The sequence below is a fragment of the Mesorhizobium sp. M0618 genome, assembly GCF_040320765.1.
Lineage (GTDB): Bacteria > Pseudomonadota > Alphaproteobacteria > Rhizobiales > Rhizobiaceae > Mesorhizobium.
The window spans coordinates 1-56,597 of the sequence record NZ_JAMYQH010000042.1; the positions used below are offsets into that span (position 1 = coordinate 1).

Consider the following 56,597-nt stretch of genomic DNA (forward strand, 5'->3'; position numbering starts at 1 on the left):
ACTCCACCTTATCATCCCCGTCTCTTCGGATTGGGGGGTTGTCTGTTGTTTTTTATTCCTGTCTTTATTGGTGGTGGTTTGTTCTTCGCGCCGCCCCCGCCCGCCCCGACGGGGCCCCCGGAAAATTCTCCAACAGAAAGCTGGCCGGAACCGCGCGGCGGCTCCGGCCATCGCGCTTACTCGGCGGCGATGTTGAAGGGTTCGCCCCCCTCGGCCAGGGCGCTGCTGTCGGCGAGCGCAGCGTTCGTCGTGTCCGGCTCGGAGAATTCCGGCTCCAGTTCAGCAACGTCCGCCGATCTGGCGTCCGCACCTTCCTCGTCTTGCCGCTCAGCGAACACCGCAGGTTCTGGGGTCCGCAAGACTGCAGGCAGCCATCCAGTCCCGGCGAGCAACTGCTCGGTGGCTTCCGCCATTGGCTGCTTTTTCAGGTCCGACAGCCTCTCTGCCGCCGCTTCGCTGGCAGCATCGCGCACGGCGTCTAGGATATGTGCCTTGGTGATGCGCCCGAGGTACGTCCGGACGGTCGGCGTCCAATGTGCCGTCATATCGAGGTTGACGGCTGTCGCCAGCCTGTCCGCTGTCTCGTGGGCGCGAGGCTTGCACTCCCAAGGCTGCTTTACGGCATTGACGGTAAGCGAGGCGCAATGCGCAAACAACGCCATGACGCTGGCATGGTCGAGTGAGGCGATGAAGCCCCACAGGTCAGCCAAATCGCGAGGCATGTCCGCAGCCCACTCCGCATGTCGATCTGCCAGTGCCTTGCCTGCCGCCGTATCCTCGATGCCGTCCGCGTGACCGGCGAGATAGACGCTGGTTGGGCGGATTTCGAGGCAGTGGGCCTCAGCACCCTGATAGAAGGTCTGCGCGGCAAGCGTATGGGTCACCGCGACAAGGGCGATGTCCGGCTGTTCGCCAAGCGCAAGGCGAAGCCCAAGCGTGCGATGGGCGGTCAAGTCGCGAATGAGAAGGTCCGACAACGGCTTGCCGTCGTCCTCCGCTTCTTCGTCGCTGCCACCATTGCAATCCGTACCGCTGCCATCTTCAATGATCTCGCAATCGTCGTTGACGGCGTAGCCCTCGCCGTCTGGTCGCATTTCCGCTTCCGGTCCCCCCTGCTCATCCTCGGCGCGGATGAAGCCGCGTTCGATGCGCGCCGCTCCGTCATGGGAAAGCACGACGAACACACCGCCACGCGAAACAACATCAGGATCGAAGGCGTGTCGTAGCGCGTCGATGCGCTCGATCTCGGTTTCGAGCCTGCCGAAAAGCTGATCGACATCGTTGGGCAGTTCCTCCGCGCTATTCCATTCTTCCGTGAGCCGGTTGAATTCGTCTGATGCCGTCGCGTAGGCAGCTTTGTCTTCCTCCGACAAATCCACCGGCTGCGGGTAGGTGCGGCGCAAGCCGTTGGCATGAGGATAGTCGATGTGGACATCAGCCCATTTCCAGCCCTCGGCCTGCCTGACAGTTTCAGAGATGTCTTGCAGCTTCTCGATCACCAAGCGGTCGAGCAACACGGCATCCTCGTAGAAGCCGCCACGATCCTCTGTGAACAGATCGCGGAGGATAGCGCCACCGGCTCCCATGTAGGCTTCTGCGCCGATGAAAACGGCTCGCCGGTCGTTCGCTGCAACATGCGTCCGCGTCAGTTCGCGGCGGATGATGTAGGGCTCGCGATTGTACGTGAGGTTTTCGAAAACCTGCTCCTGCCGCGCGTGATCGTCGGTGATCGCAAAGGCCATCAACTGGTCGAGCGTCAGCCCCTCCTCGCGATAGACCTGCATCAGCTTGGGGCTGACCGCGCCAAGCCGCAGGCGCTGCCGCACGACATGCGCGGTTATGCCGAAGCGGGCGGCGATTTCCTCAGCACCCCATCCGCGTTCCTCGTGAAGCTCGCGGAACGCTTCGAACTGATCTGCGGGGTGCATATCCTCGCGGGTGATGTTCTCGTCCAGGCTGATCTCGTGCGCATCGTTCACGGTGTCAACGACACAGCGGATCAGCTCGGTCTTCTTGATCTGCTTACGCTTCACGCGCAGCAATTGCGCCAGCCTGCGGCCTTCGCCGATGCTGACAAAATAGAAGCCGGTTTCTGCTCCCTCACCGTCAAGCTCCGGCTCCACAACTAGGTTTTGCAGGATGCCTTTGGCGGCGATGCTCGCGGCATAGGCTTCGATGATCGCTCCGCTGTGCGGAGTCTTGCGCGCATTGCGGGGCGACTTTTTCAGCTTGTTCAGTGGAATGAAAACCTCTGTGCCGCTCTCGCCGGCACTTGTGGCCTTCGCATCTGTCACGTTGATCGTCATGGTTCTGATCCTTTCCCGTTAAACGCCGAAGGCATGCCCCTCGGCATGCCTTCCGGGGGCGCGTGAGCGCGCGGCAGAGAGGGGGGCGAATGCCGGCGAGCGGAGCTGGGCTGCGCGTCGAGCGGGGCGGATCGGATCAGTTCAGACGATGATGGTCACGTGCGGCCTTGCGAGCGGGCGGCCCCGCTCTGCGCAGGCGGCATTCGCGGGGGAGAGATGGCCAAGACCATCTCTCTCCTATTCTGGACCTCAAGAAAATTGGAAGCAAAGCTGCTAACTCAGCGCTCCAACAACGAAGGAGTGTCGCCGGCATAACGGTCGTTGAATATTCGTCCAACATCTGAAATTCTTACCAAAAGGGTGGGGATCAACATGGGGACCGCAAACAACTTCACGGCGAGTGCGTTGGAATGATCTTTCCCGACGTCGCCCCGTCGCGCACGGAATGCCAACGACAGATAACCGACGCCCTTAAGTCGAACGGTGCGCGTCTCTACGTTGACGCAAGTGTGCTGATCCATTGCTACGAGATGAGCCGTAGCGCATGCGAGGAACTGCTGGTCGCCCTCGATGGCTTCGGTGATCGCGTGCGTGTGCCAGTATGGTCAGCGAAGGAGACATGGGATCATACCCGCGAGCTTCCAAGCAAGCGACCTCTGGCGAAAACGGCAGGGGGGCTCAACAAGCGCCTGCAGGATTTTCGTACGGAAAGCCTCAGATATGTAGACGAACGTACGTTCGGCGACATGAGTCTAGAGCAATACACGACGGCGGTCGACGACGCGGTAGCCAGCGTGGAAGCGCTGGCAAAGCGGGCGGAGCGTATCGAACCTGGCCATGACGACGCAAACGCCAAGCTCCTCCCATTTATTGCGACGCATTCACTGTCGTCGAACATGGTCGAGATCTACGCAGAGGTACATCGAACCGGAGAACTCAGATTCTCTCACGAAGTACCACCGGGCTTTGGCGATGGCGGCACTAAGGCCACTGCGCAAGCCGAAGGCGACGTAGAGGAAACGGCGCCGCTGCCGAAGGGGAAGAAGCGTAACCGGTATGGCGACCTAATCATGTGGCTCGAGACGCTCCAAGACTGCACGGCTAGCGGTAGCCAGCATCTGATAATCCTTACCCGCGACAATTCAAAGAAGGATTGGGTCTACAAGCCGGATCGGGTTATGGGCGACGACGACCGACTTCAGCAGAACGGCGGCCTGATTACCCTCCCTCATCCACTTCTCGCGCAGGAGGCAAAGCAACGCTGCCCGACTCTCCAAGGGGTCCATGTGATCTCGCTTGAAATGTTCACCCAGATCCTGCGTGCAGGTTTCGGTGCCCGCGTAGGAAACCTAGCACGTGCCCTGCAGGCGTCCGATAGGCCGGCAAAGGTGCCAGCGCAGCGACAAGAGCGCCAAGCGGACCAGCCTCCGGTCGAATCGGACGCCGCGCAGGACGTCACCTTTGGCTCGCAGGACATGATGTACGAGCCTGCAGCCGACGAACGCGACAACCCAATATGGCAGCAGATAGCCGGCTTGCGCTCGGAGGGGTGGACCGTACAGAACGCCGCAGCGTCGGCATTGCTCGATCTTATCCCAGCTGCCACGCCCGATGAATTGAAGCAAATCGGCCGTGGTGTGGTCGCGGCCTCCAACGAAGACGCGGTGGGCCCGGTTGAGCTGGTTCAACAAGTGCTGGGAAACTCGGATCTGCCGGCGTCCACCCGGGCCAACCTCCTTGTTGGCATGCTGGCCGAGACGTATTTCGACGAGAACGGCGAAGCAAAGAAGCCTGCCGCGCACCCGGAGATTACTACGGCGCTCTTCGCCTACGCGAGCGACCCGGCGACACGTCGTGCCTACGAAGCCACCGTGGACGAACCGCTCGGACCGATCAGGCGGCTTTACCTGGCGTTGCCGGGTGAACCCGAACGACAGATCAGGCTCGAGCTGCTGTTGACAGGATCCGTGCTTAAAGGCGGCCAAGCAAACGACGTGGATATCCTTGAGGCAGATGCGCCCGAAAGCCGGCGTATTACAATCGGCGGCCGCGCGGGCGAGACTCCGGTCAGCGAGTTGGTCGCGAACATAGCCAAGGAGTTTGTGGTGCCCGCGTCCATGTTCCATGTAGACGGGCCGACCAACTTCCAGATCGAGGTCCCCGAAAGGATGGGGTTCATTGGGTGGGGCCCGACCACCGGAGAGCAGCTGAGATGAGCCCGCGAAACGTCAGTGACCCGATCACCATCAACGAAGTACAGGTGGGTTCTTACTCGCTCGAGACGCTGACAACGGGCATGTACGAAAACCCGTTTCATTGCATCCGCGAGTATGTGCAGAACGCCTACGACGCGATCCGGGCCGCCAGGGCGAGCGGCATCCTCGCACCAGACACGGGTCTGGTTACAGTGTCGATTAGCGGATCGGCCAGCCGGCCGACCCTCTCCGTTAAAGACGACGGTGAGGGTATCCGGTCGGCTGAAGCGATTTCGACGCTTGTATCGGTCGGCGCCAGCAAGAAACGCTCCAATGTCAACGCCGGATTTCGCGGCATCGGACGCCTCGCGGGAATCGCTTACTGCGCAACTCTGCGCTTCACCACCACAGCCAGGGGCGAGGCTACGGCGACTATCGTCGAGTTCGACTGCGGCAGAATGCGTGGATATATGCGCCCGGGTGCCGAAGCCCAGGATGTAAAGGAGGTGATAAAGCTCTGCGTCAGGACGGGCACCACCCCGGCAAACGAGGACGATCATTCCACCGAGGTCGAGATGGTTGGCCTGACGGGGATCGGCCTTGAGTTCGTGGAGATTGAACGCCTCGTTCCATATCTTCGCCAAGTGTGCCCTGCTGATTATTCGGACCGTTTCGGTCAAGCCCCGAGAATCCGCACCTTTGCCGACAGCCTCGGCCATCCGATTGGTGCTGTTGAGGTTGAGACGAAGTACAAGCGCGAACGCACTCAGATTCTCAAGGCCTATGACGACGTGTCGCCGACGAGCGACCCAAAGAAGCCATCCGCTATTGCTGACATCGAGTTGATCACATCGGCAGAACTCGGCTGGCACGGCTGGATTGGCAAGTCGAACTTCAAAGGTGAGATCACGGACGACATGGTCGCGGGGGTCCGGTTCCGCATCAAGAATATCCAGGTCGGCGGGTCTGAGATCATCGAGGATCTTGGTGCTGAACTGACGACCGGAGGCACTGAGGGGCGATTGCAGCGCTGGGCGGTTGGCGAGATCTTCATCACAAATCCATCCGTGGTGCCCAACGCACGACGCGACGGTTTCGAAGATGGGGCGGCTTGGCGCGACATCCGCAAGGACGTGAAGGCACGGGTAGCCCGCCGCGTAGTCACGCTGGTGAGAGCTGCCTCGACGAGCCGCAAAACGCTGAAGTCGATCGCCTCGGAGATCTCAACCGTCGCGCTTTCGCTCAATCGCGACTCTATCGACGACGCCACATCCGATAAGATGGCCGCGACCATCGATCGTTTGCTTAGCCGGCTTCGTCCAGACAAGCTTTCAGGGGGCGATCCGAACGAGATCGGAGAGCAGACCTCCAAACTAAAATCATTGAAGGACAAGCTTGTCGAACTCAAGTCGCGTCCCCCGAAAACCGACAAGACCCAGGGCGCCGACGTTGCTAAGCCGGACGACGAAGTCGCCGGTGGGGATAGCTCTGACAATGGTCGCGGCGACCAGGACGGCGGTGGTGGCGAGGACGATCATGGCAACGACTGGTCGGCCGAGGAGATACTTGAGGCACTGAGGCGAGTGATGGTGCAGGAGTTGGGGCAAGCCGAAGCGGACCGCCTCTTCGGGATCGCGCACGAGCTGTTGGAGAATGGAGATTGAGCGGGACTGCGCCAAGCCCACTGGGACGAAATTAGTTGTGCACTCGCTGCGCGTCAGTGTCGCACTAGAGAGCAACAGAGTGTTTGCGTGCGTCGCAGTCATGATCAATCTGAACCGCGATTGGTTCCGACCTCCGTCGACGCGACTGATATCGCAATAAATTATATGCTAGGGCGATCGTGGGGGATTGTTGAGGATGGCGGCTTCACTGGGTGTTCTGGTTTCCGACGAAGATCTGCGGGTCTCCTCCGTTACGCGCGCGAAGAAGGTAGACGAGAAGACTGTATCGGCCGGTTCGGCCGCGGCGCTCGACATGAAGCTTGCCGCAGAGGAGGCGGACGGCTGGGCGCTCGCCAAACGCAATAAGCGGTCATTGCGCCTCGAACGTGCCAAGCCCATAGATCGTCAGCTTGAGGACGATATCTGGACGCTTTTTTACCGGATGGGGTTCAAGGCGCTAAACCCCGATCGCAACTTCTGCATCGTCGCGAAGGATGGCTCAAGGCGGCAACTCGATGTTTTCGCCAAGGACGACGAGACTGTCTTTGTCGTCGAATGCACACATTCACAAGACACCGCAACAAAATCGGTGAAGCAACTCCTCGACAAGATCGGTGCGATCCGGGAGGACGTTGTGACGGCAGTCCACTCGACGTTCGGCAGGGATCCCAAGCTAAAGGTCAAGATTGCGATCGCAACACGCAATGTCGATATCCGCACTGCCGATCGCGAACGTGCTGCTGAGCAGGCGTGCCGATCATCACAGAGGCCGACGTCGGATATTTCTACAAACTAACCAGCATTCTAAAATCGGCGGCGCGATATCAATTCCTTGGTCGTTACCTCAAAGGTGAAAAAGTCGAAGGTCTGCGCGCCCGTGTTCCGGCGACGCGGGGAAGGATCGGCGATACCACCTTTTACAGTTTCCTGATGTCACCGCATGATCTGCTACGGATAGCTTACATTAGTCATATGGGCACGACCTCGAATGAGGACTTAGAGACGTACCAACGCATGGTGAAGCCGGCGCGACTCCGGTCCATTGGCGCCTATCTCGATAAAGGCGGTACATTCCCGACGAACATCGTCGTAAACATCAAGCTCGATGGACTGAACTTCAACATCCAAGAAACATTCGGAGATACCGCAACCGGCACGCTAGATCTTCCCGGGCAGTACGGGTCTGCGTGGGTCATTGATGGACAACACCGACTCTATGGCTTCGCCTATGCCGGCCGCGATGCCGACGAGGATCGCTCAGTTGTCTCCGTCCTAGCCTACCAGAATCTGCCAGTCCGCCAAGAAATTGAAATGTTCGTGGACATCAACACTCAGCAGGTCAAAGTTCAGCGCAATCTGGTGAATGAGATCATCTCGTCGCTCAATATTGACGACGAGGACCCCCGGAAGCGGCTTGACGCGATGTGCGCTCGGATTGTGCTCAGGCTGGATGAAGAAAAGCGCTCGCCCGTCTTTGGTCGCATCCTGACCGTCGGTCAGCAGAAGGACAATTTCCAGTGCTTGACCCTTACCTCACTCGCAGACGGAATAGAGGGAAACAACCTTCTGGGAACGGTTCACAAATCTGCTGGCAAGAAGGGCAATTTGAGACTGATCCCGGGTCCACTCGGTTCATTGTCAGACGACTCCGCCACAATGATGAAAAAGGCATCGGATTCGCTTTCGGGCTACTTCACCCTTTTCGCGCACGGCGTGCCTGAACATTGGGCGTTCGGCGACGCCAAAGGCGGCTACCTGTGCACCAATCTCGGTTTGAGGGCGCTTCTCGTTCTGCTTCGCAAGCTCATTTTGTTCATCGAGCGCGACGGCACTCGAGTGGTGTCACTTGAAGCGGAGGATATTGTCGAGCTCATCAGACCCTTGGCGCAACATGTGGTCGACTACTTCCATGACGCCTCGCCGGCAGACGTTGCGCGCTTCCGCAATCGAGGCAGTTCACTGGCGAGTGTCGATCAAAACGCGCTCCAGATGATGGCCATAGTCCGAACTGCCGATCCTTCATTCGATCTTCCCGAGGTCAAGCGTTACATTGACAGCCAGGATGCTGAGGGAACACGGCAGGCACGCGTCATGATCGACGAGATCAATCAAATTCTCTTCGACGACGTACTAACCACACTGAAGGCGAAGTTTGGCGAGGAAAGAGATGCCTGGTGGCTATCTGGTGTGCCTAAGGCGATCAGGATCGAGGCAGATAAAAACTATAACAATGACAATGGAGAGCACGAACGTTGGCGCTATCTGTTTCTGATCGATTACCTCGGCATCGTACTCCACGAGAATAACTGGGAGTTGTTCAAAGATCGCTACAATTTCTACGGCAAAGGCGCCAAGGCCACGCTTGTCCGTTGGATCGGCAAGGTCAACAAGTCCCGCACTGTCACACACCACGCAGAGAAGGGCCCGCTATCGCGGGAGAGGGTTGAGTACGTGCGACGTGTTCATGAGCTTGTAAAACGGCACATACTGGAGGGCGAGCCTGTAGACGGTCGCAAACAACTCCTGTTCGATGAAGCCGCCGGCGAAGGTGCCATATAGCTACGCTCGTGCCCGAATATGGTCGGCGATGAAACAGAAAATGCGCTTTAACTGATCTTCGAAATGATGCGGTCGACGAGAGCTTTAGCAGCTGACCTATTTGTCGAGCATTCAAATACCAGTTCGAACAGGTGTTCGTACATAGCGCGCTTTTCCTCAGTAAGGCGGCCAAGCGGGGTCTGAGGCAGTGCCTTGCCTTTGAGCGATCGCCTGAGATCCAAGCGGAGTGTCTGAACATTGTTCTTCAAATCTTCAGCCATTTCCGACTTGATCAGGGGCATTGCCACGATCTTCTCCATCTGAAGAAGGGAGCGCTCGGCATCCAGTGCAATGCTCTCGCGCTTGGTATGGCCAACACTCTTCTGACCAATAATCTCAATCCGTTCGGTGACACCTATACGGTGCTGTTCGAAATCGCGAAGGAGCTTGCGCTTGACCGAGCCGGTCCGACACCGTCGGGCGATATCGCGCGCTGTAGGGGCAATATGGTTCAGCAGGTTCTGGAAGTGGGCGTTTTGTTCGAAATGGTCGCGTCTTCCATTGGGCAAAATCCTGTTGTCGACGACGTGGATCTCACCGACACTCCAGGAATTGAATCGCGACTCGGGAAACAGCTCCTCAAGGATCACATTGTCGCCAACTTGCATGTTGCCGCAGCGAAGTCGCAGTCCCTTTACTTGGGCCGCCTGCGGAATAGCGCCTTCGTAATCGTGATGTAACACCCAACCAATGCCCGCGATGCCGCCATCGATGCCAGGGAATTCCACGAACTCGATATCACTGAAGGTAGCCTCGTTCTTCTCGTCAATGGCGAAGGTATCTCGGTGCGGACGATAGACGGGCGCATCAAGACTGGACACGCAGAGATGGAGGTGCCCGACAGCGACTACCCCATCCAAGGCCTTAGCGATTGTGGATCCGAAGCGAAATTCCGGCGCGAAAGGGACCGGGGCGACCTGCCCCAGATAGTCCGAGATCGCCGCAGGATCCATAAGTCGGTCCGCGCGCAATCGAACCAAACCACGAAGCTCGACTTCAAAAAATCTCTCGGGCCGATCTGACGCGCCGAGTCTGCCCGCCGTTACTACCTTCGTCAAAAGTCCAGTCAGGTCGTCGCCTTCCACTGAGCGCAGCAAGGTCCGCAATTTCCTGCAATCCCAACGCATCTCCGAAACATGTGTCTCTCCGGGGGTTCTCGACCTGAAAATAACCTCCTGCGCGTACCCAAGTCCCCCCAGGCGTCCGACTCCTCTGAAGCCACGCGCTCCCAACCCGCGCTTAGCGCTGGCACCCAACGCGCTCATACGACGTACGAAGTCCGGCCAGGCGATGCCCGTGCCGTTGTCGCGAATCCGTACGCTGCGCGTCGATGGGTCGAGGTTAACCTCAACTCGTCCAGACTCATCTGCGGCCAGCTGTCCGAGCCCGCGCGCATCATCGACCGCATCGGCCGCGTTTTGGACGTACTCGCGATAGACTGACATTGGGTCGACATACATGGCGCTCGACAGGAGCTCCAGGACATCCTTACCGACGACAATGTCCCCTGCGTCCAGTTCTCGCAGATCAGATGCTGTCGAGCGGGCGGCGCGGGCAGCAGCAACTTCACGCACCTTCCCCTGATATGTCATGCAGGCAATCTTTCTTCCATTTGGATATCTGGGATCGACGTTTGCGCGAACTCGTCGTGCTCCAGGCCGGCGTCTTCGACGCGCTCGTCTTCGGCGATGTGGATTGCCGCGTTCGCAGGGCGCATGCCTTTGCGCTGTTCAGCCCAGATCGCTGCCAACTCCTGTTTCGGAGCAGGGATGTAATATCTGAGAAGACGGGCGAGCCGCGCGGTGGTCGCACGATCGGGAAGGGTGGCAAAGTACCTCGGGTCACACGACGATAGCAGGTCGAGCAACTCGCGCCGCTCATAGCCGTCGAGTGCCGCAGCCTCGGCGCGATATTCATGCAGCCGGCCGCTAGCATCCGTGTATTCGTACCAGTCGCGGTTGAAAATGAAGTCGTGTGGCATCGCCAGAATGTTTTGGAAATCGGCGAATGTGTCGCCGAAGGCGCGCTTGAAGAACGATGGCTCTCCACTGACCACACCGTGCGTGGCCTGCAGTACAATCTGCATCGACCGTAACTGGTAGCGGCTCCACTTTGCCCCGACGTGACCGCGGTCCGGACGATCTGTCGGCTGGTAGCGCATCGGGAACGACCAAATGCGGACGCCCAGCTCCTCGTTCAGCGACACGTTTAACCGCATGCGCTCGAAAAGGTCGGCAGGATCGTCGTGGAAATTATAGAGCATGTAGTTGGACAGTTCGGTCAATCCGAACTCAGCTGAATAGCGAACGGCCTGTTCATACGGCTTTTTGACACCGAGATGGTCGAACGCAATACGAAGCGGCTTCAGACAGATCGAAGCCAATTCACGCAAATACATTGGATCCTTGCAAAGGATCCGGGCGTCGACACCCTGGTTGAAGTCGACCCGACGTTGGACGGGGACCCTCATTCCGTCGCGAAGCAACTTAGCGCCGGGAACAAATCCGAGATCTCGAATCTCGGCGATGATTTCCTTGAATCGCGGCGACGCCACTACATTGTTGTCCATCAACATCAAGTCCTTCTTCGGACCATAGAGCTCGTCGATGGCTCGCACCAATCCCGTCAGGGACTCAGTGTCACGCTGCGCCCCTTCCAGCTTAGGGACACCACAGAAGTGGCATTTGCGGATGCACCCTCGTGAGCAATACGCGAAGTAGGCATCACGAACGGGATATTTGTAGTCGATTTGATCGAGTATCGAATAATCCGGAACGAGATCCTCGATCGGCTTGCCATCAACGTCGTCGCTGTAGAGCTCCTCGGAAAAATCATCCAACTGCAGTGAAACAGCCGGAGTGGCAGAAAGAAGCCCCTTGATGAAGCGTACCCCGTGCCAGCGTCGTTCTTCGATAAACCGTTCATGCATCAGTGACGCCGCAATTCCACCGACAAAGACCTTGTCTGATTGGCCATTGGCGACCTCGATTGCAAAGTCCACCGTCTCTGCAATCTTTAGGTATTCGAAGCTGAAAAGGGTCGTGACGTAGATGCGGTCCCACGCCTGCGACATGACCGACCGATCAACGCCTTTTATGAAGCGGACATTGTCGCGCTTTCCGCGGCTGCCGTGATACTGCGCGATTTTCATGAGCCCGAGGGGCGGGTACTTATTTTTGTACCCCGGCTCAATCAGAAGGATGTTCCGGTTAGCCATTTGAAACAACCTTCAGCCGAGCATCACGGCGCACCTGGCGGAGCATTGCCACCGCCGCTTTGACCCCGCTCTCCCCGCCAAGTCCCTTCAACGGCCCGTCGTTCGACCAATCGAAGTCAGTGGCGAAATCCATCAGCGCTGCTGCAAAGTATCGCTTATCGACCACGGCCCCAGGTCGAGCACCTGTGACAATCTCCGCCGCGATCTCCATCAGCGCATAAACGCCGATACCCTTAGTGAGCAGATGCTTGCGCGGTTTGGACCAGGCGTCATTAAGCACCAAGACCACAGCGGACCAGAAATCGAGCACGAGCTGTGCGGCGACATCGACCGAAGCTCCGCGAAGGACCCCGCTCTTGCTCAAGAAGAGCTTGATCGCCTTTTGGAAGGTGCGCAACGAGGCGCGACGGTCCAGTCCCGAGGTAGAAGCACCGCCCAGATCCAATTGCTGGTACCAAGGCGAACCCGGATCGTTCTTCAGAAAAATTGCAATGTAGAGTTCCGGCCTATCAGTTGCGAGGTCGGACGCGAGACGTGCATCATGAAAGTCGAGCAGGCTCGCGCTCAGACCCTTCGCCTTGCTGTTGATGACATTGAAGATTTCCATCTCTTCGCGCTCTGACAGGCCGATGAATGACATGAACGGCAGCGAAAGCTCTAATCCGGATAGGTGTCCCAGCCGGTGTTGGCAATCTACCTGCGCGAAGATCTTTCCCATCTCGGTCGAGAAGCATAGCTCGGCGCCCGACTGCCCCAACGGAACGATCGACCAGGCGGCATCATCCCTCGGGCGCAGATTGAACGTCAGTGGGATGGTCGTGCTGCTTTCGCGCTGGATGTAGCGGCGGAAATCGAGACTGTGATGCTCGTTCAGCCGGCGCTGGTACCCTCGCCCGCCGTCCTCGTCCAAGATATCGGCAAAGCTGACGGAATGTAGGAGATGCGCCGGCGCGAAGCCCAGAAGGACTGGCCGGCCGGCCGACTGTCCCACCAAGCATCTGATCGTTGTCTGTCCCATATGCCCCTCAAACTGCATTCCATAGGTGCAGTTTTTGATGATGGGAAGTTCATATGAAAATCCGACTAAAATGTCGATCCACCCAAGAAAATATATTGAGCCTAGATCCCGTGGTACCGAGAGGCACATGCGAGACCTTTAAGTGGCCGGAAAACATTGAAATCCGCCAAAACGCCGGGCAAAAATTTGCATTCCATTGATGCAGGTTCGCGGGTGTTTGGTCGTTGACGCACCTGCCCTTCGCGTAGCGAGAATGAGATGCTATGCCAGATTAATCTCTGCAGCCCTTTCTCGATGGCTACAGGCATCTAGCGGCACCACCTGGAGGACGACTTACTGTGAGCAGCTTCTTCGACGAACGCCTAATAGTGAATGCGGACGACCTCCGCGGTCCGAGAGTGTATTCTACGGATTTGGCACCTTCCCTATACGACCCTAACGATGAGGAAAATTGCCTTCTTGTCGCGTCTCGTGCGCTGAAGATAAAGATGATCACCAAGGGACTTGTTACACTGAATTGCGCGCAGCTGGTTTCGCCTTTCGGAGTGCTGCTTCTTGAGAAATTTCCCGATATGATTGCCGGCAATGCCATTTTGCCCGCATTTCGGACTGACAAAACCAATCTCGCGGACTACGTGGAAGATCCCAAGATATTTGAGAAAGCAGGTATAACTGAGAAGCGTCTCAGCGATCACATAGTTTCTTTATCGGCAACGGTACGGCAGGTCATGCCGTGGGAGCTTGCCGACGTTGGCGTCCGTTTCCGAGACATGATCGTCGTTGGCCTTCATGAGGATCAATCTAGGATTTCTCTTCAACTGGATCACGAATTCGGTTTTTCGCGCGACAACAGGCACAAACTCGCCTCCGAGATTGCGAGTTTAGACTTCGGCACCAGCACCACGATTCGCGACTATGTAGCGAAGCTGCCGGAAGGTCCGAGGACGCCCATAGGTCGATTTGTGACTGCCTGCTACCACATGGTTGGCACTAGCGTTGTCCGCTGTGAGACAGGAACTGATCTTAGCCCGCTCTCGAATTTTAAGATGGAAGATGTGCTTCTTTCGGGGCAAGAGAACGCCGGCCTAACTGATGAGGCAATTTTTCTGGAGCTCTTCCTCGCCACTGCCCTAGACAAGATCCAAGCGCTAGCCATGCCCTCCCAAATTGTCGATTCTCTATCCTTCGAACATGTCCACCTTTTGAGCGGCGCGCTTAGGAAAGCGGGTTTTCAAGAGAAGTATGACCAAGTGATCCAAACCTGCCTTGAGGCGATGTCAAAACCCGACAAGCGAGAGGCTTTGGAAGCAATCGAACCTGAGGATATTGCCTCTGCTGTAGCGGAACTGGCCGGCACATTTGAGAAGGAAGTTGCAGCCGAGATTCCGAGGTACTGGACGAGGGCTGCGGCCGAAGCCAAAAGTGAAGCATATCAGGCTGGTACCGATCTGGCAGGAGACGCTGCGGGTGCGGTCCCAGTTCTAGGGAACGTCGTGTCAGTAGTCGGTGCGATGCGCAATGCCTCCAACCTCGCTTTGGCAGCCGTAGACCTCTACGCAGCCAGGGATGCTCTGAACCAAGCGCATGAGCGACGAAATGACCGAATCCGCGCCGCCATCGACAAGCTAGATTTCACGGGTAAAGCTAAACTGCTAGACGCGGCCGCCCTGCTAGCCGACGTACATGTGGCTGCGATCAGCAGGGTCTAGCGTCGGCCGGGGGACGACTTGCCAATGACGTAAGCGGGCAGATGCTCTTCTATGCCCAGCTTTCGTGCGGCCCACGGCACAAACTCGCTGTAGTAGGCTGCGACTTTTCCTGACTCGATGTCGGCATCCACCAGTTGGTCCACTTTTGAGAAACCACATTCAGCCTCGAACTGTTGCCGCATGGCTGTGGATCGCCAAGCACGGTCCAACGCAATTCTCCAATCCCGCTTGGCGGTCCGTTTCGTGGTGATCATATGATCGCTTTGGGGTTGCATTGATCGCACCCTCCGTTCTCGTTTTGATCTAATGCCTCAGCGGCAACTTGTCAAATCGGCTCGCATCGTCGCGCCGGATCCGAGTCAGATGGCGCTTGTGAGATCATCATCGATTTGGTGTCCTTTGGAAAGGTCTTTCGCAGACGGCATACTACTGCGACAAACGTTTCGACGGGATCATTTTGACCTCTGCGTTGCGGGTCTCTTGCTGCGCCTTCCACACGAGATAGTCCTCCTCGTTGTCGAAGTCGGGGGAAAATTCGCTAAAGTCCGTCAGCTCGTCGCAATGAAGACAATGAAACATCTGGGATGCATCCTGAAACACCATTCCACATAGGCAGCCGCAGAACGGGCAGCACTCTTCCACTTCGAAATCACCCCAGTCCCAGACACCCAGATATTCAGGGACCGCGTCCTTGTCATAGCCGATGATTTCGAACGCATTCGCGTTCTTGGTCACGAAGCCGCCGATTCCTGCGCCTTGAAGGTCGCTCAAAATGTCCGCCGGCTGCAGACTAAACCACTCGCCACCTACGTTCGCCGGCCATATTTCCTGTGTAGTGCCCGCTCTGTCAGGTGATCGTTGTCAGACACGATCCAGCCAACGACCTTCAGCTCCTAGTCTGAAGCTGCCGAAGCCTCCGCTGGATATCCTTGGCCCGGCCAATTTCATAAGCCAATTGCCGCGCTTCTCCTGGTGAATTAAATAGACGGGCATTGGTTGGCTCAGTCGATGTAGACAGTTGGGTATGCCGCCCAGCAGTTCGTTCCACGGCAGCCAGTCGGAGCTATAAGTATCTCTCGCATCAGGCGTTCAATATGTCTTGCGAAAAACCGGTCTTGTGCGTCGCCGACCGGGCGAAGTAGCCGATCTCGACGTCGAAGAGCGTAGCAACCTTATTCAGATTGGATGCCAGTGCCGCCCGCTTCATCGACTTCGCGTCAAGCTCAAACATCAGATGGTAGAGCGCTTGGCCAAAACACCGCTGCCTCAGCGAACCCGATATCGCGGCGCGGTCCTACCACGGAGTAACATTGCGTTGTAGGAATGATCTCTGTGGCCATATCTTTGTGGACGATGCTGCATGCGGACAAAAATAGTCTCCGGTCGGCGAAGGAGTTGCCAAGCATTTCCGCTAGCTCGCGGTTTGAGATTTCGTCGAGATTCGTCGTCACTATACCCTCGTGATCAGCATGGGCGGATATGTGCAGGTATCGGAAATTTGACCTGAGAAAGGCTTTAATCGCCTTCCTGAAATCCTTACGCGTCCGCACATAGCGATAAATGGGGTGCTTGCCGTGGAGACGCGCCACGCGCGCGATGATCGGGCCTTCTAGACGCCCGTTGCCCTCGTCGTCCGGCCCGAGCGATTCAATAATGAAGATGTCCGGTCTAGTCAGCATAGTATCCTCATAAAAATCCGGCTAGATATAGATTAAACTCGCGTTCCAGCGCACATAAACGAATGTCCGGCTTCGGGAATCTCAAGCGGAGCTATGAAGGACGCAGATGCTGCGCATCGCCGCCAGGCAGCATTTGGGCCAAAGGCGGACTGGAAGCTTGGAGAGAGCTATTGCGGACATCCGGCATAATCTGCCCAGACTCACAATGACCAATCAGAGAACGACGTTGCTGATCCGAACTGACATAGGGTGCGATGCTTGTCCCAACGACTCCGCGGGGGCGCTCGCGGACCGGCGGCGTTCAGGCGCTACGCCTAGCCGTTCACGACCATTGGCATCGGCGTTCGATCCATTGCGCGGCCCTTGCTGACCGGTTCAGCCCATATCCTCGATGTTGGCGCGAAGCCCAGCGAGCTCCAGCACGATCTGACGCGCTCCAAGCATCTTGGCCGGGTTCGAGAAGCATTTGGCAGTCGGTGCGCGGTCGGCGACCCGGTAGACTCTCCAGAGCTCGTAGCGCTCACGCTCGCGCAGCGCCTTCTCGAACTCCTGCCGGGGCCAGTCGAAGCGCCCGTCGCTACCAGTCGTCGACTTGACCTCGAGCCAGCGCGGGCGCCCTTCGGCGTCGATCGAACGAATGTCATGATCGGCGCCGGGCTGATTACGCGACGTCCACACTACGTAGCGCTCGGGCTCGTCAAAGCCCATGGCACGGACCTTTTCGATTTCCATGCGGTAGACAAGCGCCTCGCCGCGCTCGCCGACACGCCCGGCCCGTGCGATCTCGTCGGGCGTGGGCGGCAGCCAGCCGCCCGACGACCCGCCGCCACCGCGGTTTGACGGCTCGCGCGGCTCGATCTGCGCGCCCCGGATATCGGCGACTGTCAGCGAGACCTCGTCGAGATCCGGCAGCTCGAAAGTCGCAACCGGCTGAGGCGGTGTCGGCGACGGAGGATTGGCCGCCGGAGCGGGTTGAGGATCGACGGGCGCGACCGGCTCGGTGTTGCTCGGGACGTTAGTAGCAAGATTGTCGAAGACTTGCCGCACTGCCAGCTCCTCGGCATCGTCCGCGACATCGTCCGCGACATCGTCATCCTCGTCGAAACCGAGGTCGAGGCCATCATCATTCTCGTCCGACCGGCGGTGCGGAATACCCATCATATCGAGATAGTCGGTGAGTTCCTCATGTCTCCCACAAAGCAGCAGGGGCAGGAATGCGTTGGCGATTCCACGCATGGTAGCGACGCTGGTCGCTCCGGCGATTTCCGCGAGCGCTTCCGCCAGCATCAGCTGGACGGCCGACTTGTTCTTGGGCGGGGTGAGCGCCAGCTGGTCACCACTGAGGGCAAGCTGGACGGGAACTAGTACACTGGCAGTCCCCACGCCGTAGCGGCGATCCAGCGTCTGGTAGAATGTGATCGAACGGACGCCGGAGAGCCGTGCTTGGATAGTCATCAGGTCCGACGGGACAAAGCCCTGATGCCCGTGCCGGTTGCGATAGGCGACCTCGCTCAGCGCCCTCGCGAACAGCGGCCGGTGGAGCATGGCCAAGATGCGATCGCCCTGCTTGGGCTTGAACCAGAAGGGTGGGCGGCCGGGAGGCCCGACCACCGGCTCGCTGGCGCCCGCGATCGCGGACAGCGGACGGATGCCCAGCATAGTATAGAAGATGCGCGAACGGTCGGTCGTTTCGATGACGCCGATCTTACTGTCGGCGACGCGCAACGCTTGCTGAAGCGCTGGGAAATCTGGTTCGACAAGCTGGCCGGCGCGCAGTTCGGCCAGTGTAAACAGGCGCGACCGATCGTCGATAAGGCAGCGGACATCCTCGAGCCCAGCCGGCAACGCCGAGGGGCCGCGCAGCCGATAGGCCTCGATCAGAATGCGCCGGCGGCTTTGATCGAGCGGCGCCTCTTGCGCCCAGGTCGTTCCGACATGCCGGAAGAATCGTTGCCAATGGCTTTCGTTCGGGATCGATGGCGCCCCGAGGTCTTGGTAGGCACGGCCTGTCTCGTCGCTATGACGGTAGACCGGAATCGCCTCTGCGAGCGGGGCTGGGATGCGAGCGCTAACGAGGATGTCCGAAGGCGCCTCGTATCCATTGCGCATCCAGCAGATCGGCAGATCGACGATCTCGGCCCTGGCACGCCGCTCGCGGCTGATGGCGTCGACAAGCGCGGGGTAAAGGAGGTCCGGGCGGACCGGAGCGCTGCCTTGCTCCCGCGAAAGTTTGATCATATCAAGCAGCGTCTTTGAATCAGGCGCCTGCTTGAGCTTAAGCTTGCGATAGAGAAGCTCGTTGGCGCCAGCGACGATGAGGCTGTCGTTGCCGACGCAGAGGCGGTTGGTCGCGGTGTCGAGGTGCAACGTCGCTGGCGCGACGAGTGCGCCCGATCGCGCCTTTAGGCAAGGGATCGCGCGCAACGCTTCAATCGTCGTGCCGGTCAACAGACTAAGGTTTTCGCTGAGCAGCTTCTCAAATCTGTCCGCCATAGCGGGCCTATCGGCGAGCCCTCTAGCATAGCGCAGCAGGTCCGCGCCATTGAGCGTCTCGCGCAGGCGTAGCCGCGCAATCAGCGCGGGCGCGTTCAGCAACTCCTTAGACGGCGCATCGATCGCCGGATCGAGCAGACGAGCGAGCGGCGGCTTCAGCTTGGCCATCGCGATTGGCGCAACCCACTCGCCCCGCTGGTTCTTGACCACCGGGTTGGCGCGCAGCGCACTCAGCGCCGCCCGACTGATGGGTGTCTCGCGCGTCAGCAGTTTGCGATAGAGCGTTTCGCGCTCGCGATCGTCGGGAGCGGCGGTCGCCGCGCGTCGCGCCGCGTCAACCAGCCAGCGCTCCTCGTCGAAAAGCTTGCAATGTCCCGAAATCGCCCTAAACGGCGCGAGCTCCGGATGAAGACGGTTGGCCATGGGCTCGGGACAGTCGTCCCAAAGCTCGGGATCGACAATCATCAACTCGGTGGCCGGCCGCGGCGAGCCGGTATAGCTGAGTGTCGACGGTGTGCTGGCGAGGTCGCTCTTGAGCGGTTTGGTCAGTCGACGGGGAAAGGCCGAAAGCGCGGCCGCCTGACGCTTCTGCACGTCGATGCTGGAGATCCCTGCCGGATAGTCACTGTAGTAGAATTGGGCATCCTTGCCGAGAGGGGTGGCGAGGCCTTTACCCTCCTTGCCGGCGCATCTGAGCCGGACCAGGGACGCGATGGTGAATCGCTTCGCGCCGTAGGTCTCGACGAGATCGCACAGCCCCTGGTCGGCGGCGAGCGCCGGATCGAGATAACGATTGGCGGCGAGAAACCCGCCAAACTCCTCATCGGTAGGCAGGACGATCGTCGCGGCCGACGCGAACCGGTCGTCGCCCTTCCCCTGGGTCGGCCAGCAGGCGTCCTTCGCAAGCCGCTCGGCAATCTTGGTAGCGAAGCGGTTTGGACTCGCGAGCCCATCCGCCGCGAGTGCCTTGAACGCGTCCGCGCCATAGCGGGCGAACCAATCGGTCTTGAGCAAGTCGATGGTCAGCTCGACCGCCTGGTCGATGAGCCAGTCGTTCCATACATGGTCTATGATACCGCTGCGGTCGGTATTGAGTTCGAAAGGAGCGCTGACACTGATGGCGCAGCCGGTCCGCGAGGAGGGCGCCTTCAACGGATAGTAGAAATGGCCATCTCCGCCAAGATCGACCCGCCGCCTGGCGATCGGAACCGACACGGCGATCTTTAGGCGGCCTTTGGGAAGTCGGTAATACGCCGGGAATGAGCGGCCGGCGTATTCAGGTGGGATCGCGACCGACCGCGAGAATTCTTCCTCTTGAAACGCCGTGGTCTTATCGATGCCATCGACGAGCCGGCCTTTGCGAGCGACCATCGTCGTGCCCGGTGCGCGGCAGCGGCCAGTGGTTGCATCTTGTTTCCAGCGCAGCGACCGTCCAGTGCGGATCGAGTGGACTTGGACCTCGCGGAGGCCCCGCTTCTGGCCCGTGAGCGCCAACTTGACCAGCGTGTCGGACATACCGGCCGCCATCAAGCTAAGGGAATGCTCCTCGCGCTCGACGCTGAAAGCCTCGAGCCTGTCAGTGGAAGTCTGCCGATACGGCACGTGGATTCGCACACCCTTCTCGCCACGCCAGGCGGGGTCCGCCGCTTGCGCGGTTTCCTGCGTCTGGACATCCAGCAATGCGACCTTGCCGCCGGACCGCACATGGATGGCTTCGCCGAAGCGGAAGAGCGAACGCAGCCCAAAATTCTTCGAACCAATCCCATTCTCCTTGGGAGCCACGACCTCGCCGTGCCCACCGCCCATGACATTGCCTGTGCCGACGATGACTGAGAGCCGCTCCCAACCCTTGGTATCTATGGTCCTGCCGGTTCCGACGACCTCGAGCGAACGGCTGCCAAAGGTGAGCGTCAATGCGCGACCGCCGCCGTCGAACTCGTTCTGTACCAGTTCGCGCAAGACGTCGCCGGCGTCGTGGCCGGCTACGAATTGCTCGATGAAGCTCGAGCCGATCCGGATTTGACGATTGGCGCTAAAATCCGGTGGCACATATTCGGGTTCGTCGATCGGCGGAAGCGCGCTATGGGGTGGCACCCGCGCGGAGGCGGCCCGCGCTGGGCGCGCGGCGCCAGTATCCGGCACTACGCCGGCGATTTCGTCCAAATCCGTCACTTGAAGCCCCTCCCGCGGACCGCACCCCACACGGTCTGCTAAGATCTAGGGAGCGTGGGGGAGTGTTGCAACGGCATGGAACGGATCGAGGCTAGTGTTGGCGAAGATCGCGCGTTGATTTAGTGTGTGGCCGCGGTGACCATCGCGACCCTTATGGTCGTTCTGGGAAGTTTGGGGGATCCGATGGCGTCGCTAGACTACGAGATTGAGAAGGCGGCCTTTCATGAGTTCTATGACTCGTCGTGGGACGAGATGGAGGCGGCCGCCAGCGCCTTTCATACCTTGATACGATCCCTGCTCGCCACCGACGCGGTGATCGCCGGCGCCAAGGTCGAACGCCGGATCAAGGACCGTGACGAATGCCTGAGCAAGTTCCGCTTGAAATATCTAACCGCGCTTGAGAGTTCTGACACGCCCTATGCCATCCGCGACCACGTCTCAGACCTTATCGGCCTGCGCGTGATCTGCTTCTACGAGGACGACGTCGAGCGCGTGAAGGCGCTTGTTGAAGAAGAGTTTGAGGTACTCGGCGTTACCGACAAGACAGCCCAGATGGAGGAGACGTCCGACGCCTTCGGCTACAAGGGCCTGCATCTCGACTTGCGCCTTAGCGAGGGGCGAAGAACTCTCAAGGAATATGCGGGATACGCGCAGTATCCGTTCGAGCTACAGATCCGGACCGTGGTGCAGGACTCTTGGAGCGTTCTGGACCACAAGATCAAGTACAAGAAGTCGATTCCGAATGGACTAAAGCGGCGTATCAACACGCTCGCAGCCCTGTTCGAACTCGCGGATCGCGAGTTTCGCGCCATTCGCGACGAAACGGCCAAGGAGATCGAACGCGCCGATACACCTTATGCGGAAATTGAGGAGGAATCAGCGAGTCCGCGAATCGAAATCGAAACCGCCGCGGCGGCGCCACCACGCAACTATGCCCCGTTGAACGCCTTCAGCCTGCTGCGCATCGCGAAGCACTTCTTTCCCGGGGTCAATTTCGAGGCGCACAAAGTCGACGGCTTCACGCAACAGGTCATCAAGCTGAAGCCCGATATCAGTCGCGGCGAGTTCAACTTCTATTTGCGCGAGACCATCGGCGAGGTCCGCCGCTACAAAGCCGACTTCGAGGAACGACCAGATGGTGGGACGCTCAATCCCTTTACTGTCATGCGGCACTGCCTCTACGCAGGGGACAAAGACTTTTTCGCTTCGCTCCTTAGCGATAGGGCGAAGGATAACTTCGATAGGTGGCGCGCCATGAACAGAGCCGACAGGGAAACCAGCTTACGCGGACGCGAAATCGCGGAATCTGGGGAACCGAAGGGGCGGCGGCTGAAAGGCGGTACAAGGGCCACCTAAGCGTGCTCATGGAGTGATCGTGTATCTGCTCAAATCCGCCGACCGCAGTGCTGTTGGCCGTGGGACGACATTCGAAACCTTAAGTGCATTGGAACCCCGGCTCGGGAAACCTCAAGCGACCATTTAAAACCTACAGGAGGGGAATAGCCGACCGACTGGTATATGGGCTGAAACGGTCGCTGACCTTGGGTCGTCCCGCATTGGGTTGCCGCCACACGGTCGCGCTTGCGTGCCGGCAACAGCTGCGCTTGTCATCTCAGGCCTTGGAAAACAACGACAGCTAGGTTGGTTGTGCTCGGGTTGCGCGCGGCGGCGGCTAGGAGCGGACTCGTTTCGCTGCCACAAGGACCATCGCTGTTGCCGGTTAGACAAGCTGGTGTGCGACGACACCCCGGCTGTGAACACACGAGGAAGGTCGCGGGTCCGGAGACGCTTCAGGCGGACGCCTCTGACCTCTAGGCCGCTCGGTTGGCATTCAACGATCTTCCTTTCGCGCCTCACGCAGTCGGAACGCGGCGCATTCGAGATCGTCGCCAGTAAACTCATCAGGGAACTTCTCGACGGCTGCCTCAATGGTCCAATCAAGCAGGTTGAGCTTGTGAAGGCGTTTGAAGCCGCTCTGGATATCGCCGCTTCTAACGAGCTTCGAAATAGCGGGGATGGTGCCTAGCTGTTGACGCATCCCCATGAAGACTGTTGGGATGTACCGTTTCTCGCGCCCTTTTTGGATCGTTTCGTCAATGAAGGCTTCAAGTGCCAAGCTTGCTTTGCGCATACCGCATTCCCATGCTTTCCGGTAAGCATATATGACCAAACGCATGGTCGATCAAAGCCATTTGGAAATCGGCATATTACAAGGCGGGCTACTTGATTTTGCTGGGCTGCGGATCGGAAGCTACCTCGGATCCCTCGCAGTCACTGTTGTGGGCAAGAAAGGCCTGCGGGCCAGGAGCCAAAGGGAGGACCGAATGAGCGACGTCGCGAAGATGCTGGGACTGATCGAGAACTGCAATGATCCCGAAAAGCTGAGATCGTGGATCAGGAACGCCCGGGACAAGGGTGAGCCGGGCGTTGCCGACGCCGCTTTCCGCAAGCTGGTTTCCGTCCTGCCCAAAGAGAGGCCGGGGACCGTGGAGCATGATTTCTGGCAGACGATACATGCCTTCGAGCATGTCCTGTCCGAAGAGCGGGGAAAGACGACCCGGCTCGCGCGCACAAGGCAGAAAGTCGCAAGGGCAGGTGTGATCCAAACTCTTCAAGACTGGGCCACGAGCGCCAAAAGCACCGACGGCTTTGTCATGCTGTTGGAGCGGAACATGCCGGAGCTGACCGGCGAAGCGATCGTCCTGCGGCACGCGCCGCAGTTTGGCGCGGAGGTCGTCGCGGCGGCCAGGCGCAGGCTGGAGGCAGCGGATATCGATATTGCCTCGCTTCCTGGCGCCACACCTGCCGAATGACCGTCCGCAAGAAGGGCGGCCGTCTCAGGTTTCCGCCGATCGTGGCGGGCGAGTGGCGCGGCGAGATCGTAGCCCCGGCCAGCGTCAACTTCGGCCAGGTGGTCCAGCCAGGCCCGCCCCGCCAGTCGGTCGAGTTCACCTATGTCATTCTCCCCGCCACGCTCATCATGCCGGACGCGGCGTTCCGGTGGCCGGGCATCGTCATGATCATGGCGCCCACGCCCATGAAGACGGAGTTCCCTGACGCGGGCAAGCTCTTCCCGGCCGATCGCCTGCCGTCGCTGAGCCTATCCCTCCAAGTCACCAGGGCGCAGTTTTCGGACATGCTGCCACGCATCGAAGCCCGGCGGTTCAAGGACTTTTATTTCACCGTGGAGGAGGCAAGAGAAGGTTCCTGGCCTGTGCGGAGCTGGGGCATGGGAGCCACGACGGCCTAGCGCGCCGGCCCGCCTCCATTCTATCCGTCACGACGATGGCGGGGTGCGCCTGCAGCGTCCCGGCCATGATCGCCATCCCGGCCGCCTTGACATGTGCGGTGTCGAGCGCATGGACACTCTTCCCGGCCATAACCGCCCCCGCGATACGGCTATGGATCGACCACATCGGCAATTTCCAGGTAGCGGCAGAAGCCGTTGGCGAGCTGCATCTGGCGCGGCGTCCGGCATTCCGGCTCGAACACGTCCGGATTGGCCACGAGAATGCATAGTGCCTTGGCGCGGGAGGTGGCCACGTTGAGCCGGTTTGCGCTGTAGAGGAACTCCATGCCACGCGGGGCGTCGGCATGACTGGAGGTCGTGATGGAATAGATCACGATGGGGGCCTCCTGCCCCTGGAACTTGTCAACCGTCCCTACCCGCGCGCCGGGGAGGCGCGCCTGGATTTCAAAGACCTGCGCGTTGTACGGCGCGATAATCAGGATGTCGGCCAGGGAGAGCGACGCCTCGTTGCCCTCGCGGTCGCGCCAACGTGCGCCCGAAGCGAGGATCCCGCTCACAATATTGCGGATACGGTCGGCTTCCTCCGGGCTGGAATTCTGGTTGCCGCTGTGCTGCACCGCGACATAGCGCAGGCCGCTCCCGCCAAGCGGGCCGTCCATCAGGATGGCCTGGTTCTCGAGACCGGGACGAGGAAGGAGGCGGCTTTCATAGAACAGCTCGGAGGTGAAACGGCAGATGTCGGGATGGAGGCGCCAGGTCTGGTCGAGGAACAGGCCCTCGTCCTCGGCGACGGTCCGCCGTCCGCCGAGAAGGTGGTCGAGGGCCGAGACCTCAGTACCCTCGGGGTGCGAGCCCTGCATCGGTTGCTCAAGCTGCTGCGGATCGCCAAGCAGGACAAGGCTGGCTGCGGTCGGCGATATGGCAAGCACGTTGGCGAGCGACATCTGCGCGGCCTCATCCACGAACAGCACGTCGACGAGGCCAGCTGCATCGGGCCGGGCCCACAGGAACCCCGTGCCGCCGAGGACGTGGTAGCCGCTTGCAAAGGCGCCGAGGGCCTCGGGGTTCTTCGTGGTGAAGTTGAGGTGCGGGACATTGTCTTCCGCATCCGTGACCTTGTGCAGGCACCGCAGGTCGAAGTCTTCCTTCGCTGCTTCCTCGGCGGCCTTCGCGAGCAGGTTGCGAATGACCTTGTGGCTGTTGGCGGTCACCCCGACGCGAAGGCCGGCCCTGACCAGCGCAAGGATCGCGTAGGCGCCGGTATGGGTCTTGCCCGCGCCAGGCGGTCCCTGGATGGCTAGCACGCCCTGCAAAGCCGGGACGAGGCGGCAGGCCGCGTCGACCGGGCTCTCGCCCGGCTGGCGCAGCGCCGCGCCGCCAGCATCGGGCGGCCGCCGCAGCAGCAGATCGCGCGCCGCCTTGTAGGCACCGGGAGCGCCGATGCCATGATCGGCCACGTGCTCGCCGATCTGCACAAGGGACTCGGCCAGGACAGCCGTGTCGATATAGGTATGGGCGAAGATCGCTTCTGGGTGAACACCAGCAGTGTCGCCTCGCTTCTTGATGTCGATAAAGCGGTGTTCCAGGTCGACGGCCTCGACCTTGCCGAAGCGCTCGCCGCCGACGCTGCGCAAATCCTCCCCGCCGCGAAACTCCGCGTCCTGCGGGGGAAATCGATAGCGGTTGACAGGGGCCTTGGCGGTTCCGCCCACGGTATCCACGAACTCGAGGCCGGCGATGCCTGCCCGCTCGTCCTCCAGCTCGTCCGCGGACAGCGCCGCCAGCCGGTAATATTCCCACCAGATCGCCTTCTCTTCCCGGCGATGCCAGTCGAGCACGTTCGCCAGCACGTAGAGCGCCTGCTGCTCGGCGCTGCGCTCCGCGGCGTCCACCGGAATGCCATCGGTCAATTTGGCCACGACTGCATCGATCCGCGCCTGCCAGGCTGTAATATCCGGAGGAACATCCTCTCCAGGCGGAGCCGGCCGGGGAATCTGCATGCCTGAGGCGACCGCGTCAGTCCGCAGGCCCTCCAGCCAGTCCCGAAGCCGCTCCGTCGAGACACAGTCATCTTGGTTGTAGCGGGTAACGACGGCCCGATCTTCCGCATTGATGCCGCCTGCGTCCCCAAGCTCCAGGCGGGCCTGGACCTTGCTCAAGGCATAGTTGGCATCCGGCAGCGATACCGCGCGTACGAATTCGTAGAGCGGCTCCAGCTTCTTGATGGAATAGCTCTCGACGCTGGCGCGGATGGAGTGGCGGACCACCGCATAGAGATCGACCAGGACCTGCCCGCGCAGTAGCGTGTCGATCTCTTCCTCGCGCGTGGCGTAGCGCCCCATCAGTCGTTTGAGCGCGCCCACCTCATAGGCAGCGTAATGATAAATGTGGATGCCGGGATGGTGCGCTCGCCGCTCGATCACGAAATCGACGAAGCGCTCAAAGGCTGCCTTTTCATCGGCTGGCGTGAGACACCAGTCGGCGACGTAGGTGAGCACGCCCTCCGCGTCCTTGAAGGCATAGCCGAAGAGATATTCCAGGCCGCCTTCGCCGACGAAGGGGTCGCCTTCGAGATCGAAGAAAATGTCGCCGTCATCTGGCACCGGCAGGCGGCACAGGCCAAAGCCCGGTTCTATCGGCAGCGCTTCATGGAGCACCTGCCCGGCCGCGCGCCCCTTGACCTGGATCCGGGCCTGCTCCCGGATGCGATTATAGGACGAAGCGGCGCCGCGCTCCGGCTTCCACTGCAGCGGAAGGGAGAGCTCGGCCAGCGCGGTCATGGTGGCCACGTCGTGGCCGGCGAGCTCGCCGCGCTGCACGGCCGTGATCCCGGCCACAAGGGAGAGGTGGTCGTCATGGTGGCGCTGGTCGTCGCATCGGCCGCGCCAGCGGCAGATATCGCAATGAGCGACCGGCTCCGGATAGGTGCCGCCGTTTCCGTTCAAGGACGCGACGAAGCATTCCCGAACATTGCGGTAGTAGGCGGCATAGTCGCTGACCCGAAAGGCCTCGGGCTCGAAGCCGGTGAGGGGCGCGACAACGTAGGCATATTCTGGCACGAGGCCCTGCACCTGCCCGACGAGGTCAGAATAGAGGCAGAGCTGTAGCACCGTCCCGCCCTTGGTTTCGCGGGCGAGCTTGGTATCGACGACTTCATAGGACCAGGCGCCGAGATCGCTTGGCGTCTCGACCAGCCGGAGGATGTCGGCCCGGCCCGTGAAGGGCGACGCGCGTAGCGCGGCCTGCACGATGATCTGCGCGCCAGCACGCATCGCCTCGATCGTGGCGGCCACTGAGCGATCATCGATGCCCTTGCCCTCGATGACCGCGACCGTAAGGCCGGACGCGCGCAGGTGATCGACATAAGCCGCCTCGTGCGCGGCGCCTCGCTGTTGCAATATCTCGAGCAGCGGATCCCAGATCCTCGGCTTCTCAAGCGCGCCATCCGCCACCTGGAGGTCAAGCGCAGTCAGGTGGCCGCAGTTCAAGTAGCCGACCAGGTCGGAGGCGCTCAACTGTAATTCGGAGCCGATTCTCAGCATTAACAAAGTCTACGCGGATTGGTGGCAGCCCGGCAATTCGGCTGATATTGCCGCCTTGTGCCGACGGCGCCAGATTTGCGGTATTGTCTTCCTTCGGTCGTCCCGACCATAGCACCGTTCCCCGGCAGGCGATTTTGTGCTACGCATCGAACCAAATGGACGGATCAGCGACATCGGAAGTCTATGAGAACGCGATGACTTATATTGACAAGTACTGACCCCATAGACTCCCTCTTTTATTTCGACTTAAAACAGCAGATTCGTGGAACTCTTATTGACAACGTTCCAGGCATAGGCGCCGAGGTTTGTCGATATTGTCCGTATCGATCTGTCGGCCCATTGGCTGGCGGACAACACGGAGAGTTGAGCAAGGGCAGCCCGTAGAGTTCGCGCTCAAGGCATCGATTAAGGCAGTAAGGCGGATGCAGCGCGTGCAGTAAGCGCAGGAACTATCCACCTTGCTCCATCCGTCCAGCACTTAAGGACTATCCGCGGCAGACAGGTGCGTCACTGCCCGCCCTCCGCTCCGATTACTCATCCTTAAGCGCTGCCGCCGCGCCACGCATTGCGAGCCCGGCATCGCGGCTGTTTATTTCCGCGAGTCTCGCGCGGAATTCGGGCCGATCGACGAGGCCGCAGACGCCGTAAAACACGTACATCGTCGATATCCATGCATAGAAGTCCTCTGCGCTGTCCAAATGCCGCTCAAGTGCTAGAGCGATCCAGGACATATGCGCCCACACGTCTCTACACGTATTGCAGTCGCGCACGCTGCCAACGCAGCAACGTCGCGGCGTTCCAAGGCCGGGACCGTAGGCGTTGAAATGCGGGTTGAAGGAATGACCGTTCGCTAGCCGCGTCTTATTAGCAGGATCGTCCACCGATACACTCCCGCAAACGTCGTAACCCCAACGACTCCCCTTCATCTCTCCCGTCGTCACGACCTGGTTGAGATACTTACCGAAGGCGATGTGGCCGGGGTAGCGCGCCAGCATCTGCTCGACGAACCGCCGTGCCTCGGAAAATCCCGCGCCATGGTCGAGCGAGCCGCCAAGGCCCTCAAGATCCCCGTAATAGTTGAATCCGACGAGGTTCCCGTTTTCAATGCACGCAGCAACACTCTCCTCTGTCTGCTCCGACGGCGAGGATGGCAGTGTCATGTACCAAACGACGCGAGGGTCCGAGCGATAATGGGCGAGCGCGCGCTCAAAAATGTTGATTCGATCGTATCCACGCAGACGCCGGTCAGTCTCCCTGTCGCCCCATACTGAGATCGCAATAGTTGTGTCTTCTAGGCCAAGCCACGGCAGCGGCTTGACACCATTCGTCACAATTACGAGTTTGAAATGCTCTGCAAGCCTAAGAACGCGATCCTGAGCGAGACTTGGCTCGCCCCCGAGCACCGTAACGAAGTTTGTGCCACGCGCCTCCTCTTTCATGATGAAGTGGTCGAACTCTGCCGATGCGGCGTCATCGACCTTGTCCATACCCTCAACGAAAAAGTAGCAGCCCTTGCACCTAAGATTGCACTTGCGTGTGACGTCGACTGAGATCGAGCGCAATGGCTTAGCCCGCCGGATGGCATGCCATAACTCCCCGACCAGCGGGTCGCTGGTGTACTGTGCGATGCGCTCCCGAATCTTCATTGCATGTTCCTCGAATTACAGTATAGTAATCAGATTACTTTGCCTAGCACGCCAAAGCGTACGCTCAGGATTTCGCGATACTAATCTGAATCCGCCCTCGCAGGTTGGTCGCGTGCGGTTGGCGTCGTTGCTGTCTCGGAAATGTCACGATCGCAGTCGGATGAGGCCAAGCCCTTCGACTGCTCGATAAGCTTTCGCGTTAAGTAAGCCTCGCATTAAAAGCTGACCGCAACTTTGACAGGGAGGTCCAAGTGCAAATACGTATTCAGAGACTCGTAAACGTAGTGCCAGAATACCAACACAAATTCTTGGAAACTGCCCTTGGTGCTATCGAGGGATTCCGGGACAATCTAGGTGTTGAACCGGAGCTATTTGTGAACCTCTATTCTGGAACTGCGTCGGTCGAGGTGCGTATCTTCACCGACTTCGAAAGCATGGCTCAGTACGAGGAGATCTTTCTGCACACGGCATTGCAAAACGACAAATATTTAGATGTTGCGGAATCGGCCGTAGATATGATCCTCGATGAACCGCAAGACGAGATGTATGTTCGCCTGGATGCTGATGATTTCTTCATGAATCGCAAGGGCGACGGCCAGATCGAAACGGGGAGTTTGGACCTCAGCCGAACAGCCCCGCTGAACAAGAAGGTCGCAACATTCCGAACGGAAAGAGAATACTGTGCCTCAAAAGGGCGTTTGCGCGACGTGATGCAATTGAACTTCCAATTTGCGCAGGACCTGAAGGTGTTAACCGGGCACGGTTCCGACTATTTCTGCACCCGTTTCTCCGCGCTTAGGATCGGAAGCTCAAAGCTATATTTTGATAGTGAGGATTGCCCACAATGCGCCGATGCGTTCCTTGAGCAGGATCTCGATATTGCCACTCGCTTTCCCGGACTCTTGCTGAGCCCTCCCATGACAAAGGTCTACAAGCGCATAACTTCGGATACCTTGTCCTTCAATATGAGAGGCGGAGCTCATGCAGCTCCCGCGCATTGATCGCGCCGACGAGCGATTGTCTTGAGGAAACCCATCGCGATTGTCGGCCTCAGCTGCCGAGTGCCCTCCGCGCTGGACTATGAGCGTTTCTGGCAGATTTTGATGGCCGGAGAGGTTCGTTTGGAGCGCCGGCCGGACCGGCGGAACACGGGTTCTATCGTCTGGGATGAGGCGGCCTCGGCGAGGCTTAGCGAGGCTGCGACGGTTGGGGGGTATCTCGATGCGATAGACTTGTTCGACGATCACCTGTTTCAAATTTCCGCGCGCGAGGCGCGAGCGATCGACCCGCAGCACCGACTCTTGATGGAGCAGGCTTGGCACGCGCTGCAGGACGCTGGGATGGATCCGCGGCGTCCCGGGGAGGGGTCGGTTGGGGTCTTCATGGGCCTATGCTCATTCGACTACGCGCTGCTTGCCCACGAAGCTGGGGCCAAACTGGGCGCATACTCCGCAATCGGTGGCGCACACTGCCTCGCAGCCAACCGGATTTCGCATGCGCTTGGGCTGACCGGGCCGAGCATCACCGTCGACGCCGCATGCGCATCCTCGCTTGTCGCGGCTCATCTCGCCTGCGATGCGCTTGTGTCTGGGGATTGTGATCTCGCCCTCGCCGGCGGTGCTAACCTCATGCTGACCCCCACAATCAATGCGAGCTTTCAAGCGGCGCGGATGCTATCCGCGACTGGACGTTGCCGTCCTTTCGACAAGCATGCGGACGGTTATGTCCGCAGCGAGGCGGTGGGCGTAGTCGTGCTTAGGCGACTTCAGGACGCACTCGACGCCAACGATCCGATCCATGCAGTCATAGAGGCGAGCGCCGTCAACCAAGATGGGCGCACGCGCGGCATCACCGTGCCCTCTGCGGAGGCGCAGGCAAACCTGCTTCGGACCTGTTGGCATAAGGCGGAACGCTCTTCCCAAGACCTCGCCTTTGTTGAGGCGCACGGCACCGGTACGCCCACCGGCGATCCGATTGAAATCGAGGCGCTGTCGGCCGCCTTGAATGACCGCAAGCCCGACCAAGGCCCGTGTTGGCTGGGCTCCCTCAAGGCGAATTTTGGGCACGCGGAGGCAGCAGCCGGGATTCTGAGCCTCATCAAGGCATCGCTCGCGGTCGAACGCCACGTACTGCCGCCGCATGTTGGCGCGACGGAGCCGATTGATGACATCAGTCGAGACAGGCTCCGGCTTCGACTCCCGTCTGCATGCGTGCCACTCGAGGGACGCGAGAGCGGCGCGCCCATCTACGGTGGGGTCAGCGCCTTCGGGTTCGGGGGAACCAACTGCCACGTGTTGCTCCGATCGCCACCCGTCGCTCTGGCTCTTCAGCCGGTGGCCCCGATCGCTATCACATTGTCGGCGAACGACCCGGCCGCCCTGCGATCGCTTTGTGAGGACTGGGCGGCCTTTCTCGAAACGGCGTCGCCTGCCGAGGTAGCAGCGGCCGGACTGTTCTCGATGAGGGCGTTTTCGGGCGAACGATTTCGCGTCGCCGCTCTCGCCGAGAAGCCGGCCGAGCTCGCCGATTGCCTCCGGGAACATCGGACCGATCGCATTCTCGCGCGACAGGAGCCGGTGATGCTGCGGATTGAGTCGTCCGAGGCGCTCGACCTGCTCCCAGAGCCGGCGCGCGCGTCTATCGAGGCGGAGCGTGCAAGGGGGGGCGAGGAAAAAGCGAAACTGGTACGTTCCGAGATCCGAACGCTGCTCCAACGCCTCTTCCCCGATGCGAAGTCGGTCGCTGGTGTCCGCAAGGAGAGCGATCGGCACCTCCTCCTCGGGGGCAGCAATCCAGGCACCGAGCGAGTGATCGTTGTCGATGCCTCACGCGCCGCGAGCCTCCCCGTCCTCGTCGATCTATGGCGCTCGGGATTTGCGCCTACGGCGGCGCCGTTGGCTCTTGGCCGCCTCATCAGGCCGCCTCGCCTGCCGAGCTATCGGTTTACCCGACGAAGCCATTGGCTTGCCCACATCAAATCGCCTGGAGGGGCGACGGGCGCTCAGGATTCCGATGACAGCCTTATTCGGTTCGATGAGCCCTATCTCGCGCAACATCTCGTCGTGGGTGAGGCTGTGGTGCCTGGCGCAAGCATTATCGTGGCCGTACTGCAGCACGCCAGCGCGCGCCTCGGCGGCGACCTCGAGGCGCGCGAAGTCCGGTTCGAAAGCGCGCTCTTGGTCGAGCAAGCGGCTCGTGGTGTACGGCTGACCTTCCGAACCTGTGGAACCCACGAACTCGCCTTCGAACTCCTGTCCTCGCTGCCCGACAGAGACTCCGAGGTCCGCTACGCGTCCGGAACCGTTTTGTCGGTAAATGACCCGCCATGCTAACGAGCGTGATGTTCTTTTCCACCAGCTCCGGCACCGACGCCGCCGCAGTCTATGGCCACATAGGCGATGTGGCACGCATGGCTGACGCTGAAAAGATGACGCGGATCTGGCTGCCCGAACGCCACTTCGTCGACTTCGGTGCAGTCCACCCAAACCCTGCGGTCCTAGCCGCGGCACTCTCGTCGTGTACGAAGACGATTCGGCTTGCAGCAGGGAGCGTCGTGGCTCCTCTCCATGATCCGCTCCGCATCGTCGAGGAGTGGAGTGTCGTCGACAATCTATCAGGAGGTCGGGTCGACATCGCCTTGGCGCCGGGTTGGCGCGCTGAGGACTTCGCCCTCGCACCCGATCTATATGCGGACCGCCATCGTGTTCTCGTGGAGCGCGCGGCGGACGTACGACACCTCTGGCGCGGCGAAGCTATCGATCGGCTCGCAGGCAACGGACGACGAGTTGAGATACGCACCCGACCGCGACCGCTTCAGTCCGAGTTGCCTCTGTGGATTACCGCGGCGCGCAATCCTGAGACGTTCAAGCTCGCGGGTGCCCTAGGCGCGAACCTCCTCACGTACCTCGTCGATCTCGGCTTTGACCCCCTCCGCGCGCGCATTGCAGACTACCGCAAGGCAAGGGCAGCGGCCGGCCTCGATCCGAGTGGGGGAATCGTCACCGTGATGCTACACACACACCTCGCTGGGAGTAGCGGCGAGGCGCGCGCGCGCGCGCGCGACCCATACGTTGAGAGCGTACTCCACAACAGGCACCTCATCGACATCCGCGGCGCTGAACAACTTACGGAGGCCCAGGCACAGCAGATCGCGGCGACCCAGTTCGAACGCCTTTTCGAGCGCCTCTCTCTGGTCGGCTCGATCGACGCAGGAGTAAGCCTCGTGGCGCGGCTTGAGAGCATTGGCGTCGACGAGATAGCCTGCCTTCTCGATTTCGTCGAAGATTTCGAGACTGTCGCAAGCGGATTGCCGGCCCTTGCCGAATTTGTCGCGCGTTTGCGCTTGCGTGCTCTACGTTCCACGGCGGCGATCTGCCCGCAGCACGGAACCGAGGCTGTACAACGCTATAGCGGCGCCGACTTCTACCACTATATCGAATCGATCGGCGGTCACTACGGACCGGCCTTCCAGCGCATCGAAGAAATCACCCTTCTTGACCATCGCGCCGAGGTCACGCTGGCGATGCCAGACGCCATGGCAACATCGGATCCGATCCTGATAGATGCCATCGTATCTGCCGCGCATGCGTTTGCACTCAGACCGGCGCTGCGTGGTAGCATGCGTCCACTCGCGTTACCGATCGGCATCGGCCGGCTACATCTCACGGGCGCCCGCGCCGATCGTTATCATGTCACCGCACGAGAGCGGTCTCGCGATGCTGACAAAGCCGAGTTCGACATGACAGTGGTTACAGAGGCTGGCGCCCCCGTCGCCGTCTTGGAGCGGGTGACGTTCAAACGGCTGCCCCTGACGAATGGAGACCCTCGAACAACACAAGCGCGCACCACTTTGCGGCGACTCGAATGGAGTCCCCTCGGCCTACCCGCAGACCCGCCGCCTGTTTCGTGGACTGTCTGGTGTGCTGACGAGGCAATGGAGGCATCCCTTGCGAACGCGCTGGAGGCGTGCTCCGGGCATGGGCTGTCGCGTGAGCTTGTTGTCCCGCAACGGGGATCTTGGCAGTACGGGGACCTTGAAGCACCGCGCGAGGCCACATTGCGGACGCTCGTGCAAATCCAGCGGCTGCGCGACCAGGGGGGAATGATCCCCATTGTGGTCCTGGTGCGAGGCGCGCACGCCTTCGCGGGCGACGACTTCCTCCCCGATCCGGCCGCAGCGGCGGCGTGGGCCGCCGCAGGATCGGTAATCTCCGCCCCAGGTCGCGTGCCGGTGCGGGTGCTGGACGTCTCGCCTATGGCGTCACCCCTTGAACAAGCGCAGATGCTGCGCTTATTCGCGGCTCAGGACGCCGTGACGATGGCAGCTGCACGCCACGGCGCTCTCATCGCGCCTAACCTCGTCCCCGTCTTAGCAGCGTCCGCACATCGCGACGTAAGGCCCGTTGGGCGGACGCTCGTATCGGGCGGCCACGGCGATCTTGGGGGACTGCTAATTGACTGGCTGGTCGAGGATGGCTGCTCCAAGGTAGTTGCATTGAGTCGTAGCGGCCGGCGACATCACGGCGACGCGCAAGTAAGAAAGGCGCACCTCGTCGATATCCGGGCTGACGTCTCAATGCTCGGGGAGGTATCGCACGAGGCACTCCGCCTTCCATTCGATACGATCTTTCACCTCGCAGGTGTCGACGTGGAAGATCTCGCGGATGTCGAGGCCATTGCTGCCGCCTTTTGCCCGAAGCTGGATGGCCTCCTCGCGCTAGGCGACATCGCTTTGCGGTTGGGTGCGAAAGGGTTGCTCGTCCTGTTCGTGAGCAGCGCGGGCCTGTTAGGCGCCACCGGTCAGGCCGCCTACGCCGCAGCCAATGCGGCCGCGATGGCGGCCGCCAATCATCTGCGCCAGAGGACGGGGCTCGCAATCCGGACACTCGCGCTTGATCCCGTGCGCGACCTCGGCATGGCCAGAAAACCCGGCGTGGCTGCATCGCTCGCCGCGCGCGGCATTGCAACACTTGATCCCACCGTGGCGTTGCGTGCTGTAGGCTTGGCACTCGCATGCGAGTTTGACGACATCGTAATCTCTGCGCCGGGCAACCACGTCCGCGCCACAACGCCGCGCGTCGGCGCGGAAACCGACAGTGTGGCACCGCACCCGCCAACGCAGGCAGGGCTTGAACGCTCGTCGACGCTAGAAAACGTGCTCGACCGCATCCGACACGAAGTCGCCGAAATCCTCGAGATTCCATCTGCGGAGGTCGATACCTCAGCTAATCTCTACGACATCGGCTTCGATTCTGTCATGGCGCTGGAGCTGCGCAATGCTCTTCTTGAGAAATACCATATAGAGGTCGGGCTGGCGCCGCTTATGGATGCGCAATGCCTTGAGGACGTGGCGCGCGTCATCTTGCAAGCGATTGAGCGCGCTCCCAAGGACCTACTAGCGCCGCAATTGCCCACTGCGGAGATCGTCCTATGACACTTCCGGAGGTTCTTGCCAGCCTGGAGAATCACGGTGTGGATCTGCGTGTCCGAGGCGATTGCGGCTTAGTGCTAACCGGCGCGATTGCAGAACTGCCTAGCGAGGTCGTCGGACGGGTGAGAGATCTCAAGCCCGTGATCGTGGACCTCATAGCCGCCGCGGAGGATGACGCCGCAGAACTCCCCCACAAAGCGGAGGGCACGCTCTATCTCGCGTCATACGGTCAGAGCCGCCTCGCCTTCATCGACCGACTAGACCCCCTTAGCACGGCATATAACGTCACGGCGACGGTTGTAGTGACGGGTCGCTGCGAGACCGGGCGCCTCGCGCGCGCATTTTCGGAAGTCGCCAACTCTCATCCCGCGTCGCGAACCTGCCTCGCTCGGATCGACGACGTTGATGTCTCGGTCGTCGGACGCCGCGCCGCACTCGATCTGCCCGTGTGCGACCTCAGCGATCTGCCCGAGCCGAGCCGATCGCACACGCTGAGGGCTCTGCGAGATGCCATCTCCCGAACACGATTCGATCTAGAGCGCCCGCCGCTAGTATCATGGACTCTCGTGCGCCTCAGCTCTGAGCATCACGAGTTGGTGGTGGCCCTGCACCATTACGCGTGCGACGGGTGGTCGCTCGTTCGCAGCCTACGCGCAGCGTCTGCGCTACTCACCGGAGATCGCAATGGGGTTGTCTCCGCACCCTGCACAGGCCCCGGCAGCTACGCCGACTACGCCCGCCGGCAACGCGCCGCGTGTCGGACGTCCGCAGCAAAGGTTTCACTGGAGGCCTGGCGTGCGCGCCTCGAAGGTTTTTGCCATCCGATCCAGTTTCCGTTTGAATCGCGACGGCAACGAGAAGTGGGCGGCAGCGCTGGGGGGAGGCTCGCCTTCGGTCTCGACCTAGAGCTTGGGCGGTGCCTCCGTTCTCGCGCGGTATCGCTACGCTGCACGATCGGAACACTCCTGACCGGCGTTTTCGCGCTCACACTCGCTCGCACAAGCGGGACAGATCGGTTTGTGATAGGGATGGCGGCTTCGGATCGGCCAGATAAGAGCTTCGAGGACACATTCGGGTTTTTCGTGAATTGGCTGCCGCTGAGGGTCGATTTCTCTCACAGCCCGACCTTTGCGGCGTTCCTCGCCGATTTCCACCAGGAGAGGTTGAGCGCCCTCGCGGACGTCCATATTCCCTTTGACCAAATTGTCCAAGCGTTAGGCGGCGAGCGGCGAGTGGACAAGCACCCGCTCTTCCAGTTCATGTTCGTCTCGCACGTCCCGGCCCGCGGTGTGCGAATGGGCGAACTGACGGCCTCAATCGATCCGTTGTTCAGCGGATCGGCCAAGCTCGATCTAACAATGTTCTTCACCGACGCGAGAGGTGGCCTCGCGGTCGCTGACGGAGACGGGGATATCCATCTGGAGATCGAGTACGCGTCGGTGCTGTTCGACGCGGCGACGATAGAGGGGTTCGCGCAGACTTTCCTTGAAATTGCGACGGAACTCGCCGCTGATCCGACGCGACCGATCGCCGTGCGAGCCCAGGTTGACCGCGGAGCAATAGCACACGGGGCGCGGGTTGCCCACGGCCGTTCACCGCTCCTTGACATTGCGAGTGTGGCGAAACGCACGCCAGAGGCGCCTGCCTTGCAAGGCTCGGGCGAAACATGGACCTATCGCCGACTCTGCTCAGCTGCGGCGCGAGTTGCCGAGGATCTTGCGCGCCTCGATATCGGCAAGGGGGACCGAGTATGCGCGCTGCAGGCGCGAGGCCCGGAGGCGATTGCTGGAATGCTGGGCTCGATGCTCGTCGGCGCCGTGTTTACTCCGTTCGATATATCTAATCCAGACGCGCGCTTGAACTCCATCCTAGCGCAAGCTCGTCCTGGCGCGATCCTTGCCAGTGATCAGCTTCGGGGACGAGCGCAGCGCCTTGCAGGCAATGTCCCGGTGCTGGTCCCAGCCGGTCTCGCGGACGACGCCGCAGCCGCTTGGGACCGCCGGTTGGCGCACCTGCAGGAGGGAGACGCGGCTTATCTACTTTTCACCTCTGGCTCAACCGGTCGTCCTAAGGGCGTTCTCGGCGGGCACGCGCAGCTCGCCAATTTCTGCGATTGGCTCGGCCGCTACCTAGCCCTGACGTGCGAGGATGTGATCCTCTGCAAGACGTCACCTTCATTTGACGCCAGTTTCCGCGAGACTATAGCGCCCTTGGCCGTTGGTGCGCGGCTCGAAATTGTCGAGGACGCTGAGGCAGCGGACACGGCCGCTCTGCTGCGCGCGCTACATCGCAGCGGCGCGACCGTGCTCCATGCCACTCCGACTCTGCAACGGGATCTACTGCTTGTCATCGAGCAGGTGCGCCGAGAGTGCCTCCCGGAGGGGGCCCTCCCGGCCTTGCGGGTCGTCATGTGTGGTGGCGAAAACCTGGACGCCACGCTCGCCGCCGATCATTCCCGCCTCTTGCCACATTGCGCGCTCTACAATGTATACGGTCCGACGGAATGTACCGTTGATGTGACTGCTCAGGACGTACGCGTCGGGCAGGCCGCATCAGTCGTTCCGATCGGCTGGCCGATCCAAAATGTAAGCCTCGCCATACTTGACGAGCACCTGTGTCCTGTGCCCGCAGGCCGCGAAGGCGAGATCGCGATTGCTGGCCGCGCGGTCGGGCTCGGCTACTGGCCGGACCCGACCGATGCGACGGCGCCGAAGCGGCAATGTTTCTGGCCTGCACGGCAGCTGGGTTTCGAGGTCGACACGGATGCCTTTCTGACCGGCGATTACGGCGTCCTGCAGCCGGACGGGTCAATCTTATTTCGCGGCCGCCGAGATCGCCAGGTTCAAATTGGCGGCTTGCGGACGGAGCTAGATGAGATCGAAAACGTGCTACTGGGCGTGGACCATGTCGCCCAAGCCGCCGTTCTCCATCGCGCGGGACAAGGGCCCGGCCATCTGATCGCTTTTGTAGAGCCGCGGCCGGGGCACTCGCCGCTTGGCGCAGACGACTTGCGCGCCGCGCTTTTGGAACGTCTGCCTGTCGCGATGATCCCGGCCACGATCGTCGTGCGAGAGCGGCTGCCCCGGCTGGTGACCGGCAAGATCGACCGCAAGGCGCTTGAGATCACTTCGCTCATAGAGCCAAATCCGGTCGTTCTTTCCCCTCAGGAGCAGGCGGTTCTACGGCTCATGCAGGAATTACTTGGAGATATCACCGTTTCTCCCTCGACGAGCTTCTTTGCTCAAGGGGGCCACTCACTCAATGCGGTCAGATTCGTGGCGCGCGCCAACCGGGAGTTCGGCAGGTCGCTGACCATCAAAGACTTTTTCGCTAACCCTACTGTGATTGGTTTCGCGCGTCGGCTTGCCTCCGCGCCTTTGGTGGGGGAACTGGACATGGCCGTGTCTCGCGCCCAGCGCCCAAGGCATGTTCCCAATGGCTGAGACGACTTTCATCGCGTCGGTCCTGCGAGCCGTAGGCACAGATGGGACGTATCGTGCTCCGGCTTCGCGGGAACAAGCGCGCCTATGGTTCTTAGCCGCAGAGAACCCCCGCGATTGCAGCTACCACATGACTTATCGCCTCGCCATCCGCGGCGACCTCCATCCGGACCTGGTTGCCAAGTCGATTGCGGCCTGTGTCGCCCGGCATGACGCTTTCCGAACCGTGTTCTGCAGTGATGCAGATGGGGTTTGGCAACTGGTCGAAGCAAACGGTCGCGTGGAGTTCGATGCGCTCGACCTCAGCACGCTCTCCGCGGTTGAACGCGAGGGAGCAGCGGAGGCCGCAGCACGTGCGTTCGCCCGAATTCCGTTCTCGGTGACGGCAGGCCCCCTTGCGCGTTTTCGTCTGCTTAGTCTCGGCCCGCGATATCATCACCTGCTAGTGGTGATACATCACATAATTGGCGATGGATGGTCGCACTCAGTTGTCGTCAGGGACTTTTGCGCGTTTTATTCTAAGGCAGGGTTGGGAGAACTCGCGCCGAGGCTCCCGGAGCCCCTGCAGTATGTCGACTACTCCGTATGGCAGCTGCGCAACTCCGCCGCCGTCGAAGCGCAAATCGACCATTGGCTTGCGAAGATCGACGGGATTCCGGCCCATCTTCGGCTGCCATTCACGGGACCAGCGGCGCAGGGTAGTCCCGCCGGGCATCTCATATTCGTCCTAGATTTGGCACTTGCGAATGCCGTGCGCCGCTATCAGAGCCGTCGCGGTGCGTTGCTCTCAGCCATCGCGCTCGCTGCCTATACTGGCGCCCTGGCGACGCTTGCCCATCAGAACGCGTATCTTCTCGGCGTGGTCACCGCTAACCGAAACGAAGACATGGCGGATACCGTCGGTTTTTTCGCCAACACGGTCGCGATTCCTTCCCCCACCGAGCCCGGGCTCAGCTTCGATAGGCTCGTCGACAAGGCGATGCATGAGCTCGCGGACGTACAGGCGTTCGGGCGGGCTCCTTTCGACGAGGTTATCGCGCGCGGTGGCTTGGCGAACGCCGCTGCCGGTGACGCGCCACTCACCGCCCTCTTCGTCGTACAGAACGCGCCGACCGCCCTGTTCGCGATCGAGGGACTGGAGATCGAGGTGTCGCGGATTCGTGAAGGCGCGGCCAAGTTCCCGATCACGCTATTTGTGACGGAAACTCGGGACGATCTGACTTTTGAACTCGAATACGCTTCCGACCGTTTGTCAGACGATGATGCGGCGTATGTGCGCGCGCACATGCTCGACATTCTCGCCCGCGGCTTAGCCAACGGCGCGCAGCCGGCGATCGATTTGGCGGAAAGCCGCGTCGGGCCGGCAAGCGTAACACGCGGCGAGGCTCGCCCGGAATGGCTAGTCCGCAGCATTCCCGAGCGCCTCGCGGAATGCGCCCGAGCCACGCCTCACGCCGTCGCACTTGAGGACACAAATCGCTCGATCACGTATCGCGACTTAGTCCGGCTCGTAGACGAGTATGCCTTCCGCCTCGCCGATGCCGGCCTGCCGCCGCAGGGTGTCATAGCCGTCTGTCTGCCTCGGAGCGCTGAGTTACTGGTGGCTATCCTGTCCGCAATGCGCGTCGGAATTGCCTGGTGCCCAATCGATCCTGATCTCCCTGATGCCTACATGCGAATGCTCACAGCCTCGGTAACGGCTGTCATTGCAGAAACGGCGATCGCTGCCTTGCCGCGATTAGCCCCGCCGGACCTCGCGAGCGCCGCCGCGGCGCCCGACCGGTGTCTCGATTGGCCAGATCTCAATGCACCCTGCTACCTGATCCATACCTCTGGGACGACGGGCATACCTAAGGGCGTGGTGGTTCAACACCGGGCCCTTGTCAACGTCACGGCGTGGATCGTCGACACTCTCGGGCTGGGCTGTGAAGATCGCACAGTTTGGAAGACGCCCATTGGCTTCGACGCGGTCTGCCGCGAGCTGTTTCCGATCCTCGTCGCTGGCGGAACGCTTCGGATTGCACCTCCCGATACAGAAAAGGATATGCGCAGCCTCTCGCAACTTCTTCACGAGGCGCGGGTAACGATATTCCACTGCGTTCCCTCGCAGCTCGCGCTCCTCTCCGAGGCCGGCCCCTTCCCGTCGTCATTAAAGGCTATCATGTGCGGTGGCGAGGCGCTTCCTGCACGGCTCGCGAGCACGGTACTCGCTGCCAACGCCCTGCGGTTGCTAAATGTCTACGGCCCCACCGAAGCCACTGTGGACTGCGCTTTCCACGAGGCAAACGGCTACGAGCCGGACGGCCCCCTGCCGCTCGGCCGGCCAATACCAAATACGACTCTGTCGATCGTTCGCGACGGGCAAGTAGTGCCGCGACCTGCAATTGGGATTCTGCGTGTGTCGGGACAAGGCGTAGCCCTGGGTTATAGCAATCCGACCCTCGGCGATGCCATGTTCGGGGAGAACCCAGAGGGGCGCTGGTACGACACTGGTGATCTCGCGCATTTGAGGGACGACGGCGAGGTCGTCTTTCACGGTCGGGCCGATCGCCAGCTCAAGCTTCGAGGCGTACGCATTGAGCCGAGCGCCATCGAAGCTGCCCTACGCGAGCACGCCTGGGTAGGGGATGCCCATGCCGAGTACGTCGAGGGAGCAGGCATTATTGCATTCGTGACACCAGGCGTAGTGCGTGCGCTTGACCCGGCTTCTGATCTGGACGCCGGCGACACCGAGGCTTGGCGGGCCGTGTTCGACGCCGCCTACGAGACGATCGATCCCACGGTGTCGCCAGCCTTCAACACGCACGGCTGGATCGACAGCGCCGGGCGCCGGCCCCTCCCGGACGACGAGGTCCTACGTAGTGTCGAGTCCGCGGCCGACCGCATCCTGTGCTGGCGACCGCGGCGCGTCCTGGAGCTGGGCAGCGGCGTTTGGACCCTTGGCGTTCGTCTTGCCGCTGCTTGCGAGTCCTACCACGGGATCGACTTCTCCGAGAGCGCAGTCGCTTATGCCCGCGCTCACGCTGCGGATCTTGGCCTGAGGCATGCTACGCTTGAGGTAAGCCCGATCGCCGCTTTTGACCCGCAGGGTCGAAGATTTGATGCAATCGTGCTAAATTCCGTAGTGCAATATCTCGGGAACTCCTCGACACTTGACGACCTGCTCACCCGGCTCGCCGGCTCACTGTCAGACGAAGGATTCCTCTTCGTCGGCGATGTGCGCAACGCGCAATTTGACGAGTTGGTTTCCCTCTGGCGGACGCGGTCGCGGATGCGGGGCGACGAGAGCTGTGGCGCAGTCTCGATAGCGCTCGACATTGATAAACTCAACGATGCTGAGATGCGCCTGCACCCAGGATTCTTCGCCTCATGGGCGGTGCGTAACGGCTTCGCGCCTCCGCTTATCGAGACCAAGACTGCCACCGGAGTGAGCGAGATCGCAAGGTTCCGCTACGACGTGACGTTGGCGCGCGACTCGCGCGACGAAGCGCGTCCCGCTCCGGTCGCTCCGATCGAGACTTGCTCGAACGCCGCTCTCGCCGACGAGGCGCGGCTCCTCAGGGCGCTGCGCGCGGCGCCGAGCCAGATGCGGTTCGATGCCATCATCAAGGACGAAGGTAGCCTAGCTGATGGCGCCCTTCCTAACCGACGTATCACGCCGCGGCAGCGCCTGATCGCCAGACCGAGCGCCGATCCTCTTCGCGTTGATTTGATTGCGATCGGGCGCAAGGCTAGCCTAGTAGCCGTTTGCCACACTGCAGGCTATCGCGAGCGCGAATCGGCCAAATCGGGCGAGGTCGCCAACTGGCGACGCTTTGTCGGCCTCGCCAACACGCTTAGAGCCGCCCTTGGCACACGGCTCGCGACATCCGCGATTCCGGCCCGCATCGTTGCTCTGCCGCGGCTTCCGATGGAGCAAAACGGCAAGCGGGCTGTAGCGACCTTCCGCCAACTGGCGCGAGACCACTTGCGAAGGGCCGATCGGATTCCGCTGCGCGGGAGCCTTGAGGATACCATCGCCCGCGCATTCGAGGAGGTGCTCGGGCGCCAGTTTAGCCTTGAGGATGACTTCTTTGCTCTCGGTGGGCATTCGCTTCTGGCGACCCAGGCTCGGGCGAGGCTTGAGGGCCGACTGAGGCGCACCATCCCACTTCGTCTCCTGTTCGACGCGCCGACGCCGGTCACCCTTGCGGCTGCGCTCCGCGCTACAAACGGCGAGGAGACGGGGTCGCGGCAGGTGCTGCTTCCGCGACCGGACCCTGCGACGGCCGAGGTCGGATTCGGTCAGAGTCGGCTCTGGTTCATCGAGCGTCTTGGGACCGGCATGCCTGTGTATAACGTCGCGCATGCCGTACGCCTCAGCGGCAGGCTCGATCTGGTAGCGCTCAGAGCAGCGGTCGCGGATCTATTCGCCCGCCACGCGCCGCTGCGCACCACCTTCCACGATCGCAACGGAGAGCCCGTCGTGACGATCCGGCCGCCGGGCGAGGGGCCGATGGAGGAACTGGGCTGCTTTGAATCAATCGAGGCGGCGGTTGAGGCGCTGGTGCACGCGCGATCTCTCCGCATCGATCTCGCGCGCGGGCCGGTCGCCCGGGTGCTTCTACTGTCTCTAGGGGACCACGACCACCTTCTCGGCTTCGTCGCTCACCACATTGTTTGCGACGGCTGGTCCATGCTGATCGCGACTCGCGATCTCGGGGCGTTTTATGCAGCACGTCGCGATCCTGATGGCGCGGGACCCGCGCCCCTGAGATTCGATTATTACGACCTCGTGGCGAACGAACGGGAACGGGAGCGGGCGGGCTATTACGAGCGCGGGCTGCGATACTGGGTGGAGAGGCTTCGAAACGCGAAGCCGATGCTGCCACTACCGTACGATAAGGCTCTACAGCCTCGGCGAACATGGCGTGGAGAGAAGATCGCCTTCGCATTGTCGTCCAGGCAGTCGAAGCTTGTCCGGGAGTATGTGAGCCGCACGGGCGCCACACCGTTCATGACTCTTCTGACCGTTTACGCGGCCCTCCTGCATCGGCTGTCGCAGCAAGACGATATTGTCATCGGTACCGTCAGCGCGAATCGGAATTGCATTGAAGCCGAGCCGCTCGTCGGCTTTCTCGTCAACGCGCTCGCCATACGCAGCCGGATCGACGAAGGCGCGACCTTCGCGTCGCACGCCGCAGGCATGCGGCAGGCGCTCATCGAGGCGAACGAGTATCAGGACGTTCCGTTTGAACTCTTGGTGGAGCGCCTTGATGTCGACCGGCGCTCTGACTACCAGGCTGTCTTCCAAGTTCTGTTTGCCATGCAGACGACGCCGAGTGAACCCCTGCGCCTCGGCGACTTGGTGGCTGACCGCGTGCGGCTTCCCCCTACGGGGGCGATGTTCGACCTAAGCCTTGAGATGTGGGACGACGCCAACCAATTTCGAGGCGAGCTGGAATATTCTACCGACCTCTTCCACGACTGCACTGCTGGGCGGATCGTCCAGCGCTTCCTAAAGCTAATTGATGAGTTGCTCGCACGTCCGCAGACGCGGCTGTGGGAGGCACCTCTCCTACCCAAGGAAGAATGCGACACGCTTACCTACTTCTCGCGCGGGCCGGCGCTCGTAACGCCGCCGACCGACACTCCGCTCTCCCGTGTGCTTTCGATCGCTCAGCGCCAGCCCGAGCTTGTCGCGTTTGAGGGGATCGGACCTACGCTTACCTACGGCACGTTCGCTGATCGCATCAGCGCGATGGCCGGCGAGATGGCAAGAGCGGGCGTGTCCGCCGGTGATCGCATAGGCCTCCTGCTGCCGCGTGGGCCGCTCGTCGCCGTCGGATACTTCGCTGCGCAGTGGATCGGAGCAGTTCCGTTCTACCTTGATCCCAGCCTGCCAACGGCGCGGCTCAATCTGCTCGCGCGGACGGTGCGGTTAATCGGATGCCTTTGCACACCGAACCTAGCGCCCCCGGCCGGGGTTCGCTTTTCGATCATCTGCGTCGACGACGCGGCTCCGCCAGGCGCGAGCGTGATCCCGCCGCGCAACGAGCCGAGGGATGCCGCTTATGCTACATTCACCTCAGGAACGACAGCCGCTCCGAAGGTCGTGCAGATCGCGCAGGCCGCACTCGCTGCCCGACTGCAGGCCAACGACCTCCTCTTCGGCGAATTCGCACTCGGGACGCGCTTTGCCCACTGCTACACGTTCAATTACGACGGCGGCCTGTCGTCCCTGTTCTGGCCTATCACGCGGGGCGCGACAATCGTCTTCCTGCCGCTCGATGTGCTCGGAGATGGCGCTCTGCTCGGCAAGCTACTTGTGACGGAGAGGGTCACCGTCCTTGATGCAATCCCCGCCGTCCTTGCTTCGTTATACGATCGCTGGCCGAGCGGCGGCCTGCCGGAGCTCGCACTCGTAATAACCGGCGGCGACGTGTGCCCGCCAAGGCTCGCCGCGCGCCATTTCGAGCGAACCCGCGCGCGCTTTGCCAACCAGTATGGCCCTTGCGAGGCCATTATCAACGCCACGACGGCGGTGTACGACCAACCGCCTGAGCGCGTCACCATCGGTCGCCCGATCGCCGGCGTGGACATTCTCGTCCTCGACCGTACGGGCACGCGCGCTCCAATCGGGGTGCACGGCGAGATAACTATAGGCGGCGCCTACCTCGCGGACTTCTATGTGGACGACCCGGCGGCGACGGCCGACCGGTTTCCAGTCCTTGATCCTGACGGCGCCGGCCCGCGCCGGTGGTACAAGAGCGGCGACCAAGGGCGCTGGCTTGAGAGCGGTGATCTTGAGTTCCTCGGCCGCATCGATCGACAAGTACAGATTGGCGGCATGCGTGTTGAGCTAGCGGAAGTAGAGAGCGCGCTCTCAAGTTTCGATGGCGTAGAGAGCTGCCACACTTTCATCGACCGGCGCGGCGCGCTCACCGCCTGCATCGTTCCCGGCGCGGGCATGTCGGTGTCAGCTTCCGAACACGGCGCGAAGTGGGTGGAAGTCTTCGACGAACTCTACGGTGGTGTGGGTCATGCGAATCGAAACTTCACCGGCTGGACCGAAACCGCCAGCGGCGAAGATCTGCCGCGCATTGATATGGACGCTTGGCTCAGCGCGGTCCTTGCTATCATGCGGCGCCGTCCCTTTCGGCGCGTGCTTGAGATAGGCAGCGGGCTCGGCCTCCTCGCGCTCGAGCTCGCGCCGCAGGCCGAGCGCTACCTCGCGCTGGATAGCTCCACCGCGGCCGTCACCTATCTCGCTGAAGAAGCGCGGCGCCGGGGACTCGACGGCCTAACCGTGATGCGTCTCGACGCCGCCTCGGCGGCGCACGCCGATCTGGGCGGACCGTTTGATCTCATCGTCATCAACTCAGTCCTCCAATATCTTCCCGACGTTCACGCCGTCGAGGTGCTGCTCCGCAGCCTCATGTCGCAGCTAGCGGCGGAAGGCCGCCTATTCGTCGGCGATGTGCGGGACTACCGTCTGCGGGAACAATTCTGGGACGACGTAGTTCGCCGGCGCATCGGCATAGACTCGCTTGATGAAGAAGGAAGTCGCCTCACCGCAGAAGCCCGAATGTACGACGAGGAACTACATCTCGCGCCAGAATTTTTTTTGGAAGTCGCTCGCTCGGCCGGCTTCCGGCGGTCGCCTAGCATCACCCTGAAACAGGCGCTCCTTGACAACGAGTTGGCAAATTACCGCTTCGACGTTATTTACGATCGCGTCGCCGACGTAGCGGATGATCAGGAAGAAATTATATTCTTTTCGAACGCCGAGAGCTTCGCGGGGCTGTCGTGGCGGCTGCGCACCAAGACCGGGCCCGTTCGAATCGCTGGCATCCCGAATCGACGCCTATCGGCCGAAGGCGTGGATCCTACCGATGTGCTCGCCCTCGCCCGACAGCTCGAGTGTGAGCTTGTTCTCATGCCGTGCGCCGATCCGATGGCGATCGACGCGGTGCTTTCGAGGCCGGGCAACTCGACTGTGCCGCTGCCGGCCACGCGCATCGCAATCGATCAGATTCGCTCACAAGGTGGCAACGATCCGCTTCTCGGGATGCGCGCTCGCGCCTATCGCGAAGCGGTGACCCAGCACGCCAGCAACCTTTTGCCGGCGCATATGGTGCCATCGCGGCTGAGGTTCGTGGATCGGCTTCCCATTAAACCGGGCGGAAAGATTGACGAGGAGGCGTTGCAGCGGCTCGACCCGACACAGGACAAGAGACAGAACCTCCTCATCGACGTTGACCTCGCATTCGCCTTGATGAGCGACATATGGGACGAGCTGCTCGGTGATGGTCCCTTTCCAAGAGAGGCGGACTTCTTTGCGCTTGGCGGCCATTCTCTGATGGCGGCACGGCTTGCCGCCGCCGTCCGCCGGGAGTTCGGCGTGACGCTCCCTATCATTCGAATCTTCGAGTTGCGTCGGCTCGGAGCAATGGTCGACGAGGTGGCACGGCTGTCCGGCCTCGCCTCCGAGGGTGCGCTCGAGGGCGGTATTGCACGCCTTCCGGCTTGCACCGAAACGAGCCTACCAAGCCCGACCCAGGCAGCTATCCTGCGCAGCACCACGGCGCAACCGGCGGTACCGGCGCATATCGGGATGGCCATCAAATTGAGAAGGCCACTCAAGATTTCGGACTTGGAGAGAGCGACGCTTAGTGCGGTAGGGCGCCATCCGCTATTGACGCGGCGCTATGATCGCGAAGGACGGACGATCACCAGAAACGCGGCCTGCACATTCGTGCGACACCCGTTCGAAGAGGTAGACCTGTCGGCCGCAGCCGCCGCTGCGCTTGATCTGTCACGCGACGGACCTTTCGCGATGACCGCCTTCGGAGAGAATGGGAACACATCGCACGTCGTCGTGCGGGCACACCCCTTCGCCTTCGATTCGCTTTCGCTGCAGATACTCTTACGGGATATCGCAGAGGCCCTGCGTCGCAACGATATGCCCATAGCCCCTGACTACGCGTCGTGGGCCGAGCACGAGTGCGCGATCGCTTCACAACAAGTGAGCGGTGCAATCGCGCCCGAAACCGGAGTCCTGCCGGAAACCGGTACCCGGCCGGGCGCAGATCGGATTCTCGTCGTCGAGCGGCGCTGGAGCCGATCGGAAGCGCGGAGCCTCGGCGCACTTGCTGCCGATCTAGGGGTGACGTCGGCGGCGGTCTTGCTCGGTCAGCTAGCGCGACTCCTCCGCCGCGAGACGGGATTGCAGTTGCCGGTGATCGCGTGCGCGGCGAGCCTCAGGCCATTCCTGCCGGATGACTGCCGTAACGACATGATCGGTCCGCTAACAATCGAGGTCCCCATCGCCTTCGACGAGCCGACTGACGATGTCGCGCAGGGTGCGCTCAGGGCCGCCGGCAAGATGTGCGACCTCTTCCGGACACCAAGTGGTGCGGTGTTCGGGAGGGACCCGGCTGCGATCGCATTCTCGTATCGCGAGACCGCCTTTCCCGTTCAGCGGCTGTGGCCTTCCGCAGGTGGCGTCCGCCACGCTGTTTCGCCATTGTGGAATCAGATCAAGCTGTCCGTCTCTTGCGAAGAGGGCGGCCTTGCCGGACGGCTGAGCTTCCGAGCCGACGCACTCAACGAGGACGGCGCCAAGCGGCTACTTGCTGCACTTGTTCCCCACGTCGAGGAGCTGCACACATGATCGACCTTGCAAGCCTTCAGCCGCTCGAGGTGCCTGTCTTGCGGGCGGCACTCGAGCCGGGGTCCTGGCATGCGGGCGCCTTTCGTGCACGGGTGTTCGACGCGCTGGAGGAGCGCGGCTGGGCGCTGCTCCGCGGCACTGGCGTTAGCGACGCAAAGGAATTTGCGGCGGCGATCAATACGCTCGAGATTGAGACTACAGAACGCTACGGCGACCTTCCTCACGAGAGCGGTAGCCTGGGCGTCTTTCGTACCACCGAATATCCGCCAACGGAAACAATCCGTTTCCATAGCGAGGCGTCGCATATGGCTTTCGCCCCGCGACTTATCGTGTTTGCCTGCCTGCACCCAGCTACGCACGGCGGCGCGACACCACTTTCAGATAATGCCAGCGCCTTCGCCTCACTGCCCGCGGACATTGCTGACGCCCTCTCCGAGCAGGGCTTGCGTTACGAGCGCAACTTCGTGCCGGGGCTCGACGTCTCCTGGGAGGCCTTCTTCGGGACGACCGAGCCAGACGAGGTGCTCGCCCATGCCACAGCGGAAGGGATCGACGTCGAATGGTGCGCGGCTGGCGTACTGCGCACCTACGCCCGCCGCCGCGCCATGCTGACGCAGGCCGGGGGACAGGTGTGCCTGTTTCAGCAGATTGCGCTGCATCACCCCGCCTTTCTTGATCCAGAGCTCCGCGAGGCACTGGCTGAGATCTGCGGCGGCGTACTGCCACGCAACGTGACGTTAGGGAGCGGCGCGCCGCTGCCAGATCCATGGGCCGTCGCAATTCACGACGCGCAATGCCGCGAGGCTTTTTCATTCGTTTGGGAAGCTGGCGATATCCTGTTCGTTGACAACACTCGAATGTCACATGCACGGACGCCATTCCGAGGCGCGCGCCGCCACCTCGTAATGCTCGGTCGGTTTTCGGCCGACCTCAACCAATGGGAGATGAAAAGATGAGCGCAGAAATGATTAGCGAAACCGTTCTCCACGAAATTGAGCGTGACGGGTTCGCCGGCCCCTTCAAAACGGACATCCCGCGCGGGTCGCTATTGCGGGCAGCTGCCTATGTCGACGCGGTTCTGTCGGAGCGCCGGCCCAATCCCCTGTACGGCCGGTTCTCGGTGCGCGACTACCACCTCGTTGAGCGGCGTCTGCTCGATATCCTGGCCTGTGACGCAATCGTAGACCGCGCCGCGCAGATCTTGGACGAGAACGTGCTGCTTTGGCGTTCAAAAATCTTCTGTAAGCCGCCTGGTGAAGGTCCTTTGGGCTGGCACCAAGAATGGGGTGCCTTTAACGGGGAGGAGATCGGCAACGATCGTCCCGCCCTCGTTCCGGTGTCGAGCCGTAGAGACCGTCCCTGGAATTTGACGGTGTGGGTCGCGCTTGACGATGTCGAGCCCGACATGGGGCCGGTCCGATTCGCCCGCGGTTCTCACCGCCGCAGGTTCCCAATAGCGATGGAACCCCTTGTCCGATCCGAGTTCTTCCTAGACCCCTTTATCGGAATAATTAGTGTCGAGGAACTTGTGCGTCGCGCTCAGGCGAACGCACTCGTGCTGGACATTGATACCGCACGCTATTTCGATGGCACCGATCCAACATCAATAACTCTTGAGGAGGCGCGCGCGCATGTAGTAGGCTGCCTTAAGGCCGAGAAAGGCGCCGCCACGCTTGGATTTGAACCGGGCGAGCACGAGATCGTCTCGGTCCCGATGCCCGCTGGATCTTTCGTACTCTTTTACGAACGGACGATGCACGGGTCATCAGCCAACAACAGCCAACGCCGGCGGTTGGGCATCAACGCTCGCTTCACGCCCTCAGACACGACGGTATATCCGTTCCACACGAGCGCCGATCCGATCGATGGATCCAATCTAGACGTTCGCAAGCACGCGAGCGTCCTTGTGCGTGGCGCCGACCTCAACCCGGCAAACCGGGTCATTGCCCTTGGTGATCTACTAAATACTTTTCAATAGGGCGCCGACCGAATACTCATCTCTATGCGACGAGGAATTCTGCGATGAGCATGGAACCCGCCCGAATCGCCGCCTGGATCGAGGCACGCGCTCCACAGCAGACGGCCGTTGCCGTGGATCGGATCATGCCCGGGCGCGCCTTTGACACGGCGGAGGAACTGCCGGTTGCCCGCGCTGTCGCGAGCCGTCGCGACGAGTTCGCCACCGGCCGCCGGCTGGCGCGCGAAGCGCTTGGACGCCTCGGGTGCGCGCCGGCAAGCATCCCGCCCGATGCCGACCGAGTGCCCGTTTGGCCCGAGGGCTTCCTTGGGACCATCAGCCATGCAGGCGGGCTTTGTGTTGCCCATGTTGGGCGAACGTGCAACCTCGTGGGGCTGGGGATCGATATCGAGTCTACGTCGAGGCTTGAGCCGGCGCTCGCAACCGCAATCTGCCGCATCGACGAGCATACGCTCGACGGGACCAATGAAGCGATCAACCCATTCTTGCTCCGCTTTGTCGCGAAGGAGGCCTTCTTCAAGGCCTACTTTCCAGCCGCACGCTCGTTCCTCGAGTTCCACGACGTCCGAGTCGAGATCGACTCGAGGCGCGGCTTATTTGAGGCGCGTCTAATGCATTCGGACAAGCCCGCGTTGGAGGGAGCACGCGCCTTCGTAGGCTGCTTTGAGAGCTTCGGAACACACGTGGCGGCAGCAGTTTGGATCGAGCGGTGAGCCTCGGACGAGCAGCGCCGCCCAAGCTCGGAGAGAATGGTCTTGCGGGTTTACCAAGCGAATCGCCGCAAGATCAGTCGCAATATTTTAAGAGTACTTTCAGAGCTGAAATTTAAGGCGCGTGGAGTTACAGCAATGGATGATCCTATCGCGTTTGTCACGTTTGCGCTATTGATATTGCTGACCCCCGGCCCTACAAACACTCTTCTTGCAGTTGCCGGAGCTAGCCAAGGTCTTCGCGCTTCCATCGTTCTCGTGCCAGCTGAGGTTTTAGGATATGCTATATCGATTCTTTGTATAACACTTCTGCTCGGAACTTTCGTCGAGTATCCATTTGTTACGATCGCGATTCGTTTTTTTGCGGCCTTATACTTGTTTAGCGTGGCTACATACCTGTGGCGAATTCCATCAGACAAACATTTTGAACGTCGCAGTATAACCTTTAGTTCAATATTCATTACAACTATATTGAACCCAAAGGGAGTATTATTTTCGCTCGTGGTTATGCCACAGAATTCTGGCGTTTGGCTAGAATACTTCCTTGCCCTTATGGTGCTTATCATGATAGCCAGCATAAGCTGGATTGTGACTTCCTCGCTTATGCACACTCGTTTGAGTGTTCCTATTGTCCGCAGAGCTGGAGCTGCGGTTATCTCGCTATTTGCGGCTGTTTTAATCGTAGCTCCGTTTATATAGTTAGGTTAGACTGACGCTCTTTCCTTTCGGCCTGACCGGCGGCTGCTAAGGGAGATTGGGCACGCTACGCTCAGCAGCGAAGTCTGAACCGGTAGTTGGATGGGTGGTGACGCTCTCCAGACTCGCCCCCGAACTCTTTTGCAGATTGTTGGCAGCGAGCCGCTACTCTTCCCCCCTCATCAGATTAGATAGCAGGCGCCTGCTTGGAACCACAGGCCACAAGCGAGCGAGGGGTTTCGTGTCCTTCTGTCGCAACCGACCGGCTTCGAGCAGCCGACGTGAGATTGCTTCCTGCTGCTGGCGCAGATGATCGCTCAGCAGTTTGTTGCGTGTGATGTAGCCTGCATTGACGCCTGGGATTGAGTGGTTCATCAGAAGGTGCACATCAAGCTCCGCAACGCCCGCCGCCTGGGCGATTGTGCGGAAGGTCTGCCGCAGGTCATTCCCCCATTTCGACAGATCGCTGCGTTTCTGCTTGTGCTCGATGATGTGGCCGCTTTCGCTCTCGGTGGGAAACAGCCATTCACGCGATTGCTCGCCATAGAGAGCCTTTCCAATGCGCATGACGCGAACCAGACAGCGGATCATGGCTCGGGAAAGCGGTATGTCGAATGCCTTGACCTCGCCACCCTTCGGCCTGGGTATGTGCAGGACACGCGCGCGAAAGTCGACGTGCTCGACCCGCGCCTTCCTGATCGCTTCAGGGCGATGGCCTGAGAGCAACATGAACAAATGCAACTCCCGCCGAACTGGGTTCTTCAATGCCGCGAGTTGGGTGAACCATCCCTCGAGATCCGAAAGCCCAAGCGCGGTGTTGCGCCGATGTTCGGCATTCCAGTCTATGGCCGAGACCGGGTTGTCTGCTGGGAGCGTACGGGCGGCCTTACGAGCATGATTGTAGACGGCGCGCAGCGTCCGCATACAGCCGTTGGCTATGTAGGCGCCGTTCTCCTTGGTGAGTTTCTCGTGCCGCACGGTCACCAGGGAAGGATCGTCGCCGAGCTTGGAAAGAGGCTCGTCAAGCCAGTCGGCCAAGAGCCGCTCGACGTGGTCACGATAGTTGTTGATCGTCCCATCGCTTCGGCCTCTGTTCTTCATATGCCCGTCGCGATAGCGCTCCCAGGCAGTGCGCAGCGTGGGGTTCGTGATCGACGGCAGATCAACCGCTTCAGCATCGCCGTCCCGCTTGCGCGACGGCGCGCGAGGGTCCACGCCGTTGGCGATCTTGCCGAGGATGTCCTTGGCCTTCGCCCGCGCCGCACGCGTTGTGAGTTCTCCGACTTCGGCAACCTTCATGCGGACGGAAAGACGCATGCCCGCCTTCATTCGATCACCCTGGACAACGAACGTTTTTTTGCGTTTGCCCACGAGCACCATGAACCCCTGCAGGTCGGTGTCCCGAGCAAAATATTGGCCCGAAGACGCCTGCTGGAGGCTTGCAACGGCGCGGTCGGTAAGGGGGAGTCGAAGGTCGGCCATGAGATTTAGTACGGAATTAGTACGGTGATTGCATCTGATTTAATTTGTCGGTTTGTCTACGCTATGATAGCCGCGCATCACGAAAAATACAACAACTTGAGCATGTTAGAACTGTCGAAATCGTACAACGACCGGCATTGGGAAACAACGGGAAAGGCCTTCTGCCAAATTCCTAATCTGTAGGTCACAGGTTCGATTCCTGTCGGGATCACCACGCTTTTCAAAGACTTGGTGAGCCGCCATACTTCTTCGCGAAATTGGCCCGCTGGAGCGGATGAAACCATCACGCCCTCTTGCATTTGACAACAGTCGAGCTTCGGATGTGAAGGAGAACCCTCGCCTGCGCTGGCATTTCGGCATTCGTCTGTTGCATTGGCTGACCGTGATCGCGCTCGCGGCGCAAATCGCCATTGCCTTCGGGCCGATGGACGGGCCGGGTATGGCGACGATGAACTGGCTTCCGCTTCACATGTCGATCGGCGTGACGATCCTTGCCATCATCGTCCTCAGACTTTGCTGGCGCATCTTTACCCGCGCCCCTGTCAGGCAAGCCTCACGGCCCATGCGGTTTGCGACGGCTTTCTTCCATATGTTTCTCTACGTTGCGATTCTCGCCGTCCTGATAACGGGATGGCTGGGCTACCGGCCAATGCCTTTCATGCCTCCCGCGCGGCTTTTCGGAAACTTGCCTGTGCCGTTGGCGCCGTCCGTCAGCGCGCTTTCGGCAAGGGGATTCGCACTCATCCATGCAAAGCTGGTCTGGGTATTGCTTGGACTTGCCGGTGTTCACATCCTGGCTGCCCTGGTGCATTTCGTGCTGCTGCGCGATGGCGTCATGCGAAGCATGTTCTTCAGCCGGTCGAACACCGCATCGCGGGAATAGAAAATGCCGCTTGCGGATGAGGACGGCTGCTCATGCCATCGCCACAAACCTCCCGCCACGATAACCGCATAGCGCGCCGCCTAGCCTACGCGACAAGAGCGACGAACACGCCAAGGTTCAGGCGTGCCGCGCCTGCTCCGGGATGCGGCAGTGATACGGTCCTGCCGTGACAGCAACCGCACCGTTTTCCGCACGCGGGGTCGCCGATCCGCCTCAGCCAACCCTGACGACAAAATGCTTCGTCACCGGCTCGATGATCTTCCAGGTTCCCTTGAAATCGGCTTCCACCACGAAGGCATCGCCGGGGCCGACCTCGACCGGCGTGCCGCCGTCCGGCGTAATGATGATGCGGCCGGCGATCATGTGCACGAACTCATAGTCGGTATAGGTGGCGTGATAGGTGCCGGGCGTCGCGCGCCAGGTGCCCGACAGCACCTTGCCGTCCTCGGTCGTGTGCTGGACGGCGGTTTGCATGGTCGGCTTGCCCTCGACGACGATCCAGCCAGCCAGATCGCCGGCGTCCGCGTGTTCGACGGTGCCGAATTTGAGGATTGTCTCGCGTGTCATGTGCTGGGCTCCGTTTGGTGGATTGCGTGGCGTTGTTTGCCTGGCCGGTCAGATAACCGATGCACCTGCCGCGGGCAATGCCGGCGCCAACGGCCGGCACCTTGGCTGACGGTGCATCGAACAAAAAAACCGGCACAAAAGCTGCCAAAACGGCTACCACGAGGCCTTTTGTTAATCTGAGTTCGAAACCCAGCCCTGCGGCGCACGCGGCGTCCTTCGGCTCTCGACGGGCGGGTCAGGGTTTGTGCCGCGCCGAGACGAGTTCCGCCTTGCGCCTTGCCGTCTCCAGCCCGAGCCCGATGAAGGCGCGCGCGTGCTTGGCCAGCGCCATGTTGTCCGTCCAGAGATTGCGCCAGATCGCGGTCTTCTTCGACAGGTTCTCATCGACGATTTCCGAAGAGAAGGATTCGAAGCTGAGGTCGTCGCTGTAGCCGATAGCCGTCAGCGCATCGAAGATCGCGGCGAAATCGATATTGCCGGTGCCGAGGAAACCGCGATGGCTTTCGCCGATATGGACATAGCCGATCTTATCGGCGGCATGACGGATGGCCAGCCCGACATCGGCCTCCTCGATGTTCATGTGGAAGGTGTCGAGATGCAGGAAGATGTTGTCCGAGCCTGTGTCCTCGATGAAGGCCAGCCCTTGCGCGGCGGTGTTGAGCAGATTGCTTTCGAAGCGGTTGACGATCTCGAGGTTGAGCGTGACGCCGGCCGCCTTGGCTGTCTCGGCAACCTTGGCCAGCGTGCCGGCACTGCGCTGCCATTGATCGCGCGTCGGCGCCTCGACCTGCAATCCGTGGCTGGTCGAGAGAATGCCGGCAACCTTCCGGCCGCCGAGATCGCGCGTCAGCGCGATGGTGTCGTTGAGGATTTCGACGCCGCGCGCGGCAATCGCCTTGTCGGCGCTCGAAATGTCGCCATCAACAGGCAATCCGATGCTGATCGCCACGCCGAGGCCAAGATCGGCGATGCGCCTGGCGAGCCCGCCGATGTCGACATTGGCGGGGTCGAGATAGGAGAATTCGATGAGGTCGAAGCCGGCCTCCCTGGTGTTGGTCAGCGTGCGCTCGAGATCTGCCTGAGCCGAGCTCGCCGACCAGACGAAAGAATGGATTCCAATACGCGACATCATCGTCTCCGGTGCTGACAAGAGGTGGGGGCGGGGGGGCGACGCCCGCCCCCCCGGGGGGGGGGTGTTGGGGGGGGGGGGGCGCCCAGTTGGTGCTTGAGGTTGATGGGGGGGGGGGGGGGGGGGGGGGGGGGGGCG

The 56,597-nt window shown here is 60.9% G+C and carries 33 protein-coding genes; 18 read left to right on the forward strand and 15 right to left on the reverse strand.

The features are described from left to right. Positions 1-176: 176 nt before the first annotated feature. Positions 177-2,306 carry a ParB/RepB/Spo0J family partition protein gene (locus NKJ04_RS30410; protein WP_352679295.1) on the reverse strand — a complete coding sequence of 710 codons (2,130 nt, stop codon included), beginning with the start codon at positions 2,304-2,306 and terminating at the stop codon, positions 177-179. 410 nt (positions 2,307-2,716) lie between these two features. On the opposite strand from NKJ04_RS30410, the gene NKJ04_RS30415 reads away from it, so the two are divergent. From NKJ04_RS30415 to NKJ04_RS30430, 4 genes are all read left to right on the forward strand, one after another. Beyond that, positions 2,717-4,522, forward strand: a complete 1,806-nt coding sequence (locus tag NKJ04_RS30415; protein WP_352679297.1) for a PIN-like domain-containing protein — start codon at positions 2,717-2,719, stop codon at positions 4,520-4,522. Then, a complete protein-coding gene (locus tag NKJ04_RS30420; RefSeq protein ID WP_352679299.1) occupies positions 4,519-6,165 on the forward strand; it encodes an ATP-binding protein in 1,647 nt (548 codons plus the stop codon). Before NKJ04_RS30415 ends, NKJ04_RS30420 begins: the two co-directional genes overlap by 4 nt. A 196-nt stretch (positions 6,166-6,361) precedes the next feature. Continuing rightward, a complete protein-coding gene (locus NKJ04_RS30425) occupies positions 6,362-6,961 on the forward strand; it encodes a hypothetical protein (protein ID WP_352679301.1) in 600 nt (199 codons plus the stop codon). Continuing rightward, positions 6,916-8,724 (forward strand): DGQHR domain-containing protein, encoded by a 1,809-nt coding sequence (locus NKJ04_RS30430; protein ID WP_352679303.1) that lies wholly within the window; start codon positions 6,916-6,918, stop codon positions 8,722-8,724. Before NKJ04_RS30425 ends, NKJ04_RS30430 begins: the two co-directional genes overlap by 46 nt. Before the next feature lie 47 nt (positions 8,725-8,771). Here the strand turns inward: NKJ04_RS30430 and NKJ04_RS30435 are convergent, their stop codons facing one another. The 3 genes from NKJ04_RS30435 to NKJ04_RS30445 are packed head-to-tail and all read right to left on the reverse strand — an operon-like array spanning position 8,772 to position 12,971. Continuing rightward, on the reverse strand, positions 8,772-10,355 hold the full coding sequence (locus tag NKJ04_RS30435; protein ID WP_352679305.1) for an ATP-binding protein: 1,584 nt from the start codon (positions 10,353-10,355) through the stop codon (positions 8,772-8,774). Next, on the reverse strand, positions 10,352-11,980 hold the full coding sequence (locus NKJ04_RS30440) for a radical SAM protein (RefSeq protein WP_352679307.1): 1,629 nt from the start codon (positions 11,978-11,980) through the stop codon (positions 10,352-10,354). The genes NKJ04_RS30435 and NKJ04_RS30440 overlap by 4 nt, the downstream gene beginning before the upstream one ends. After that, positions 11,973-12,971, reverse strand: a complete 999-nt coding sequence (locus NKJ04_RS30445) for a DGQHR domain-containing protein (protein ID WP_352679373.1) — start codon at positions 12,969-12,971, stop codon at positions 11,973-11,975. Before NKJ04_RS30445 ends, NKJ04_RS30440 begins: the two co-directional genes overlap by 8 nt. Before the next feature lie 515 nt (positions 12,972-13,486). Between NKJ04_RS30445 and NKJ04_RS30450 the strand changes: the two genes are divergently transcribed. Then, positions 13,487-14,707, forward strand: a complete 1,221-nt coding sequence (locus NKJ04_RS30450; protein WP_352679309.1) for a hypothetical protein — start codon at positions 13,487-13,489, stop codon at positions 14,705-14,707. Here NKJ04_RS30450 and NKJ04_RS30455 read toward each other — a convergent pair. The 5 genes from NKJ04_RS30455 to NKJ04_RS30475 form a co-directional block, all read right to left on the reverse strand. Next, positions 14,704-14,961, reverse strand: a complete 258-nt coding sequence (locus NKJ04_RS30455) for a hypothetical protein (protein ID WP_352679311.1) — start codon at positions 14,959-14,961, stop codon at positions 14,704-14,706. The genes NKJ04_RS30450 and NKJ04_RS30455 overlap by 4 nt on opposite strands. Before the next feature lie 172 nt (positions 14,962-15,133). Then, on the reverse strand, positions 15,134-15,478 hold the full coding sequence (locus tag NKJ04_RS30460; RefSeq protein WP_352679314.1) for a hypothetical protein: 345 nt from the start codon (positions 15,476-15,478) through the stop codon (positions 15,134-15,136). A gap of 310 nt (positions 15,479-15,788) precedes the next feature. Continuing rightward, positions 15,789-15,938: a hypothetical protein gene (locus NKJ04_RS30465; protein ID WP_352679317.1), complete on the reverse strand. Its 150-nt coding sequence runs from the start codon at positions 15,936-15,938 to the stop codon at positions 15,789-15,791. Next, positions 15,931-16,386 (reverse strand): hypothetical protein, encoded by a 456-nt coding sequence (locus NKJ04_RS30470; protein ID WP_352679319.1) that lies wholly within the window; start codon positions 16,384-16,386, stop codon positions 15,931-15,933. Before NKJ04_RS30470 ends, NKJ04_RS30465 begins: the two co-directional genes overlap by 8 nt. 375 nt (positions 16,387-16,761) lie before the next feature. Then, positions 16,762-21,051 (reverse strand): protein NO VEIN domain-containing protein, encoded by a 4,290-nt coding sequence (locus NKJ04_RS30475; RefSeq protein ID WP_352679322.1) that lies wholly within the window; start codon positions 21,049-21,051, stop codon positions 16,762-16,764. A gap of 183 nt (positions 21,052-21,234) precedes the next feature. Between NKJ04_RS30475 and NKJ04_RS30480 the strand changes: the two genes are divergently transcribed. Next, positions 21,235-22,407 (forward strand): GTP pyrophosphokinase, encoded by a 1,173-nt coding sequence (locus NKJ04_RS30480; RefSeq protein WP_352679325.1) that lies wholly within the window; start codon positions 21,235-21,237, stop codon positions 22,405-22,407. A 475-nt stretch (positions 22,408-22,882) separates the two neighbouring features. Here NKJ04_RS30480 and NKJ04_RS30485 read toward each other — a convergent pair whose 3' ends face one another. Further along, entirely contained in the window at positions 22,883-23,182 is a 300-nt protein-coding gene (locus NKJ04_RS30485; RefSeq protein WP_352679328.1) for a hypothetical protein, read from the reverse strand. Between the two features lie 31 nt (positions 23,183-23,213). Here NKJ04_RS30485 and NKJ04_RS30490 point away from each other — a divergent pair, with 31 nt between their 5' ends. Further along, positions 23,214-23,864 (forward strand): hypothetical protein, encoded by a 651-nt coding sequence (locus NKJ04_RS30490; RefSeq protein WP_352679331.1) that lies wholly within the window; start codon positions 23,214-23,216, stop codon positions 23,862-23,864. Then, complete coding sequence (locus NKJ04_RS30495) at positions 23,861-24,301, forward strand: hypothetical protein (protein ID WP_352679334.1); 441 nt, start codon at positions 23,861-23,863, stop codon at positions 24,299-24,301. The genes NKJ04_RS30490 and NKJ04_RS30495 overlap by 4 nt, the downstream gene beginning before the upstream one ends. Positions 24,302-24,450: 149 nt before the next feature. Here the strand turns inward: NKJ04_RS30495 and NKJ04_RS30500 are convergent, their stop codons facing one another. Continuing rightward, positions 24,451-27,843, reverse strand: coding sequence for a TM0106 family RecB-like putative nuclease (locus NKJ04_RS30500; protein WP_352679337.1), 3,393 nt, complete (start codon positions 27,841-27,843; stop codon positions 24,451-24,453). Between the two features lie 530 nt (positions 27,844-28,373). Then, the gene (locus NKJ04_RS30505; protein WP_352679340.1) at positions 28,374-29,489 is read right to left on the reverse strand and encodes a radical SAM protein; all 1,116 of its coding nucleotides are present in this window, start codon (positions 29,487-29,489) and stop codon (positions 28,374-28,376) included. A gap of 374 nt (positions 29,490-29,863) precedes the next feature. On the opposite strand from NKJ04_RS30505, the gene NKJ04_RS30510 reads away from it, so the two are divergent. From NKJ04_RS30510 to NKJ04_RS30550, 9 genes are read left to right on the forward strand one after another with little or no spacing between them, the layout of a single operon-like run. Further along, positions 29,864-30,490: a hypothetical protein gene (locus NKJ04_RS30510; RefSeq protein WP_352679343.1), complete on the forward strand. Its 627-nt coding sequence runs from the start codon at positions 29,864-29,866 to the stop codon at positions 30,488-30,490. Between the two features lie 21 nt (positions 30,491-30,511). After that, complete coding sequence (locus NKJ04_RS30515) at positions 30,512-32,821, forward strand: beta-ketoacyl synthase N-terminal-like domain-containing protein (RefSeq protein WP_352679346.1); 2,310 nt, start codon at positions 30,512-30,514, stop codon at positions 32,819-32,821. A gap of 8 nt (positions 32,822-32,829) precedes the next feature. After that, on the forward strand, positions 32,830-35,922 hold the full coding sequence (locus NKJ04_RS30520) for a MupA/Atu3671 family FMN-dependent luciferase-like monooxygenase (RefSeq protein WP_352679349.1): 3,093 nt from the start codon (positions 32,830-32,832) through the stop codon (positions 35,920-35,922). Then, a complete protein-coding gene (locus NKJ04_RS30525; protein ID WP_352679352.1) occupies positions 35,919-39,362 on the forward strand; it encodes a non-ribosomal peptide synthetase in 3,444 nt (1,147 codons plus the stop codon). Before NKJ04_RS30520 ends, NKJ04_RS30525 begins: the two co-directional genes overlap by 4 nt. Continuing rightward, positions 39,355-49,014: a non-ribosomal peptide synthetase gene (locus NKJ04_RS30530; protein WP_352679355.1), complete on the forward strand. Its 9,660-nt coding sequence runs from the start codon at positions 39,355-39,357 to the stop codon at positions 49,012-49,014. Before NKJ04_RS30525 ends, NKJ04_RS30530 begins: the two co-directional genes overlap by 8 nt. Then, entirely contained in the window at positions 49,011-49,970 is a 960-nt protein-coding gene (locus tag NKJ04_RS30535; protein ID WP_352679357.1) for a TauD/TfdA family dioxygenase, read from the forward strand. Before NKJ04_RS30530 ends, NKJ04_RS30535 begins: the two co-directional genes overlap by 4 nt. Further along, positions 49,967-50,992, forward strand: coding sequence for a phytanoyl-CoA dioxygenase family protein (locus NKJ04_RS30540; protein ID WP_352679359.1), 1,026 nt, complete (start codon positions 49,967-49,969; stop codon positions 50,990-50,992). The genes NKJ04_RS30535 and NKJ04_RS30540 overlap by 4 nt, the downstream gene beginning before the upstream one ends. A 44-nt stretch (positions 50,993-51,036) precedes the next feature. Further along, a complete protein-coding gene (locus NKJ04_RS30545; protein ID WP_352679362.1) occupies positions 51,037-51,705 on the forward strand; it encodes a 4'-phosphopantetheinyl transferase family protein in 669 nt (222 codons plus the stop codon). Positions 51,706-51,741: 36 nt separating this feature from the next. After that, positions 51,742-52,401 (forward strand): LysE family translocator, encoded by a 660-nt coding sequence (locus NKJ04_RS30550; RefSeq protein WP_352679365.1) that lies wholly within the window; start codon positions 51,742-51,744, stop codon positions 52,399-52,401. A 162-nt stretch (positions 52,402-52,563) separates the two neighbouring features. Here NKJ04_RS30550 and NKJ04_RS30555 read toward each other — a convergent pair whose 3' ends face one another. After that, positions 52,564-53,880, reverse strand: coding sequence for a tyrosine-type recombinase/integrase (locus NKJ04_RS30555; RefSeq protein ID WP_352679367.1), 1,317 nt, complete (start codon positions 53,878-53,880; stop codon positions 52,564-52,566). A gap of 322 nt (positions 53,881-54,202) precedes the next feature. On the opposite strand from NKJ04_RS30555, the gene NKJ04_RS30560 reads away from it, so the two are divergent. Continuing rightward, positions 54,203-54,763, forward strand: a complete 561-nt coding sequence (locus NKJ04_RS30560) for a cytochrome b (RefSeq protein ID WP_245486236.1) — start codon at positions 54,203-54,205, stop codon at positions 54,761-54,763. Between the two features lie 213 nt (positions 54,764-54,976). Here NKJ04_RS30560 and NKJ04_RS30565 read toward each other — a convergent pair whose 3' ends face one another. After that, positions 54,977-55,330, reverse strand: a complete 354-nt coding sequence (locus NKJ04_RS30565; RefSeq protein WP_127266678.1) for a cupin domain-containing protein — start codon at positions 55,328-55,330, stop codon at positions 54,977-54,979. Positions 55,331-55,565: 235 nt separating this feature from the next. Then, positions 55,566-56,459: a sugar phosphate isomerase/epimerase family protein gene (locus tag NKJ04_RS30570; protein ID WP_352679370.1), complete on the reverse strand. Its 894-nt coding sequence runs from the start codon at positions 56,457-56,459 to the stop codon at positions 55,566-55,568. Positions 56,460-56,597 lie beyond the last annotated feature (138 nt).

Bases quoted from the DNA above. Each gene is read 5' to 3' on its own strand.
- NKJ04_RS30500 (WP_352679337.1), bottom strand. From the start codon at position 27,843: ATGCTGAGAATCGGCTCCGAATTACAGTTGAGCGCCTCCGACCTGGTC.
- NKJ04_RS30495 (WP_352679334.1), top strand. From the start codon at position 23,861: ATGACCGTCCGCAAGAAGGGCGGCCGTCTCAGGTTTCCGCCGATCGTG.
- NKJ04_RS30530 (WP_352679355.1), top strand. From the start codon at position 39,355: ATGGCTGAGACGACTTTCATCGCGTCGGTCCTGCGAGCCGTAGGCACA.
- NKJ04_RS30545 (WP_352679362.1), top strand. From the start codon at position 51,037: ATGAGCATGGAACCCGCCCGAATCGCCGCCTGGATCGAGGCACGCGCT.
- NKJ04_RS30525 (WP_352679352.1), top strand. From the start codon at position 35,919: ATGACACTTCCGGAGGTTCTTGCCAGCCTGGAGAATCACGGTGTGGAT.
- NKJ04_RS30410 (WP_352679295.1), bottom strand. From the start codon at position 2,306: ATGACGATCAACGTGACAGATGCGAAGGCCACAAGTGCCGGCGAGAGC.
- NKJ04_RS30550 (WP_352679365.1), top strand. From the start codon at position 51,742: ATGGTCTTGCGGGTTTACCAAGCGAATCGCCGCAAGATCAGTCGCAAT.
- NKJ04_RS30415 (WP_352679297.1), top strand. From the start codon at position 2,717: ATGATCTTTCCCGACGTCGCCCCGTCGCGCACGGAATGCCAACGACAG.
- NKJ04_RS30485 (WP_352679328.1), bottom strand. From the start codon at position 23,182: ATGCGCAAAGCAAGCTTGGCACTTGAAGCCTTCATTGACGAAACGATC.
- NKJ04_RS30540 (WP_352679359.1), top strand. From the start codon at position 49,967: ATGAGCGCAGAAATGATTAGCGAAACCGTTCTCCACGAAATTGAGCGT.
- NKJ04_RS30465 (WP_352679317.1), bottom strand. From the start codon at position 15,938: ATGTTTGAGCTTGACGCGAAGTCGATGAAGCGGGCGGCACTGGCATCC.
- NKJ04_RS30490 (WP_352679331.1), top strand. From the start codon at position 23,214: ATGACCAAACGCATGGTCGATCAAAGCCATTTGGAAATCGGCATATTA.
- NKJ04_RS30450 (WP_352679309.1), top strand. From the start codon at position 13,487: ATGATCACCAAGGGACTTGTTACACTGAATTGCGCGCAGCTGGTTTCG.
- NKJ04_RS30425 (WP_352679301.1), top strand. From the start codon at position 6,362: ATGGCGGCTTCACTGGGTGTTCTGGTTTCCGACGAAGATCTGCGGGTC.
- NKJ04_RS30420 (WP_352679299.1), top strand. From the start codon at position 4,519: ATGAGCCCGCGAAACGTCAGTGACCCGATCACCATCAACGAAGTACAG.
- NKJ04_RS30480 (WP_352679325.1), top strand. From the start codon at position 21,235: ATGGCGTCGCTAGACTACGAGATTGAGAAGGCGGCCTTTCATGAGTTC.
- NKJ04_RS30455 (WP_352679311.1), bottom strand. From the start codon at position 14,961: ATGATCACCACGAAACGGACCGCCAAGCGGGATTGGAGAATTGCGTTG.
- NKJ04_RS30535 (WP_352679357.1), top strand. From the start codon at position 49,011: ATGATCGACCTTGCAAGCCTTCAGCCGCTCGAGGTGCCTGTCTTGCGG.
- NKJ04_RS30520 (WP_352679349.1), top strand. From the start codon at position 32,830: ATGTTCTTTTCCACCAGCTCCGGCACCGACGCCGCCGCAGTCTATGGC.
- NKJ04_RS30570 (WP_352679370.1), bottom strand. From the start codon at position 56,459: ATGTCGCGTATTGGAATCCATTCTTTCGTCTGGTCGGCGAGCTCGGCT.
- NKJ04_RS30555 (WP_352679367.1), bottom strand. From the start codon at position 53,880: ATGGCCGACCTTCGACTCCCCCTTACCGACCGCGCCGTTGCAAGCCTC.
- NKJ04_RS30505 (WP_352679340.1), bottom strand. From the start codon at position 29,489: ATGAAGATTCGGGAGCGCATCGCACAGTACACCAGCGACCCGCTGGTC.
- NKJ04_RS30440 (WP_352679307.1), bottom strand. From the start codon at position 11,980: ATGGCTAACCGGAACATCCTTCTGATTGAGCCGGGGTACAAAAATAAG.
- NKJ04_RS30435 (WP_352679305.1), bottom strand. From the start codon at position 10,355: ATGACATATCAGGGGAAGGTGCGTGAAGTTGCTGCTGCCCGCGCCGCC.
- NKJ04_RS30470 (WP_352679319.1), bottom strand. From the start codon at position 16,386: ATGCTGACTAGACCGGACATCTTCATTATTGAATCGCTCGGGCCGGAC.
- NKJ04_RS30565 (WP_127266678.1), bottom strand. From the start codon at position 55,330: ATGACACGCGAGACAATCCTCAAATTCGGCACCGTCGAACACGCGGAC.